This window comes from Enterobacter sp. ECC-219 (assembly GCF_043966805.1).
In the GTDB taxonomy this organism is placed as follows: Bacteria; Pseudomonadota; Gammaproteobacteria; order Enterobacterales; family Enterobacteriaceae; genus Enterobacter; species Enterobacter cloacae_N.
This window is the reverse complement of record NZ_CP143680.1, coordinates 2,408,812-2,464,352: the sequence shown is the minus strand read 5'-3', so window position 1 is coordinate 2,464,352 and position 55,541 is coordinate 2,408,812. Positions and strand designations below refer to the sequence as shown.

Here is a 55,541-nt window from a genome sequence, read left to right as displayed (position 1 = left end):
ATCATCAGGCTGGACTGCGTCTCTTTGGTGCGCGGGTTAGCAAGGCGAATATGGCTGTCGAGCGCGATAACGTCGCCATCCGGATCGCTCGCATAGTCAGGCACATCATGCTCGTGCTTCATACCCAGCGGCGCCCCGCTCTGCTTGTCGCGGCCGAAAATCGTCTGCTGCTCTTTCAGCGGCGTGCGGTCCCAGAACTCCACGTGGAACTGGATAATCCGCACCGCCTGGTAGCTGCCGCCCACTGCCCACGCCGGTTCGCCCTGATCGGCAGTGACCCACACCACCTCCTTCATAAGCGCACCATCGTGACTGTCCGGGTTGGCCGTACCGTCCTTAAAGCCCAGCAGGTTCACCGGGGTCTCTTTCCCCTTGCTGCGCGCGGCGTGATCGGAGATAAACCCTTCCCGCTTCCAGCGCACGCTCAGCAGATCCGGCGTGTGCTTGATGATATCGCGCAGGGCGTGGATCACCGTATCCTGGGTATTGGCGCAAATCTGCAGGAGCAGGTCGCCGTGGCACAGCGCCGCGTCGAGGGAGTCATTCGGGAAACGCGTCATTTTTTGCAGCGCTTTTGGCTTCTGCTTTGCCAGGCCATAGCGGCCATCAAACAGCGACTCCCCCACCGACACGGTGATGGTCAGGTTATCCGGCGCGATAAACGCCCCGAGGATACCGGAATCCATCGGCGGCAGGCGCGGGTTTGGCGTCTCCGGTGCCGGACCGCCCGCGGTAAGAAACGCGATGCGCGCCGTCAGCAGGCGGAACAACCGCTCCAGATCCGCCTTATCGCTGGCCAGCGAATCAAAGGCCACCAGCATCATGGAAGCCTGTTGCGGCGTCAGAATGCCCGCCTGGTGCTCACCGTAAAACGGCTGCGTCTCCATCCGGGCATCCGGAGACAGCGTGCCGGGAGCGCTTTGCGGTTTCGCCGCATGCGCAACCGGGCAGCCACCTGCCAGGGCAAGCGCGCCGCCCAGCGCCCCGACCCCTTTTAACAAACGACGTCGGGAAGGTTCCGCCACGTCGTGCTCGTCATGCTTGTTCATCGTGCTTAGTCCAGACCCAGTACGCCGCGCAGCAGGGAGAGATCTTCCGCCAGGGTCGTAATCGGGCCTTTCAGCGCATTACGGTCAGCGTCGGTCAGCTTGTCGTAGGTTTCGAACCCGTCTTTGGTGCGGTATTTCGCCAGAATGGTGTCCACTTTTTTGAAGTTGGCATCCACTTTCGCCAGCAGTTCGCCGTTCTCCTTCTGCAGCTGAGGACGCAGCAGGTCGACAATTTTCTGCGCGCCGTCGACGTTGGCCTGGAAGTCCCACAGGTCAGTATGGCTGTAGCGATCTTCTTCCCCGCTGATTTTGCTCGCGGCCACTTCTTCAATCAGCCCCGCCGCGCCGCCCACCACTTTTGACGGCGGGAAGGCCAGCTCGCTGATGCGCTTTTGCAGCTCCAGCACGTCGGCGTTCAGCTGCCCGGCATATTTCTCCATTCCTTTGGTGGAGTTATCGCCAAACAGGGCTTTTTCCAGACGGTGGAAGCCGGTGAATTTCGGATCGGCGGCCTTCTGCTCGTAGTCGTCTTCACGGGCATCAATGCTGCCGTCAAGGTCAGAGAACAGTTCGGCAATCGGCTCGATGCGCTCGTAGTGCTGGCGGGTTGGCGCATACAGGGATTTCGCTTTTTCGATATCGCCCGCTTTCACCGCGTCGGTGAAGGCTTTGGTGCCCGTAACCAGGTCCGCCGTCTCTTTGGTGACGTAGGCTTTATAGGCGGTGATGGCGTCGCCCAGGCTCAGCAGGGCCGTGCCTTTGGCGGCGTCCGCCGTCGCTGCACCTTTGACGATCAGCTTGCCTTTCGGATTGGTCAGCAGGCCGCAGGTCATGTCGTATTCACCCGGCTGCAGGTTGGCGGTCATCTTCTGGCTGAAGCCCGGGGCGATATTCTCGCGCTCTTCCACCACCATCACGCCTTTGAGGATCTCCCACTCCAGTGCCTTCTGGCTATGGTTCTGAATGATAAACTGGGTTTTCCCGCTGTTAACCGTGATGGTCATCGGATCGCACTGCTTATCGTTAACGGTGACTTTCACCTGCGGAATCTCCGCAGCCTGCGCGGTGAAGGCAGAAGCGAACAGCGCGGCAATGCCTGCGCACAATGCACTACGACGAAACTGAATTGCCATGACTCTTCCCTTAAAAAGTATGTTGTAACTAAAACGATAATTACGGCGCAACGCGCGACGTCTGCGAACCGGTACGCGGCGGCATTGCAAACAGCACCAGAGCCGGAACCAGATAGATAAAGTACATCGCCACTTCGCTGACGCTCGGCGTTTCCTGGTAGCCGAAAATGCCTTCAAGCAGGGTGCCGGTCAGTGAATGGGTGGAGAGGACGTTGCTGAGATCGAACGCCACGCCCTGGAAGTGGTTCCACAGGCCCGCCTCGTGGAAGGCACGGATCGCCCCTGCCGCCAGCCCCGCGGCCACCAGCAGAATGAACAGGCTGGTCCATTTAAAGAAGGCGCCCAGGTTAAGGCGAATGCCGCCCCAGTAGAGCAGGAAGCCCAGCACCACCGCCGTTGCCAGACCGAGCATGGCGCCCAGCGGCGGCCAGATACCCACGTCCTGCTGGAATGCCGCCAGCAGGAAGAAGACCGATTCCAGCCCCTCGCGCGCAACGGCGAAAAAGACCATCATAATCAGCGCCCAGCCGTGGTGATTCCCCTTCTGCAGGGCGTTATCCACCGCCTGCTCCAGCTGCACCTTCACGTTGCGGGAGACTTTGCGCATCCAGAACACCATCCACGTCAGGATGAACACCGCAATCACGGCGACGATACCTTCAAACAGCTCTTGCTCTTTCTGCGGGAATTCGCCGGTGGTTTCATTGATGAGGATACCTAAACCCAGGCAGAGCGCCGCGGCAAGGAAAACGCCAACCCACATCACGCCAATCCAGCGCCCTCGCTGGGTGCGCTTCAGATAACTGGCGATAAGGCTGACAATCAGGGCCGCTTCAAGGCCTTCACGTAACATAATGAGAAATGGAACAAACATGCCGACACCTTAAATGTTTATCGCGGTCAACTGATGCAAAGAAAGGTAAATTCTTGTGATAGTGATTATCATTACGGCGAAAAGAAACACAAGCGAAATGTGTGGTGATTTGATGACGAGTTGTAAACGCAAAGCCTGTTAATAGTTACCACCGTTACCGTTAAGTTTATAAGTTATAATAAAAATGCCCATTTACGGTTAACCAGCGCTGTGGCTAAATATCCGCCTCAAAAACCAACTGAAAATAACCCATGTTTAAGATTGTTCATTTCCTGCTGGCGCTGGTGATTATTCTTGCGCTCGCCTGGCTGGTGAGTTTCGACCGCCGAAAAATTCGCATTCGTTATGTTTTACAGCTGATAGTTATTGAAATTGCGCTGGCGTTCTTTTTCCTGCACGCCGAAAGCGGACTTTTCCTGATTAAATATGTTTCCGGCTTCTTTGAGTCACTGCTGAAATTTGCCTCGGAAGGGACGAATTTCGTCTTTGGCGGAATGGGTGAAAAAGGGCTGGCGTTTATTTTCCTCGGCGTGCTTTGCCCGATTATTTTCATTTCAGCGCTGATTGGTATTCTCCAGCACTGGCGGATCCTGCCGATTTTTATTCGAATCATCGGCACGCTGCTGTCAAAACTGAACGGCATGGGCAAGCTGGAATCCTTCAATGCGGTGAGCTCGCTGATCCTCGGCCAGTCGGAAAACTTCATTGCCTATAAAGGCGTGCTGGGGGATCTCTCCTCACGTCGCCTGTTCACCATGGCGGCCACGGCCATGTCGACGGTCTCCCTGTCGATTGTCGGCGCCTATATGACCATGCTCGACGCCAAATTTGTCGTTGCCGCGCTGATCCTGAACATGTTCAGCACCTTTATTATTCTCTCGGTTATTAACCCGGTGCGTCCGGAAGCCGAGCCGGATATCAAGCTGGAGAAGCTGCACGAATCTCAGAGCTTCTTTGAAATGCTCGGCGAGTATATTCTGGCCGGTTTTAAGGTGGCGATGATTATTCTGGCAATGCTGATTGGCTTTATCGCCCTCATCAGCGCGGTTAACGCCCTCTTCTCCAGCGTATTCGGCATGAGCTTCCAGCAGATCCTGGGCTATGTGTTTTATCCGCTGGCGTGGCTTATCGGTATTCCGCTGAGCGATGCGCTCAATGCGGGCAGCATTATGGCAACCAAGCTGGTGGCAAATGAATTTGTGGCGATGATTGAGCTGCAAAAAATTGCCCATGAAATGTCACCGCGCGGGCTGGGCATTTTGTCCGTCTTCCTGGTGTCGTTCGCGAACTTCGCCTCCATCGGCATCGTCGCCGGGGCGATTAAGGGGCTGAACGAGCAGCAGGGTAACGTGGTGTCGCGGTTTGGTCTGCGCCTGGTGTACGGTGCGACGCTGGTGAGCCTGCTGTCGGCGAGCTTTGCGGGATTAGTGCTGTAAATTGCTTTGCTACAAAACAACAACGGCGGGATTTCCCGCCGTTTTTTATTAAAACTGCACGCACACCGGCTGGTCGACGCGCATCACCGACTCCTGCGCGAAGCGTGACTTATAAATCCCGCGCAACGCTTCGATATTCTTCTCGCTCTGGGCATCTTTCCCGTGGATCAGCATCAGCGCCTTGCTCGGCTCGCGCGCCACTTTCCCGTCATTCCCCAGCCACTGGCCGCGCGCATCAAACACCGTTAAGCCATCGCGAAAGCGCGGCGTCACGTCCTGGTCAACAAACTGCTGCCACTCGTTGCCGGTAATCTGCGCCCCTGCCGGGCGATTTAAGCCGAAATAGAGCGTGGTCTGCTGCATCTGGTTATCCGCTTTGCAGGTCTCTACCGCTGCGTGTTGCGATGGCGCGTTGCAGCCAGCCAGCATCAATATTGCCGCTGCCATTACCCCTGTTTTGATGATCATGCTTCGCTATCCTCATTGTTATAAGCACAGCGATATCAACGTAAATTGCAGAATTTAGCAAGAGAGGTTTATTCCCTCTCCCCTTTGGGGAGAGGGTTAGGGTGAGGGGAAAATTACTCTGCCTGAAGCTTAGTCGGCGGCGCAGTGTGGTAATGCGCGTCCGCTTCCGCAAAGCGCTTCTGCATGGAGGCTGACGGCGCTTTACCCAGCAGGCTGAACACCACAATACCGATGCTGCCGAAGAGGAAGCCCGGAATGATTTCGTACAGGCCCAGCCACGCGAACTGTTTCCAGACGATAACGGTAACCGCACCGATGATCATTCCCGCCAGCGCGCCGTTGCGGGTCATGCGTGACCACATGACGGAGAACAGGACGACCGGACCAAACGCGGCGCCAAAGCCCGCCCACGCGTAGCTCACGAGGCCCAGCACACGGTTTTCCGGGTTGGCCGCCAGCGCAATCGCCACCAGCGCTACCACCAGCACCATAAAGCGCCCTACCCACACCAGCTCTTTCTGGCTCGCGTCTTTACGCAGGAAGGCCTTGTAGAGGTCTTCGGTGATTGCGCTGGAGCAGACCAGCAGCTGGCAGCTCAGGGTGGACATCACCGCCGCCAGGATCGCGGAGAGCAGAATGCCGGCAATCCACGGGTTGAACAGAATTTGCGCCAGCTCGATGAACACGCGTTCGGCGTTCTGGTTCACCGCGCCCGCCTGCGCCGGGTTATTGTTGAAGTACGCGATACCGAAGAAGCCGACCGCGCACGCCCCCGCCAGACACAGGATCATCCACGTCATGCTGATGCGACGGGCGTGAACGATGGTGTGGTGAGAATCCGCCGCCATAAAGCGCGCCAGAATGTGCGGCTGACCGAAGTAGCCCAGACCCCAGCCCATCAGGGAGACGATGGCAACGAAGTTGAGCCCTTTCAGCATGTCGACGTTTTCGATGCTCTTCTGCTTGATCACTTCAAGCGACTCGCCAAAGCCGCCGACGGTGAAAATCACAATCACCGGGGTCAGGATCAGGGCGAAGATCATCAGGCTCGCCTGCACGGTATCGGTCCAGCTTACCGCCAGGAAACCGCCCACGAAGGTATAGAGGATGGTCGCCGCGGCACCGGCCCACAGGGCGGTTTCGTAGCTCATGCCGAAGGTGCTTTCGAACAGACGCGCGCCGGCCACAATGCCGGAGGCACAGTAGATGGTGAAGAACAGCAGGATGACTACCGCAGAGATAATGCGCAGGATGCGGCTGTTGTCTTCAAAACGTCCGGTGAAGTAATCCGGCAGCGTCAGGGCGTTGTTGTTGGCCTCGGTATGCACGCGCAGACGGCCTGCCACCAGCTTCCAGTTGATCCACGCGCCGACGGTCAGGCCGATGGCGATCCAGCTTTCGGAAATACCAGAGATGAAAATCGCGCCCGGCAGCCCCATCAGCAGCCAGCCGCTCATGTCGGAGGCACCCGCAGAGAGTGCGGTAACCATCGGGCCTAAACTGCGGCCGCCAAGAATGTAGTCGTCAAAGTTCTTCGTCGAACGCCATGCCAAAAACCCTATCAGGATCATGCCAAAAATATAAACGAGAAATGTCACCAGCATCGGTGTGCTAATAGCCATTCAAATTCTCCAAAATGTCGAGCGACAGCCGTCCGGGCTGCCTTGTTATGTCATCACCGGAACGTAGTGATGTGTGTATGTGTTTCCGTTGGGCGCGCTATCCTGCCGTATGCGCATCCCGCTGACAAACGATTTAACACTGCATTTACATCAAATTCATCCCCGGTTTGATACGAGTTTCCTATAGGTTGCACTCGCTCACGCTTTTACGGGTTGCACCTTTGAAAAGTGTTAACTCCCGCATAAAAACAGGCTTCCCGCACAAAAGCCAGCGCGTTTTTCCAGCTAACCATTCATTAACAATCCATTCATTTTCCGGGTTGCAAACCAGGTCACATTTAACACGGTTGCACAAAGTTGCAACATGGTGGATATTTCACGCTATCTACAGAACGCTATTACAGAACAACAGGAGTTTTGGCATGGGGATGACCACCATGGGGGTTAAGCTGGATGACGCGACCCGCGAACGGATTAAGACCGCAGCAACCCGCATTGACCGCACACCGCACTGGTTAATCAAGCAGGCGATTTTCAACTATCTGGAAAGGCTGGAGAGCGAAGAAGGCCTGCCGGAGCTGCCTGCACTGCTGGCGGGCGCAGCGAACGAAAGCGACGACGCCGCGACGGCGGTGGAAGAGAATCACCAGCCGTTCCTCGAATTTGCCGAGCAGATCCTGCCGCAGTCCGTCAGCCGCGCCGCCATTACCGGCGCCTACCGCCGTGCAGAAACCGATGCCGTGCCGATGCTGCTGGAGCAGGCCCGCCTGCCGGAAGCCATTGCCGCCCAGGCGCACAGCCTGGCGTATCAGTTAGCCGACAAGCTGCGCAACCAGAAAACCGCCACCGGCCGCGCCGGGATGGTTCAGGGTCTGCTGCAGGAGTTTTCCCTCTCTTCACAGGAAGGCGTGGCGCTGATGTGTCTGGCGGAAGCGCTGCTGCGTATTCCGGATAAAGCCACCCGCGACGCGCTGATCCGCGACAAGATCAGCAACGGCAACTGGCACTCCCACATTGGCCGCAGCCCGTCGCTGTTCGTCAACGCGGCGACCTGGGGCCTGCTGTTTACCGGCAAGCTGGTCTCCACCCATAACGAAGCCAACCTCTCCCGCTCCCTGAACCGCATCATCGGTAAGAGCGGCGAGCCGCTGATCCGCAAAGGCGTGGACATGGCAATGCGCCTGATGGGCGAGCAGTTCGTCACCGGGGAAACCATTGCCGAAGCGCTGGCGAACGCCCGCAAGCTGGAAGATAAAGGTTTCCGCTACTCCTACGACATGCTGGGCGAAGCGGCCCTGACCGCCGCCGACGCGCAGGCCTACATGGTCTCTTACCAGCAGGCGATCCACGCTATCGGTAAAGCGTCCAACGGTCGCGGTATTTATGAAGGTCCTGGCATCTCCATTAAGCTCTCCGCCCTGCACCCGCGCTACAGCCGCGCGCAATATGACCGCGTAATGGAAGAGCTCTACCCGCGCCTGAAGTCCCTGACCCTGCTGGCGCGCCAGTATGACATCGGCATTAACATCGACGCCGAAGAGGCCGACCGTCTGGAGATCTCTCTCGATCTGCTGGAAAAACTGTGCTTCGAGCCGGAGCTGGCAGGCTGGAACGGCATTGGCTTCGTTATCCAGGCCTACCAGAAGCGCTGCCCGTTCGTCATTGATTACCTGATTGACCTGGCCAGCCGCAGCCGCCGTCGCCTGATGATCCGTCTGGTGAAGGGCGCCTACTGGGACAGCGAAATCAAACGCGCCCAGATGGAAGGGCTGGAAGGCTATCCGGTTTATACCCGCAAGGTTTACACCGACGTCTCTTACCTCGCCTGTGCGAAAAAGCTGCTCGGCGTGCCGAACCTGATCTATCCGCAGTTCGCCACCCACAACGCCCACACCCTGGCCGCCATTTACAGCCTCGCGGGTCAAAACTACTATCCTGGGCAGTACGAGTTCCAGTGCCTGCACGGCATGGGTGAACCGCTTTACGAGCAGGTGACCGGGAAAGTGGCGGACGGCAAGCTGAACCGCCCGTGCCGCATCTATGCTCCGGTGGGGACCCACGAAACCCTGCTGGCGTACCTGGTGCGTCGTCTGCTGGAAAACGGCGCGAACACCTCCTTCGTTAACCGCATCGCCGACACCACCCTGCCGCTGGACGAGCTGGTGGCCGATCCGGTGCAGGCCGTAGAGAAGATGGCGGCGCAGGAAGGCCAGATTGGCCTGCCGCATCCGAAGATTGCCCTGCCGCGCGAGCTGTATGGCGCCGGTCGCGTTAACTCGGCGGGTCTGGATCTCGCCAACGAACACCGTCTGGCGTCCCTCTCCTCTGCCCTCCTCAACAGCGCGCTGCAGAAGTGGCAGGCCAAACCGATGCTGGAGCAGCCCGTTGCAGACGGCGAAATGCAGCCGGTGATCAACCCGGCAGAGCCAAAAGACATCGTCGGCTACGTGCGTGAAGCCACCGAAGCGGAGGTTGACCAGGCGCTGGACAGTGCGGTGAACAACGCACCAATCTGGTTCGCCACCCCGCCGCAGGAGCGTGCCGCCATTCTGGAACGCGCCGCGGTGCTGATGGAAGATCAGATGCAGTCGCTCATCGGCATTCTGGTGCGCGAAGCGGGTAAAACCTTCAGCAACGCCATCGCCGAAGTGCGCGAGGCCGTTGACTTCCTGCACTACTACGCCGGTCAGGTGCGCGATGATTTCGATAACGAAACCCACCGTCCGCTGGGTCCGGTCGTCTGTATCAGCCCGTGGAACTTCCCTCTGGCGATCTTCACCGGCCAGATTGCCGCCGCTCTTGCCGCAGGCAACAGCGTGCTGGCAAAACCGGCAGAGCAAACCCCGCTGATTGCCGCGCAGGGCATCAACATTCTTCTGGAAGCCGGCGTGCCGGCGGGCGTGGTCCAGTTGCTGCCGGGCCGCGGTGAAACCGTCGGCGCTAAGCTGACCTCCGATAACCGCGTGCGTGGCGTGATGTTTACCGGTTCGACCGAAGTGGCCTCCCTGCTGCAGCGCAATATTGCGACCCGTCTGGATGCGCAGGGCCGTCCTACCCCGCTCATCGCGGAAACCGGCGGCATGAACGCCATGATCGTTGACTCCTCTGCCCTCACCGAGCAGGTAGTGGTCGACGTGCTGGCCTCCGCGTTCGACAGCGCTGGTCAGCGCTGCTCCGCCCTGCGCGTGCTGTGCCTGCAGGACGACGTGGCGGACCACACGCTGAAGATGCTGCGCGGTGCGATGGCCGAATGCCGCATGGGCAACCCGGGCCGTCTCACCACCGACATCGGACCGGTGATCGACGCGGAAGCCAAAGCCAACATTGAAAACCACATTCAGGCCATGCGCGCGAAAGGTCGTCCGGTGTTCCAGGCGGTGCGCGAGAACAGCGAAGATGCCCGCGAATGGCGGACCGGCACCTTTGTGCCACCAACGCTGATTGAGCTGGCAAGCTTCGACGAGCTGAAAAAAGAGGTCTTCGGCCCGGTGCTGCACGTGGTGCGCTACAGCCGTAACAACCTCAAGGAGCTTATCGATCAGATCAACGCCTCCGGCTATGGTCTGACGCTCGGCGTGCATACCCGTATCGACGAAACCATTGCGCAGGTCACCGGCAATGCCAAAGTCGGCAACCTGTACGTTAACCGCAACATGGTTGGCGCAGTCGTGGGCGTGCAGCCGTTCGGCGGCGAAGGCCTATCCGGCACCGGTCCAAAAGCGGGCGGCCCGCTCTACCTGTACCGCCTGCTGGCGAACCGTCCGGAAAACGCCCTGGGCGTCACCCTGGCGCGCCAGGACGCAAGTTATCCGGTGGATACACAGGTGAAAACCGTGCTGACGCAGCCGCTGGAGGCGATGATCGCCTGGGCGGAAAAACGTCCTGAGCTACGTGCGGTTGCCCGGCAGTACGGGGAGCTGGCGCAGGCGGGCACCCAGCGCCTGCTGCCGGGGCCAACCGGCGAGCGCAACACCTGGACGCTGATGCCGCGCGAGCGCGTGCTGTGCGTGGCCGATAACGAGCAGGACGCGCTGGTGCAGCTGGCCGCGGCGATGGCAACCGGCTGTGAGGTGCTGTGGCCGGAAGATGCGCTGCATCGCGATCTCGCCAAACAGCTGCCGAAAGCGGTCTCTGCCCGCATTCGCTTCGCGAAGGCCGATGCCCTGCTGACCCAGCCGTTTGACGCCGTGATTTACCACGGCGATTCCGACCAGCTGCGCGAGCTCTGCGAGCAGGTGGCAGCCCGCAGCGGGGCGATTGTTTCGGTGCAGGGCTTCGCCCGCGGGGAAACTAACCTGCTGCTGGAGCGCCTGTACGTGGAGCGCTCGCTCAGCGTCAACACCGCGGCGGCGGGGGGTAACGCCAGCCTGATGACAATCGGCTAACGCTGTGCTAATAAGGCTCCGGAGACGGAGCCTTATTTTATTGGGGAGTATATGAAACGATATCTTATCGCCGGTGCCGCACTGCTGCTGAGCGCCAGCGCGCTGGCCAACGAGTGCGACAAAGCAACCACCCAGCTTGAAATGAATACCTGTAGCGCGCAGCAGTACCAGGCTGCCGATAAAAAGCTCAACCAGACCTATCAGGCCGCCATTAAACGTGCAGCGGCTCCCCAGCGCGACCTGCTGAAAAAGGCGCAGCAGGCCTGGATTGCCCTGCGCGACGCGGACTGCGCGTTTATCGGTTCGGGGACGGAAGGCGGGAGCGTCCAGCCAATGATTGTTAACCAGTGCCTGGCGGAAAAAACCGTGGAGCGTGAAGCGTTTCTGGCCTCGCTGATGCAGTGTGAAGAGGGCGACTTAAGCTGCCCTCTCCCGCCGGGGAACTAGCGCGCGCGGATCCCTTCAATAATCATCCGCTGCACGTTTTCCAGCGTACTCTGGAAAAACGCCTCGTCCTGGAGTGTTTTGCCGGTCACCGCCTCAACCTGGGCCGCAAAGTCAGCGTAATGCTGGGTGGCGGCCCAAATCATAAAGATCAGATGATGCGGGTCGACCGGGGCTAGCTTTCCGCTGGCGACCCATCCGGCAATAATGGCCGACTTATCGTCCACCAGCTGTTTTAAATCTCCGGTGAGTTCCGCCTGCAGCAGCGGCGCGCCCTGTAGCATCTCAAGACAAAACAGCCTTGATGCCTGCGGGTAATCGCGCGACACCTCCAGCTTCAGGCGAATATACTCTTCGATCGCTACCAGCGGGGCCAGCTCTTCACGGAAGGCCTTCAGCGGTGCCAGCCAGATATCGAGGATCTGCTGCATCACCGCCACGTACAGCGCCTCTTTCGACGGGTAATAGTAGAGCAGATTGGTTTTGGATACCCCGGACTGCTCCGCCACCTGCTCCAGGCGCGTGCCGTGAATGCCAAACTGCGAAAAGGTCTCCAGCGCCGCGCTGAGGATCGCCTGCTTCTTGGCGCTCACCGCCTGCGAACGTTTACCTGGTGTTTTCACTGCGCCTTGTGCCATTCCCGCTCTCCTTATTCTGCGTTGCCCTCAGCATAGCAAAACCCCCGTCTCGCCACGACATTCTGCACTCCCATCGCGCATGAATGCCTGTTTTCTGTGCAACGTTTTTGACCAGTTAGTCCACATTTGCGGACATCAATTCCCCAACCTCTGATTAACACATTAATAACACAGCCATTTTCAAAACTGGCACCGCCTTTGCAAAACCACCGTTACACCTGCGACGTAATGAAGAGAGGTTCGTGATGAAAATTGGCGTATTTGTACCTATCGGCAACAACGGCTGGCTTATCTCGACCACTGCACCGCAATACATGCCGACCTTCGAGCTGAATAAAGCCATCGTGCAGAAAGCGGAGCACTACCATTTCGACTTTGCTCTTTCGATGATCAAGCTGCGCGGCTTTGGCGGTAAAACCGAATTCTGGGATCACAACCTGGAGTCCTTCACCCTGATGGCCGGGCTGGCCGCGGTCACCTCGCGGATCCAAATCTACGCCACCGCCGCCACCCTCACTCTCCCCCCGGCGATCGTGGCGCGCATGGCGTCCACCATCGACTCCATCTCCGGCGGGCGCTTTGGCGTTAACCTGGTCACCGGCTGGCAAAAACCGGAGTACGAGCAGATGGGGCTCTGGCCGGGTGACGATTACTTCTCCCGGCGCTACGACTACCTGACCGAATACGTGCAGGTCCTGCGCGATCTGTGGGGCACCGGCAAAAGCGATTTCAAGGGCGACTTCTTCACCATGAACGACTGCCGCGTCAGCCCGCAGCCGTCGGTACCGATGAAGGTGATTTGCGCCGGTCAAAGCGACGCGGGGATGGAATTTTCCGCCAAATACGCCGACTTTAACTTCTGCTTCGGTAAAGGGGTCAACACCCCTGCCGCCTTCGCCCCGACCGCCGCGCGGATGAAAGAGGCCGCCGACAGGACCGGACGCGACGTGGGCTCCTACGTGCTGTTTATGGTCATTGCCGACGAAACCGACGAGGCCGCGCGCGCCAAATGGCAGCGCTATAAGGACGGCGCCGACGAGGAGGCCCTGAGTTGGCTTACGGAGCAGAGCCAGAAGGATACCCGCTCCGGCGCGGATACCAACGTGCGCCAGATGGCCGACCCGACCTCTGCCGTCAATATCAACATGGGCACCCTGGTTGGCTCGTATGCCAGCGTCGCCAGAATGCTTGACGAAGTGGCGACCGTACCCGGTGCCGAGGGCGTCCTGCTGACCTTCGATGATTTCCTCACCGGCGTGGAGACCTTCGGCGAGCGCATCCAGCCGCTGATGCAGTGCCGCGCCCACATCCCTGCCGTCACGAAGGAGGTGGCGTAATGACGACCCTTAACGCACGCCCGGAAGCCATTACCTTTGCGCCTGAGCAGAGCGCGCTGATCGTGGTGGATATGCAAAACGCCTACGCCAGTAAAGGCGGCTATCTGGACCTGGCGGGGTTCGACGTCTCCGCCACAAGGCCTGTGATCGAGAACATCAAAACCGCCGTCGTCGCCGCGCGCGAAGCGGGGATGCTCATCATCTGGTTTCAGAACGGCTGGGATGACCAGTACGTCGAGGCCGGCGGCCCCGGCTCGCCCAACTTCCACAAGTCGAACGCCCTGAAAACCATGCGCAGGCGGCCCGAACTGCAGGGCAAGCTGTTGGCAAAAGGCGGCTGGGACTATCAGCTGGTGGACGAGCTGGTACCGCAGGCGGGTGATATCGTCCTGCCGAAACCGCGCTATAGCGGCTTTTTTAACACCCCGCTCGACAGCCTGCTGCGCAGCCGGGGCATTCGCCATCTGGTCTTCACCGGGATCGCCACCAACGTCTGCGTGGAGTCGACCCTGCGCGACGGCTTTTTCCTCGAATATTTTGGCGTGGTGCTGGAAGACGCGACCCATCAGGCCGGGCCGGAATTCGTCCAGAAAGCGGCCCTGTTCAATATCGAAACCTTTTTTGGCTGGGTCAGTAACGTCAGTGATTTTTGCGACGCCCTGACTCCCCCGCTCGCCCGTATCGCCTGAGGAGACACCTGATGCCAAAATCCGTGATTATTCCGCCGGGGACCAGCACCCCGATTGCCCCGTTTGTTCCCGGCACCCTCGCCGACGGCGTGGTGTATGTCTCCGGCACGCTGCCGTTTGATAAAGACAACAACGTGGTGTTTATCAACGACCCAAAGGCGCAAACCCGCCACGTGCTGGAGACGATCAAAACCGTGATCGAAACGGCGGGTGGCACCATGGAGGACGTGACCTTCAACAGCATCTTTATCACCGACTGGAAAAACTACGCCGCGATTAACGAGATTTACGCCGAGTTCTTCCCCGGCGATAAACCGGCCCGGTTCTGCATTCAGTGCGGGCTGGTGAAGCCGGACGCGCTGGTTGAAATCGCCACCGTTGCGCACATCGCGAAGTGAGGCAGCCATGAAACTCTCCGTCTCGCCGCCCCCGTATGAGGGCGCGCCAGTAGTGGTCTTTATTTCCGGTCTCGGCGGCAGCGGCAGCTACTGGCTGCCCCAACTGGCCGCGCTGGAGCCGGAGTATCAGGTGGTGTGCTATGACCAGCGGGGAACAGGCAATAACCCCGACACCCTGCCGGACGGGTACAGCCTTGCGCAGATGGCGGACGAGCTGGCCCAGGCGCTGGCTGATGCCGGGATTGCCCGCTACAGCGTCGTGGGTCACGCGCTGGGGGCGCTGGTCGGCCTGCAGCTGGCCATCGACAGGCCCGAAGCACTCACCGCGCTGGTGTGCGTCAACGGCTGGCTGACCCTCAACGCCCACACCCGACGCTGCTTTCAGATCCGCGAGCGCCTGCTCCATTATGGCGGCGCACAGGCGTGGGTCGAGGCGCAGCCGCTGTTTCTCTATCCGGCAGACTGGATGGCGGCCCGCGCGCCACGCCTGGAGGCAGAAGAAGCGCTGGCGCTGGCCCATTTCCAGGGCAAAACCAACCTGCTGCACAGGCTCAGCGCCCTGAAAAAGGCCGACTTCAGCCGCCATGCCGCGCGGATCCTCTGCCCGGTACAGATCATCTGTTCCGCCGACGACATGCTGGTGCCCTCTGTCTGCTCGTCCGAGCTGCAGGCGGCGATCCCGCACAGCCACAGCGCGGTAATGCGCCAGGGCGGGCATGCCTGCAACGTTACCGAGCCGGACACCTTTAACACCCTGCTGCTGAACGGGCTTGCCAGCCTGCTGCACAGCCCTGAACCCGCTTTATAAGGAGCCTTGATGAGCGAAGCCATTACGCCCGCTGCGCTGGAAACGTTGTTTACCAGCGCCCGCACCCACAACGGCTGGCTGGATATTCCGGTCAGCGACGAGACGCTGCGCGAGATCTACCACCTGATGAAATGGGGGCCAACCTCCGCCAACTGCTCCCCGGCACGGATTGTGTTTGTGCGAAGCGCAGAGGGAAAAGAGAAGCTGCGCCCGGCGCTCTCCAGCGGCAACCTGGAGAAAACGCTCACCGCCCCGGTTACGGCAATTGTCGCCTGGGACGGTGAATTCTACGAGCGCCTGCCTGAACTGTTCCCGCACGGCGATGCCAGAAGCTGGTTTACCGCAAGCCACGCGCTGGCGGAAGAGACCGCCTTTCGCAACAGCTCAATGCAGGCCGCCTACCTGATTTTCGCCTGTCGCGCCCTGGGGCTGGACACCGGCCCGATGTCGGGCTTTGACCGACAAAAGGTTGACGAGGCCTTTTTCACCGGCACAACGCTTAAAAGCAATCTGCTGATCAACATTGGCTACGGCGATACCCGCAAACTCTACGGGCGCCTGCCGCGCCTGGCCTTCGACGATGCCTGCGGACTGGCGTAAGGAGCGATCGTGATGACACCGGATAAACAAACCTTTCGCGACGCCATGGCCTGCGTTGGCGCGGCGGTCAACATCATCACCACCGACGGCCCGGCGGGGATGGCAGGCTTCACCGCCAGCGCGGTGTGCAGCGTCACGGATTCACCGCCCACCCTGCTGGTGTGTCTGAACCGCGGCGCGTCCGTCTGGCCAACGTTTAGCGAAAACCGCACCCTGTGCGTGAATACCCTGAGCGCCGGGCAGGAGCCGCTGTCCAATCTGTTTGGCGGGAAAACGCCGATGGAGGAACGCTTTTCCGCCGCCCGCTGGCAGACGGGCGACACGGGCTGCCCGCGCCTGGAGGATGCGCTGGCCTCGTTTGACTGCCGCATCAGCCAGGTGGTGAGCGTCGGCACCCACGACATTCTGTTTTGCGACATTGTTTCGATTGTTCGCCACCCCGCGCCGCAAGGGCTGGTGTGGTTTGACCGCGGCTACCACACGCTTATGCGACCCGCCTGTTAACCCGCTCTAAGGAGACAGATCATGTTCGGATTTCCCCACTGGCAGTTGAAATCGACCTCCACAGAAGCAGGCGTGGTCGCGCCGGATGAACGCCTCCCGCTCGGGCAGACGATGGTGATGGGCGTTCAGCACGCGGTCGCCATGTTTGGCGCCACGGTACTGATGCCAATGCTGATGGGGCTGGACCCCAACCTCTCTATTCTGATGTCGGGTATCGGCACGCTGCTGTTCTTTTTCGTCACCGGCGGACGCGTGCCCAGCTATCTCGGCTCCAGCGCCGCCTTTGTCGGCGTTGTCATCGCCACCACCGGATTTAACGGCCAGGGGATCAATCCCAACCTGAGCGTAGCCCTCGGCGGTATCATCGCCTGCGGTCTGGTCTATACCCTGATTGGGCTGGTGGTGATGAAGATCGGCACCCGCTGGATCGAACGGATGATGCCCCCCGTCGTGACGGGCGCCGTGGTGATGGCGATTGGCCTGAACCTTGCGCCAATTGCGGTAAAAAGCGTCTCCGCCTCGCCGTTTGAAAGCTGGATGGCGGTGATCACGGTGCTGTGCATTGGCCTGGTGGCGGTATTTACGCGGGGGATGATCCAGCGGCTGCTGATTCTGGTCGGGCTGATTGTTGCCTGTCTGGTTTATGCGCTGCTGGCCAACGTTTTTGGCCTCGGCAAGCCGGTGGATTTTACCCTGCTTCACCAGGCCGCCTGGTTCGGCCTGCCGAAGGTGACCTCACCCACCTTTAACACCCTGGCGATGATGCTTATCGCCCCGGTGGCGGTGATCCTGGTGGCGGAAAACCTGGGGCACCTGAAAGCTGTGGCGGGGATGACCGGGCGCAGCATGGACCCGTACATGGGCCGCGCGTTCGTCGGCGACGGGCTGGCGACTATGCTCTCCGGTTCCGTGGGCGGCAGCGGCGTCACCACCTATGCCGAAAACATCGGCGTGATGGCGGTGACCAAAGTTTACTCCACGCTGGTCTTCGTGGCGGCGGCGGTGATGGCGATGCTGCTCGGCTTCTCACCGAAGTTCGGCGCGCTGATCCACACCATTCCGTCACCGGTCATCGGCGGCGCGTCGATTGTGGTGTTCGGGCTGATCGCCGTAGCCGGCGCGCGTATCTGGGTGCAGCATCGGGTCGACCTCAGCCAGAACGGCAACCTGATTATGGTGGCGGTCACGCTGGTGCTGGGCGCGGGCGATTTTGCCCTGACGCTCGGCGGGTTTACGATTGGCGGAATTGGTACGGCGACCTTCGGCGCGATCCTGCTTAACGCCCTGCTGAGCCGCCGGATGGCCGCTGCGCCGCAGGGCGAGGTGGTACATCAGGATTCGTGAAATCTCCAGGTCGGGTGACCCGACCTGGAGATTTCTTAAGAGAGCCAGGATGTAAAGCTATCACTCTTGCTCAAACAGCCGTTCGATAGATTTTGTAGGGAAGAACAAAGAATGGCTGCTTTCACCTGTCAGCGGGATAAACCCCTGCTTCAGATAAAATCGTTTTGCCTGCTCGTTAAGGGCATCAACAAATATTCCGTGTACTCCCACAGCCTGTGATGCCCGGTAGACAACGCGCATAGCATGCGCAACGAGCGTTGCTCCCCACTCGTTTCCCTGTAGTGTTTTATCTACAGCCAGACGTCCCAGCGTCACGCTGGGTACGTTGATATAAGGGATCCGGCGCTGCTGCGTCTTAGAAGGAAGCATCGCTCTTTCAAAGCAGCTCCCCGATAACGTGTAATAACCCAGGACGCGCGGACGATCGCGCTCTTTAAGCAGGTAGGCTCGTAAAATACGCCCATTGTGCTGACGTACCAGGTGTTCTGCAAGGAAGGCATTTAGCGAGGGTTCTCCACAATCAAAATCCTCGAAGTCGTAATCGGTTCCCTCAGATAACATTTCGATCGTGAGATTTGCCACGACGCTTCACTCCATGTTTCGAAGACGTTTTGCTGCTCGTTTCAAGCGTTCGTTTGGCTCAGGCGGATTGTCAATGGCATCCATCACCGCATTCCATGATGCTTCGTTTAATACGAGACGACGGTGCTGCTCAATGACCTCTGCAGCACGCTCTGACGCACTGTTCACCATAAACTGGGTGATGGTCTGGTTCGTCATCGCCGCAGCTTCTTCAATCATTGTTTTGTCTTCGTCCGTTAAGCGAAGATCGATACGCTGTTTTTTAAGTGCTGGCATAGTTTACTTCACCGTGTACGGTATTTATCCGTACACATCGTAGATAAGCTCGTTCATTTTTTCAATCTAAACCTTCTTTTACCGTCAAATCCCTGATCTCACTCCGACGCTTTCTGAGCTTTAACTCGCTCACCAGCACCCCGGCGACAATAAATGCCGCGCCCACCAGCGCGAGCAGCGGTAAACGCTCACCTGCAATACGTCCGAAAATCCCCGCCCAGACCGGTTCTCCGGTATAAATCACCGTCGCGCGGGTTGGCGATACGCTGCGCTGCGCCCAGTTCATGGTGACCTGAATAATGGCGCTGAAGATGCCCAGCCCCAGTGCGACCACCACCAGCCCGGTGGAGATCGGCGGTACGGACTCCCCTGCCGGCACCATCGTCGCAAACGCCACCAGCGACGCGGTGGCGAGCTGCACCACCGTCACCCGTTTGACGTCGACCTTGCCCGCCCAGGCGCTAATCAGAATAATTTCCGCCGCAATGGCAATCGCCCCAATCAGGGTGATGATTTCGCCCGGCCCCAGCGCCAGCAGGTTATTTTCCGGCCCGGCCAGCAGGATCAGGCCGATAAACGCCAGCACGATGCCAATACAGGACATCAGGCCCGGAATTCTGCCGAGACAGAGCCACTGCAAAAGCGGCACCAGCGGCACATACATCGCTGTGATAAACGCGGATTTGCTGCTGGAGATGGTCTGCAACCCCCACGTCTGCAGGCTGTAGCCCATCGCTATTGCCACCCCAATCGCCACGCCCGCCTTGAGCTCTTTCAGCGTCAGGCCCCGCAGCGTTTTAAGGGATATCAGCCCCACGGCTATCGCCGCCGTCGCGAAGCGCAGGCCAACGAAAAAGAAGGGATCGCTGAGGGTCACCGCGTACTGGACGGCCAGAAAGGTCCCGCCCCAGAACATGGTGATGAGAATGAGGATAGCTTCCTGCGGTTTTACGGAAAATTTAAAGCGTGAGACGGACATGCGGCACCAGCAAGTGAGATCAATTCTCTAGTGTGCGTCGCCTTTGGTTACAGTTCAATGTTGCAGAAATAAAAAAACCGCCGGGGGAAACCCGGCGGCAGGGAGTCAACCCGGCGTGTTACTTACTGCTGCCGTGGCTGTTTTTCCCCCCTTTTTTACCAGCCTCTGATGCGCGCTGAGGGTCATTTTTGAAGTTCCCCCCGCTGTGCTGGCCACCTTTACGACCTGCTTCTGATGCTCTTTCACGGTCTTCAGCGAAATTACCTGAACCACCACGATGGTTTGCCATCTCTAACCTCCAGAGTGTGAAACATTAGACATCATATTGCATTCAGTAAAAGAGGATTCTTTCACCTCGCGGCTCAAGGACAGCGCCTTTATCTGTGCCGCGTGAAACTAAGCTTAGTGGACTGAGGCTATCCGGCAAGTCACAGGTAATATCCTGCAACATGATCTCAGTCTTTCGGGTGAGTTGACGCGACGGAGACTCATAAACCTTTCTTATCATTTCAAAAAACGGCGGCGAGAAAGTTGTTTCATTTTGCTACAAACCTGTTTACCCACCATATTGTTATAAATCAAAGAAATGCCGTTCATTTTTGCAGTCTGGCCGTGATGACATATCTTTAAAAGAACGCAGCGATCCGCTGTCAGAAAAACCAACGAGGAGTGATGCAAAATGGCAAAAGTTCTGGTGCTCTATTATTCCATGTATGGACACATTGAAACCATGGCTCACGCGGTAGCAGAAGGCGCAAACAGGGTGGACGGCGTTGAGGTTGTGGTGAAGCGCGTACCGGAAACCATGCAGGCGGAAGCCTTCGCCAAAGCCGGGGGAAAAACACAAAACGCCCCGGTCGCCACTCCGCAGGAGCTGGCGGAGTATGATGCGATTATCTTCGGCACTCCGACCCGCTTCGGCAATATGTCAGGCCAGATGCGAACCTTCCTCGATCAAACCGGCGGGCTTTGGGCGTCCGGGGCGCTCTACGGCAAACTCGCCAGCGTATTCAGCTCTACCGGCACCGGCGGCGGCCAGGAGCAGACGATTACCTCAACCTGGACTACCCTTGCCCATCACGGGATGGTAATCGTGCCGATTGGCTACGGCGCGCAGGAGCTGTTTGACGTTTCCCAGGTGCGCGGCGGCACGCCGTACGGCGCAACCACCATTGCCGGTGGGGATGGCTCGCGTCAGCCAAGCAATGAAGAACTCTCTATCGCCCGCTATCAGGGTGAATACGTCGCGGGTCTCGCCAAAAAACTCAACGGCTAATACCCAACAGGAGGACAAGCATGCCAACTCAAGAATCCAAAGCCCACCGCGTGGGCGAATGGGCAAGTTTACGCAATACCTCTCCGGAGATTGCCGAAGCTATCTTTGAAGTCGCGAAGTACGATGAAAAGCTGGCGGAGCAGATTTGGGAAGAAGGCAGCGACGAAGTGCTGGTGCGCGCCTTCGAAAAAACGGACAAAGACTCGCTCTTCTGGGGCGAGCAAACGATCGAACGTAAAAACGTTTAAGCGTTTCCCCCCGCCGCAGCGGGGGGTTCTCCTTTACTTCGCCGCGTTATTCATCACCGCATTGAATTTATCGACAGGACAGAAGCCGTTCGCATCCACCGGGCAGCCCTTCAGCTCCAGCGTCACGCGCTGCGCGGGCGACTGCAGCGATAGCACGCTGGCGTTTCGCAGCTGCTCCGAGCTCTGATAGACATACTCAATTTTCATCAGCTCCTGATTGCTGTTTTTGTCATGCCAGCGCTGGAAGACAATTTTGCCACCAATCGGGGTACGCTCCTGCTGGTCGTGCAGCTGATACGGCTTGAAATCCAGCGCGGTGAGCAGTGAAGCGATGTTCGAATCGTGCCCCACCAGCAGGGTGATTTTCGGCGCTTTTGCCTGTTCGGTGACCAGGGTTTTATCGATATATTTCACCAGCGGCTTCGCCACGTTTTGCGCCACCTCGGTCGAGGTAAACAGCGAGTCCTGATAGCCGTTCTTCAGCTTCGACAGCACGCGCCACTGCTGGTCGGTTTTGATTTCGCCCCAGGCCACCTGGTCGGCCGGGAAGCCTTCGTAATACTGCAGCGTAAACGCATCCACCAGCGAGTTACCCACCTTCAGCGGCCCGGAAACGCCAGGCTCTTTTTCATAGTCGGCGCTGAAGGTATCTTTCGCTTCCGCCAGCGAGCAGACCTTTTTCTCCTTGCAGGACGGGGAATCCGCGTAGTTCGTCAGCTGCTCCAGCAGCTTATAGCTTTCGCCAAGCTGCATTTTCTGCCGCTCGGTCTCCATCGCCTTGAGCGCTTTTTCGCGGAATTCCGGCGAGTTGTCGGTAATCACCGGATTAAAGGTCGGGTCCATGGTGCCCATTTTTTCCTGATGATGTACGGGAACGTCGCAGCCCGGGAACGCACCGGTAATGAAGAACTGCGCGGTCGCGACGGTACGCTGCAGGCTGTTGGCGTAAGCATACACGCTATCTGCTGGCGGGCACTCTCCCGTCTTCACCATCCCCTGCTGCGCCAGCCACTCGCGCATGTAATGGCCCATATAGACTTCCAGCACGCCACCCTTGGTAGTGAGCTGACCGCCCGGCACTTCCCACTCCGGCCACTGCTTCGGCGTGGACTGCTCCAGCACGCTGCCGTTATTGGCGAGCGGCGCGCGCAGGTTATGGCGACTCATGATTAACACCTGCTCCAGCTGATAGCCTTCCGGCGTCTCCTGCGCCTGTGCACCAAAGGTCATTGAAAGGGTAACTGCCACGGCAACTGCGAGTAGTGCTTTTCTCATCCCTCGTTCCTCACGCTTTTTTAATGTTCCAGTGAGTGTGACAGATTCGTGACAGTTTTTTCGGGAAGCATTTCTCAAACTGATGATTAACGTGCTTACGGTAGGTGCCAATAAGTTTTATAATAAAACCACACACCACCGGAGAATTGACCGTGAAACGTACCCGCCTTGAAGAGAGCACCTGCCCCGTCGCCCGTTCGCTGGATATCATCGGCGACTGGTGGTCGCTGCTGATTGTACGCGACGCGCTGCGCGGGATTAAACGCTTCGGCGAGTTCCAGAAAAGCCTCGGTATCGCAAAAAACATGCTGACCACGCGGCTAAAACTGCTGGTCGACGAAGGGATACTCCGGCTTCAGCCCGCCTCCGACGGCAGCGCCTGGCAGGAGTATGTCCTGACCGATAAAGGGCGCGCCCTGCAAACGGTGCTGGTCGCCCTCTCCCAGTGGGGCAATGAATTTTTGTTTGCGGAAAACGAATGCGGCACCGTGCTGGTCGATAGCGAACAGCGAAAACCGCTGCGTAAACTGAAGCTTATCGCCGACGACGGGCGCGAACTGACACCTGAAGAGATCGTGGCTAAACTCCCCTCCTGATCGTTCCCGACGGCAAAAGCACAAAATGCCCAGCAAAATGGTTGCATTATAAAACCAAATAGCAGAGAGTTAATTCAGTTTCATATTGAAACCAAACAAACCACTTTGCTTTGAGGTAACACACGATGACTACGCAAATCACTACCGCCCTGATTACGGGTGCCTCTTCCGGGATCGGTGCCGTTTATGCCGATCGTCTTGCCGCGCGCGGTGCCAACCTGGTGCTGGTTGCCCGCCGCGAGGAACGCCTGAAAACCCTCGCTGCCGACCTGCGCGCGCGCTATGGCGTGGCCGTCGACATTCTGGTGGCCGATCTTACCGATGAAGCCGGGATCCGCACCGTGGAAGAGGAGCTGCGCAGCAATACCGCCATCGATACGCTGGTAAACAACGCGGGCACCGCACAGATGGCGCCGTTCCTCGCGGGCGATGTGGCGCAGCACCAGGCCATCAATACCCTCAATACCACGGCGCTGATGCGTCTGACCTACGCCATCCTGCCCCGTCTGGCGCAGAACAATCGCGGGACGCTGATCAATATCGCCTCGGTGCTATCGCTGCATGTCCGTGCGGGCAGCGCGCTCTACAGCGCCACCAAAGCCTGGGTGCTGAGCTTTACCCGCGGGCTGCAGGAAGAATTTGCCGACAGCAGCGTGCGCATTCAGGCGGTGCTGCCCGCCGCCACGGCGACGGAGATCTGGAGCCATTCAGGGGTTACGGTGAACGATCTGCCGGAAGGGTCGGTGATGACCACCGACGATATGGTCGATGCGTCACTGGCGGGTCTGGATCAGGGCGAAGCGATCACTATTCCGCCGATGCATGACGCCACCCTGTGGGACCGCTACGAAGCGGCGCGACTTGAGCTGTTTAACAGCGCGCGCACCGGTATTCCGGCACCGCGCTACTTGAGGCAGTAGCTTAACGCTCCAGCTGGTCGCCGTACTCGCTCATCCAGGCGGCCAGCGGGGAGAGTGCATCCTGCAGGGTTAACCCCAGCCCGGTTATCTGATACTCCACGCGCGGCGGGATCTCCGGGTAGACCGTCCGCGTCACCAGCCCGCGCTGTTCAAACAGGCGCAACTGCTTCGTCAGCTCTTTCTGGGTGATGGGGGCAGCCGCCCGCAGCAGATCGCCGAAGCGGACGGGCGCGTTGATCACAATCAGGCGATAGAGGATCGGGATTGCCCATTTGCCGGAAATCAGGTTGACAAACTGCGTCATCGGGCAGGTATAAACCTCAGATTTTTTTTCACAGCACTCAGTCAGCATTTCCGCCATAGCACACCTCTTGCCTCTTTAGTATCCATTTGGTACCTGGTTTCCTTTCGATACTAACGTTTCTATAGTGCTTTCTCCAGTGACTTTTCAGGAGAAGAACATGGGTCGTTTAACAGATAAATATACGCTGATTACCGGCGGCACCAGCGGTATTGGTCTTGCCACCGCGCAGGCGTTTATCGCCGAAGGGGCGCACGTCGCCGTGACCGGACGCAACCCGGCCACCCTTGCCGAAGCAGAACGTATTCTGGGCGATAAGGCCTGGGTGATCCCGACCGATGCGGGAGATATCACAGCGCAACGCGCGCTGGCGGAAACCCTCGCCGCCCGCTGGCCGCGCCTGGACGCGGTGTTTCTCAACGCAGGCGACGTGACGCACGCGCCGCTGGAAGCGTGGCAGGAAGAAGCCTGGGACCGCCTGATGGGCATCAACCTGAAGGGACCGTTCTTTTTAATTCAGGCGCTGCTGCCGCTGCTGAATAACCCGTCGTCGGTGATCCTCTGCGGCTCCGTGAGCGCGCGCATCGGCCTGCCCACCAGCAGCGTGTATGCCGCGAGCAAGGCCGCCCTGCTGTCGCTGGCGCGCACCCTGTCGGCGGAGCTGCTGCCGCGCGGGATCCGCGTCAACGGCCTGAGCCCCGGCCCGGTGGAAACCCCGGCGTTTACGAAGACAGGCTTAAGCGAAGAGACGCTTAGCGCGATGATGGCGGACATCATCAAGCTGGTGCCGCTCGGCAGAATGGGCTCGACGACGGAGCTGGCAAAAGCCGCGCTCTATCTGGCGTCAGACGAGTCGAGCTACACGGTAGGGACGGAGCTGCTGGTGGACGGCGGTATGGGAAGTCTGTAACTCATAAGGCGCTGATGCCGGTGACCGCGCCGACATACAGCGCCGCCCACGCGCTGGCGGAAAGCAGGCTGACGGCGTAGACCTTGACGGCGTTCAGCCTGAGCATCCCCGCCGCCAGCGGCACGATATAACGCAACACCGCCAGAAAGCGCGACGTAAACAGCACAACAACGCCGTTCTTTTGCAGCTGATGCTGTACCCGCAAGAACTTATCGGCATGCTTTGAGGTGAAACGCGTGACCAGCCGGGTGTGCCCCATCAGCTGGCCGATATGGTAATTCAGCACCGACCCCGCCGTTGCCCCCAGCACCACGGCGAGCCACGCCAGCGCAGGATGCATGCTCCCGTGGCTGACGGTTATGCCCGCCAGCAGCATCACCGAGGCGGGTGGCAGCACGGAAGAGATCAGCACCGTGGACTTGCTCAGCGCCATCACGAATAACAGCGCGAACAGATGTGTCGGATACAGCGCAAAATGATTCAGCAAATTATCAACCCACGCCATTTTCCGCCCCCCGGTTAATTAATCCTCCATTTAAAAGGAATAACCTTAAATAAACCCTCAACATTTTACTAATAAGGTTTATCTAAACCATCCTTAAACATTATTTAATTTCCCGAGCGGTAATATCAAATAAGCGTATTATTTCTCTCGTTTTACAACGATCTCGTTATGGCGAGGCTCCTGTACAAATACACGTTATCGCTCTGGTGGGTTCGAGAGAACCGGCACAGGGTAAAACAGGCACTGTCGAATCAAGGCTTTGTCAGTATAACTTCCCTTGCGGGATACGGTGTACAGTGCTGAACTCAGGACGTGGGGATCTCCTCTTCGACATGCCCTGTCTTGCTCGCCCCTGAGAGATGTTATTATTCAAAGGGAATTCACTATGTCTTACGCTATTCACAACCAGAACCTGGCATTCAATGACAGCGCGGTCGCGCAATATATGAATACCGATTTTATCGTCCTCGACATTTCATTATGCGTCGCGCTGGCGCGCGAGCAATTCTTCGAAAAATTAAAAGACGATGATATTCCGTCGCATATTTTTATTGAAGACAATGGCCGCCTGGCGGGCATGATTGCCGTGCGCAAATTATTGCAGGTCACGGATACCGTGCAGCCAATTAAAAGCCTGATGATTTCGCAGTTTTTGCAGGTCAAACCGGAAGATGAACGCGCCAATGTTGCCGGGCTGCTGGCCCACGGCGAGACGGACGTCGTGCCCGTGGTCACCCACGGCAAGCTCGTCGGCTGCCTGACCGAGCGCGAAATCGCCCACCTGCTGGAAGATGACGTCACCGAAGATGCTCAGCTTCAGGGGGCGACGCTGCCGCTGGAGAAGCCCTATCTGGAAACCAGCGCCTTCAGCCTGTGGAAGAAACGCTCCGTCTGGCTGCTGCTGCTGTTTGTCGCGGAAGCCTACACCAGCTCGGTGATCCAGCATTTTGAAGAGGCGCTGGAGTCCGCCATCGCGCTGGCGTTCTTTATTCCGCTGCTGATCGGCACGGGCGGCAACAGCGGAACGCAGATCACCTCCACGCTGGTGCGCGCCATGGCGCTGGGTGAAGTGCGTCTGCGCGACGTGGGCCGCGTGCTGCGCAAAGAGATGACCACCTCGCTAATGATTGCCGTGACGCTCGGTATCGCCGGGTGTATCCGCGCCTGGATGATGGGGATTGGGCTGGAAATTACGCTTATCGTCAGCCTGACGCTGGTGTGCATTACGCTCTGGAGCGCGATCGTGTCGTCCGTCATTCCAATGGTGCTCAAGCGCTGCGGCATTGACCCGGCGGTCGTCTCCGCGCCGTTTATCGCGACGCTTATCGACGGTACCGGGCTGATTATCTACTTCAAGATCGCGCAATATACGCTGGGGCTGGAGTAACGCGGTCCGCCAGCTGAATCACCGCGCGCGAAAACGCCTCAATCGCCAGCGCGACATCCTCAGCCATCACCGATTCCGCCGGATGGTGGCTGACGCCTCCACTGCAGCGCACGAAGAGCATGCCTACCGGCCAGCGTTCCGCTATGGCAATCGCATCGTGGCCCGCACCGCTTGGCAGCGAGAGCGACCGCTCCTGTACCGATTTTACGGCCTCCCCCAGCACGCTCTGCAGGTGGCGATCGCACGGCGTGGCGGCAATGCGGTAAAACTCCTCGGCGCTAAACGCCAGCCCGCGGCGCGATGCGATCGCCAGGGCATGTTCCAGCAGGTCGTCAAGCAACCGATCCAGCGGCACATCCTGCGGGCCGCGAATATCCAGCGAGAGCTCAACCTCGCCGGGGATCACGTTCACCGCCCCCGGCAGGCAGCGCAATTCCCCGACCGTCACCACCAGGTTGCCGCCCTGCTGTCGGGTAGCGTTTTCAATGATAACCATCCACTCGGCGGCGGCGGCCAGCGCGTCCCTGCGGTGGTGCATCGGCACGGTTCCCGCGTGTCCGGCCTCGCCGGTGAAGCGGCAGTTCAGACGACGCGCGCCGTTAATGGCTTCCACCACGCCAAGCGCGAGCGCCTCCTGCTCAAGACACGGCCCCTGCTCAATATGCAGCTCCAGATAGGCGCTGAAATCCTCCTGACGGCGCGCGGCATTCGACACGCGGGCGGGATCGAGCCCCACCTGGGTCATCGCCTGCGCCACGCTGATGCCGCTGGCGTCGGCTTTTTCCAGCCAGCCCTGCGGCCAGGTGCCCGTCAGCCCCCGGCTGCCTAACAGCGTAATGCCGAAGCGGGTGCCCTCTTCGTCGCAAAAGCCGACAATCTCGATGGCCTGTGCCAGATGCACACCCTGTTGGTGCAGGCTGTCCACCACTTCAATGGCGGTGAGCACCCCGAGCATACCGTCGTAACGCCCGGCGTTGCGCACGGTATCCAGATGCGAGCCGAGCAGCACCGCCTGCGCCCCTTCCTGCGCGCCCTCATAGCGGCCGCAGATATTGCCCACGCTGTCCTGCCAGACGGTCATTCCCGCCTGGCTCATCCACTGCCCCACCAGCTGGTTGGCCTGCAGATGCTGCGTGGAGAGATAGACCCTTGTCAGCGCATCCGGGGTTTCGCTGATGGCGGCCAGCGCGTCGGCGCGGGCCATCACCCGTTCTGCCGCCGGGCTCATTGCGGCGTCTCGCGGCGATAGTGGTCCCACGCGGCCTGCATGGCGGCCCCCTGCGTAGTGGTGAATTTCAGGTAGTTGAGCACCGACTCCAGCGCGCTCAGGGTGGTCATCACGCAGTCCTTGCGCGCGTTATAGCCCATAGTGCCGATGCGCCACACTTTGCCGTGTAGCGGGCCAAACGAGGTGCCGATTTCAATCCCGAAATCCTCCAGCATCAGCTTACGCACCTGGTCGCCGTTGACGCCCTGCGGGATTACCACGCCCAGCACGTTGTTCATCTTATGCTTCAGATCGCCGAAGGTCTCCAGCCCCATTGCCTGAATGCCTTTCAGCAGCGCATCGCCGTGGAGCTTATGGCGGGCGATGCCGTTATCCAGCCCTTCCTGGAGGATCAGCCGCGCACATTCGCGGGCGCCAAACATCGCGGTAGTGGCTTCGGTGTGGTGGTTAAGACGCTCCGGCCCCCAGTAGTCCATCACCATGCAGAGATCGAAATAGTTGGAGTAGATCATCTCCTCGTCCCCGTCGCGGTGGGCGTCGGTGCGAATTCCCTCCTCAACGCATTTGCGGCGGCGGATCGCCTCCTCCATGCGCGCGCTCAGGGTGATCGGCGACGTGCCCGACGGGCCACCGAGGCACTTCTGCATCCCGGCTGACACAGCATCCAGCCCCCAGGCGTCGGTCTCCAGCGCGTTGCCGCCGAGCGACGCGGTGGCGTCGGTGTAGAAAAGCACGTCGTAGCGGCGGCAGATGGCGCCAAGCTCGGCGAGCGGCTGCAGCATGGTGGTGGAGGTGTCGCCCTGCACGGTCAGCAGCAGGCGCGGACGAATGCGCTTAATCGCATCCTCGACCTGATCCGGGGTAAACACCTCGCCCCACGGCACCTCAATGGTATGCACCTCCGCGCGGCAGCGGCGGGCAATTTCGCACAGCAGATGACCAAAGCGGCCAAAGACCGGTACCAGCACCTTATCTCCCGGGCGGATGGCGGAGACCAGAATGGCTTCAATCCCCGCGCGGGAGGTGCCGTCCACCAGCATCGTCCAGCGGTTCTCGGTGCGGAACACCCCGCGGTAGAGCGCCATCACCTCGTTCATGTAGTGGGTCATGGCCGGATCGTACTGGCCGATCAGCTGGCTCGACATGGCGCGCAGCACGCGCGGGTCGGCGTTGATCGGGCCCGGCCCCATCAGCAGACGCTGGGGCGGGTTGATTTGCGGAAATTGTGCGATATCCATTTATCAGTCCTTATCAGTTGAGGCCGCGCACGGAGGAGATGAACTGCTTCAGTTCCGTGGTCTGCGGGTTGGCGAACAGCGTTTTGCTGTCGCCCTGCTCCCAGACTTTCCCCTGGTGCATAAACACCACGCGGTCGCCCACTTCGCGGGCAAAATTCATTTCATGGGTCACGAGGATCAGGGTCATCCCCTCGGCCGCCAGCTGCTCCAGCACCTTGAGCACTTCGCCCACCAGCTCCGGGTCGAGCGCGGAGGTGATCTCGTCACAGAGTAAAACTTTAGGCGACATCGCCAGCGCGCGGGCAATCGCCACGCGCTGCTGCTGGCCACCGGAGAGGCTCGACGGGTAGTAATCCAGACGATCGCCAAGCCCCACTTTCTCCAGCATGCGCTGCGCCAGCTCGCGGCATTCGGCGGCGCTTTTCTTCAGCACCCGACGCGGGGCGAGCATTACGTTTTCCAGCGCCGTCATGTGCGGGAACAGGTTGAAGCTCTGGAACACCATCCCGACCGAGCGGCTGATTTCACGCGCCTGGGAATCCCGGTCGGTAATGGTCATACCGCCCAGCTTGATGCTGCCGTCCTGATAGCCTTCCAGCCCGTTGATGCAGCGCAGCAGCGTGCTTTTGCCCGACCCGCTGCGCCCGATAATGGAGATCACCTGGCCCATGTCGATATCCAGATCGACGCCCTTGAGCACGTGGTTATCGCCGTAGTATTTCTGCACCTGATTAATGGTGATGAGAGGCATTGAATTTCGTCTCCAGATAGCGGCTGTAGCGCGACAGCGGATAACACAGAATAAAGTAGCCGAGCGCCACCAGCGCAAAGACCTTAAACGGCTGATACGTCACGTTGGTCAGCATGGTCCCGGCCTTGGTCAGCTCGATAAAGCCGATAATCGACGCCAGCGCGGTCCCCTTGATCACCTGTACGGCAAAGCCGACCGTCGGCGCAATGCCGATGCGCAGCGCCTGCGGGGCGACCACGCGAAACAGGGTCTGGGCAAAGGTCAGCCCCAGACAGCGCGAGGCTTCCCACTGCCCCTTCGGCAGCGCGCGAATGCTGCCGTACCAGATATCGAGCAGAAACGCGCTGGTGTAAAACGTCAGCGCCAACGAGGCGGCGGTCCACGGCGAGACGTCGATGCCGAACAGCGCCACGCCGAAGAAGGCCAGGAACAACTGCATCAGCAGCGGCGTGCCCTGAAACAGCTCAATATAGCCGCGGATGATGCGCTTCACCGTGCGTCCGCCCGTCAGGCGCAGCAGCAGGAGCGGCAGCGTTACCACCGCCCCGCCGACAAACGCCACCAGCGACAGCAGCACCGTCCAGCGTCCGGCCAGCAGCAGGTTGCGAATAATGTCCCAGTCGGTAAAGGTGGTCATCATGCCTGCACCCCCAGCCATTTGCGTCCCGCCGCCATCATCAGCTGGCGCAGGGTAATCGACAGCGCTAAGTAAATCCCGGTTGTCACCAGATAAACCTCAAAGCTCAGAAACGTTCTGGACTGGATCAGGTTGGCGGCGAAGGTCAGCTCTTCATACGAGACCTGCGACACCACCGACGAGCCGAGCATCACGATGATGCACTGGCTCACCAGCGCCGGATAAATGCGCTGCAGCGCGGGCGGCAGCACCACGCGAATAAAGGTCTGCAGACGGGTCAGCCCCAGCACGCGCCCGGCCTCCCACTGCCCTTTCGGCGTGACCTGAATGCCCGCGCGGATAATTTCGGTGCTGTACGCGCCCAGGTTCACCACCATTGCCAATAGCGCCGCTTCCCCCGCCGTCATCTTCAGGCCAAGATTCGGCAGACCGAAGACGATGAAAAACAGCTGCACCACAAACGGCGTGTTGCGGATGATTTCCACGTACGCACCCCAGATCCGGCTGTACCAGGTGGTGCGTCCGCTGCGGATCGCCGCGCCGAAAATCCCGATTGCCAGCCCGCCGACGGTCGCCATTACCGTCAGTTGAATGGTGACCCACAATCCCGCCAGCAGCTCCGGCCAGTGCGGCCAGAGGGCTGAAAAATCAAGTTGCTCCGTCATCGGCTCAGGCGCCAAGGTTTGCCGGCAGCGGGGCCTTCAGCCATTGCTCAGACAGGCCGTTCAGCGTGCCGTCCTTGATGCCCTGCTCAATCAGCGCATCCACTTTTGCCTTAAGGGCCGGTTCGTTTTTCTTCAGGCCGATAAAGCACGGCGAGTCTTTCAGCATAAAGCTCGGCACCGGGGCTTTATCCGCGTTCTGGCGCGAAATGGCCGCCACCACGAGGTTGCCGGTTGCCACGTACTGCACCAGGCCGGAGAGGTAGGCGGAGAGCGTGGTGTTGTTGTCTTCGTAGCGTTTCACGTTGGCATCTTTCGGCGCCAGGCCGGTCAGCACCATGTCCTCCACCGCCCCGCGCGTCACGCCGATGGTTTTTCCGCTCAGCGCGGCGGCGTCCTTCAGCTCGGCCCCTTTCGGACCAAACACGCCGAGGAAGAACGGCGCGTAGGCGCGGCTGAAGTCGATCACCTTCTCGCGCTCCGGGTTTTTACCGAGGCTTGAAATAACCAGATCCACCTTATCGGTTTGCAGGTACGGCACGCGGTTGGCGCTGGTCACCGGCACCAGCTGCAGCTTGAGCTTCATCTGTTTGGCCAGATAGCGCGCCATGTCGATGTCATAGCCCTGCGGCTGCAGATCGGTCCCCACCGAGCCAAACGGCGGGAAGTCCTGCGGAACAGCAATGCGGATAGTGCCGCGCTTCTCGATATCCTGAAGCTGGTCAGCCTTTGCCGGCAGCTGAGTGAAGAGACATGCGGCCCCGGCCAGTGCAATTAATAGTTTTTTCATGGTGCTTCCCCGTAACGTTAACATGAAACAAAAGATTCTTTGAATGTGTTTTTGCAACTAATGTGCCAGATAAGGCGAAGCGGGGAATATTCTTGCGAAGCCTGATAAAAAGCGAACGGGTCGAAAAAACATGCGTTTCTCCGACCCGTCATCTGCACCATTTCAATGCAAAAGCACCAGCCTGATGCCCCATTATCGTTGTTCGAGTTCGTCCAACTGCTGATAGAGGGAGGCAATCTCGTGAATACGCGGGCGCCCTTTATCGAGAATTTCATGCAGGAAGGCATTCGCCAGCAGATTAATCAGGCTGTTGACCGAGGAGTAGCTGTCATAGGCCGAGACGCTGTCCAGCGGGGCGCAGAGCTGCCAGCTCGCCAGCGGAAACAGGCTGTGCGCCTGCGGCTCGCACATCAGCAGCACCGGAATACCGCTGCTCTGAAGCTGCTGCATCAGCGGACGGATAATGCGCGGGCGGCGGCGAAAGGCCATCATCACCACCAGATCGTCCGGCGTTAAGTCCACCATCTCCTCGCTCAGGCTCTGCCCCGGCTGCGGCAGGACCAGCACCTGACCGCGCGCCTGCAGCAGCTGCTGGCGCAGGTGGAGTGCCGCAGGATAGGCGTTACGCATGCCGATAATGACGATGCGCCGCGCCTTGACCATGCAGGCTATGGCGTCGGCAAACTGCTGCGCGTCGAGGGCATTGACCCACTGAGTCAGGTTCGCCATCTCCTGCTTGTAGTGGCGCGCCAGCAGCGTGTTGCCCTGCACCGCGTCGCGGTTATCGGTGAGCGGCATCCCGCTCTGGCGCAGGGTGCGCAGCTCGTCACGCATATCCTTATATTTCTCATACCCCAGACGCTTAAAGAGGCGGCTGACCGTGGCTTTCGACACCCCGCTCAGCTGCGCCAGCTCGGCGCTGTTGTAGCTGATAAGGTCGTCAAAATGGTCGAATATAAAATCCGCCACCCGCTGCTCCTGCGGCGACAGCGACGGGTACTGTGCTTTCAGACGTTCATCCAGTTGTTCCATAGCGCCTCTGTAACTTTTGTTTCATCACATTTTGCCTTTCATTCTACCTTTCATTATACGTGCCAGTTTACTGAAACTTTTCTTTCAGAACTGGAACAGCTTTTGCAGCACCTTGTGACTTTCAGGGTTACGAGGACTTCTCATGCAAAGTAATGTCTCCACGCACGGCATGGCCGTAGCGCCCCACCATCTTGCCAGCCAGAGCGCGCTGGCGGTGCTGCGCGAAGGCGGCAGCGCGATAGAAGCGATGGTCGCCGCGGCGGCCACCATCGCCGTGGTGTATCCACATATGAACGGGCTGGGCGGCGATGGCTTCTGGCTTATCGTGCCGCCGGAAGGCGAACCTGTCGCCATTGATGCCAGCGGCGCGGCGGGTTCGCGGGCAACGCTCGCCGCCTACGAGGGGCTAACGCATATTCCCCATCGCGGGCCGCAGGCGGCGCTGACCGTCGCCGGCACGGTAAGCGGCTGGGACGAGGCGCTGAAGGTCTCCCGCGAGATGACCGGCAAGTCGCTGCCACTGGCTCGCCTGCTGGCCGACGCCATTGAGTATGCGCAGAACGGCACGCCGGTCACGGCCTCACAGGCCCATGCCACGGCCAGCAAATTTGACGAGCTGAAAGACGTCCCCGGCTTCGCGGAAACCTGGCTGGTGGACGGTAGGCCGCCGCAGGTCGGGAGCCGCTTTTATCAGCCCGCCATGGCCTCAACCCTGACGCGCCTGGCGGAAGACGGCCTGGACAGCTTTTACCGCGGCCCGCTGGCGGACGTGCTGGCGCACGGCATGGAGACGCTGGGCCTGCCCTTGACGCTGGCCGATCTTAACGCGCACGCAGCCCGGCGCACCGCGCCGCTGAAGCTGCTGCATCAGCAGGGCGAGATCTTTAACCACGCCCCGCCGACGCAGGGGCTGGTCTCGCTGGCGATACTCGGCATCACCGACCGCCTGAACATGGCGGAGGCAGACGACGCCGACACCATTCACCGCATCGTTGAAGCCACCAAGCTGGCCTTTGGCCTGCGCGATGCCCACATCACCGACCCGCGCGAGCTGAAAACCGATATTCAGGGTCTGCTGGATCCCGCCGCTCTGCAGGCGCTTGCCGAGAGGGTTGACGACGGCCGCGCCGCGCCGTGGGGCACCGGAAAAGGCCCCGGCGATACGGTGTGGATGGGGGCAATGGATAACAGCGGGCTCGCCGTGTCGTTTATCCAGAGTATCTATCACGAGTTCGGCAGCGGCGTGGTGCTGCCCGACACCGGCATCGTCTGGCAGAACCGGGGGGCATCGTTCAGCCTCGATCCCAATCATCTTCTGGCACTCGCGCCGGGCAAGCAGCCTTTCCATACCCTGAACCCGGCGGCGGCGCGTCTTAAGGACGGGCGCGTGATGGTCTACGGATCGATGGGCGGTGACGGACAGCCACAAACCCAGGCCGCGCTTTTTACCCGCTACGTGGTTCAGGGCCTGCCTTTACAGGAAAGTATCTCCCGCCCGCGCTGGCTGCTGGGGCGCACCTGGGGACAAACTTCTGACACGTTAAAACTTGAAGGACGCTTCAGCGCTGAGGCGGTCTCTCGGCTTCGCTCGCGGGGACATGAGGTGGAAATGTTCCCTGATTTCAGTGAAGCGATGGGCCACGCGGGCGCGATTGTCCGCCATCCCAACGGGCTATTCGAAGGGGCATTTGACCCGCGCAGCAACGGCGCAGCCGCCGGATTCTGAGGAGAAAAAAATGACGACACCACAACCCAACTGGCAGGCCTATCTTGCGCAAATGGAGTCTGTGCTCAGCGTAGAGCTGGACGATGCCCGCCGCGCCGAGCTGCATGTGCAGTTCAGCCGCATTGCCAGCATGGCCGCCCCGCTGATGGCGCTGCCGCTCGACGACCGTCTGGAGATCGCAGGAGTGTATAAAGCATGACGCTACATGAGATGAGTATCAGCGACATTCAGCAGGCGCTGAGCGCGGGCGAGCTGAGCGCCCATGAGATTGCCCGCCAGACGCTGGAGGCCATTGCGCGCGTTAACCCGCAGATCAACGCCTGGACCGCCGTGACGGAAGCACGCATGCTCGCCGAGGCTGAGAACATCGACACCCTGCGGCGCGAAAAGCGCCCCCTGCCGCCGCTGGCGGGCGTGCCCTACGCGGTGAAAAACCTGTTCGACGTTGCCGGACACACCACCCTCGCGGGGGCAGAGCTGTTCAGCCAGCGCCCCGCCGCGGCCGCCGACAGCTTCGCCGTGCGCCAGTTGCGCAGCGCGGGTGGGCTGCTGTCCGGAATGGTGAATATGGACGCCTACGCCTACGGCTTTACCACCGAGAACAGCCGCTACGGCGCGACGCGTAACCCACACGACCTGACGCGCATTGCGGGCGGGTCCTCCGGCGGTTCAGCTGCCGCCGTGGCCGCCGGGCTGGTGAACTTTTCGCTCGGCACCGATACCAACGGGTCGATTCGCGTTCCGGCCTCCCTGTGCGGCATCTACGGCCTGAAGCCCACCTTTGGCCGCCTGTCGCGCTCCGGCAGCCATCCGTTTGTCGCGAGCCTGGATCATATCGGCCCCTTTGCCCGTCGGGTGTGCGACCTGGCGTCCGTGTACGACGCGCTGCAGGGTCGGGACAGCAGCGACGGTTTTCAGGCAGAGAGCTCGCGCGAGCAGACGCGCCCCCTGCTCGATCGCGGGCTTGACGGCCTGCGCTGCGCGGTGCTCGGCGGCTACTTCACCACCTGGTGCGACACGGATGCCAGAGACGCCGTTGCGCGGGTGGCGAAGGCGCTGGACGTGCAGGATGAGCTGCAGTTACCGGACGCCGAACTGGCGCGCTCGGCGGCGTTTATCATCAGCGCCTCCGAGGGCGGAAATCAGTATCTGCCCGCGCTTCGCCGCGAGCCCGAGCGTTTTGAGCCGCACTCCCGCGAACGACTGCTGGCCGGGGCGATGATCCCCTCCGCCTGGTATATTCAGGCCCAGCGGTTCCGCGCGCAGGCCCGGCAGGCGTTTCACGCGCTGTTTGCCCAGGCCGACGTGCTGATCGCCCCCGCGACGCCGCGCAGCGCCACGCGGATTGGCGAACAAACCATGGAGATTAACGGTCAGCCGCTTCCCATTCGCGCCAGCATGGGCATGCTGACCCAGCCGATATCATTTTTGGGTCTGCCCGTGACCACCGTTCCGCTGCGTACCGCGCAGGGTGCGCCTATTGGCCTGCAACTGATTGCCGCGCCGTTTAACGAGCAGGCCTGCCTGCGCGTCGCGCACGTGCTGGAAGAGAGCGGCATCGCCGACGCGCGTCCGGCGGAGGTGGCCGCATGATGAATCACGATGACATTAACCTGCCGTGGGTAGTCGCCGAGGTGACCGCCGCGTTTTACCGCTATGAAGACGCGCTGGTGAGCAACAACATTGCGGTGCTGGACGAGCTGTTCTGGCACGACAAAAACACGGTGCGTCTGGGGGCGGGTGAAAACCTGTACGGGATTGATGAAATTCGCGCCTTCCGGGCGGCGCGCCCCGCCGCCGGGTTGCAGCGGACGTTGCGCCACACCGTCATCACCACCTTCGGGGAGGATTACGCGGTGTGCAGCACCGAGTTTACCCGGGAGGGCACGGAGCGGATTGGCCGCCAGCAGCAGACGTGGGTGCGGTTTGCCTACGGGTGGCGGATCGTGGCGGCGCAGGTGAGTTTGATGGTGTAACCCCACCGGGAATACATGGTTCCGTAGGCCGGGCAAGGCGCAGCCGCCTCCCGGCTAAACACGGCACACTTACTTCTGAAACGGATGCACCTCCCGCCAGTGGTCGGCAATCTGCTGGCGGGTACAGACCCACACCTGCTCATGCTGCTGCACGTAATCCAGGAAGCGCTGCAGCGCGCGAAAACGCCCCGGCCGCCCCAGCAGGCGGCAGTGCATGCCGATGGACATCATCTTCGGCGCGCTTTCCCCCTCTTCGTACAGCACGTCAAAACTGTCCTTCAGATAAGTGTAAAACTGCTCGGCGGTGTTAAACCCCTGCGCGGTCGCGAAGCGCATGTCGTTAGCATCCAGCGTATACGGCACGATCAGGTGAGGTTTTTGGGTGCCGTCACCGCAGGCCACTTCCGTCCAGAAGGGCAGGTCGTCGCCATAGTAGTCGCTGTCGTAGTCGAAGCCGCCGTGCTCCACCACCAGCTGGCGCGTGTTGGGGCTGTCGCGTCCGGTGTACCAGCCCGTCGGCGGCTTGCCGAACAGGTCGGTCAGCACGTGCACCGCCTTGTGCAGATGTTCGCGCTCCTGTTGGATATCCATGTGCTGATAGTGGATCCAGCGCCAGCCGTGGCTCACCACGTCGTAATCCGCTGCCCTGATTGCCTCGACGATCTCCGGGTGACGCGCCAGCGCCATCGCCACGCCGAAGACCGTCAGCGGCAGGCCACGCTTTTGAAATTCACTGTGGATCCGCCAGAATCCGGCGCGGCTGCCGTATTCGTAGAGGGAGTCCATCGACATGTGTTTGTCCGGGTAGCTGGCCGCGCCAATGATGTCCGACAGGAACTGCTCGGATCCGGCATCGCCGTGCAGAACATGGTTTTCCGCCCCCTCTTCATAATTGAGCACAAACTGCACGGCGATGCGCGCCTGATTCGGCCACCGGGCGTGCGGCGGGTTGCCGGCGTAGCCGCGCAGATCCCGCGGGTAATCCTGTTCAAAAAGTCCCATTGCCACCCCCAAAAATTAAAATGGATTCAATGCCTGAAAATGTCCGCTTAACGCTTTTTTCTCCGGAAATGCCAGATCCCCGTGCTTGCTGGTCGAGAGCCCCAGCGCCACCAGCGACTCCACCAGCTTCACCGCCGCGCTAACGCCGTCGATCACCGGCACGCGCAGCTCGCGGGTCAGCTCCTGCGCCAGCGTCGCAATGCCGCCGCAGCCCAGCACGATAGCGCCGCAGCCGTCCTCCTTCAGCGCCTGTATACAGCGCGTGCGCACCTTCTCCTGCGCCAGACCGCTGCCGTCTTCCAGCGCCAGCACCGGGAGATCGATAGCGTGCAGCGCAGCGCACCTGTCCTGAAAGCCATACTGGTGCAGCAGATGACGGGCAATGATCAGCGTGCGCGGCAGCGTGGTCACCACCGAAAAGCGCGTCGCCACCAGCGTCGCCATATGCATGGCGGCTTCCGCAATGCCCACCACCGGCCCGTGCGCCAGCTCACGCGCCGCCAGCAGGCCCGGATCGCCAAAGCAGGCGATGACGTGACCGTCCACGCCCTGCTCTCTGCCGAGCCTGACCTGCTCAAGAACCCCCACGGCGGCGATGGCTTCATCAAAGTGGCCCTCGATAGACGGCACGCCCGCGCCCGGACAGACCGCGAGGATCTCCGTACCTGGCGCCGCCACCGCGCGGGCCGCCGCGCCGATGGTTTCCGTCATCGCGAGGCTGGTGTTGGGGTTGATCACTTGTATACAGACAGACGACATTACGACTCCTTGTGGCCGGCAAACAGCCGGGCAAAATCAGGCAGGCACTCGCCCGCCCGCTCGAAGCAGAGGCTGGCGACGATATGTTCAAAATGGTGCATTAAGGCATCGCTGAGCGGCTCAAGCGCCTTCTGGCGCAACAGTTCCACCAGCTTTTCGTGGTCGTTGCAGCGGCAGCCCTGGCGCCACGGCGCGCCCCAGGCGGCAATCACCAGCGAGGATCGCTGGCTCAGGCTTGTCACCATCTCCGTCAGCACCTGGTTGCCGGAGATGGCCTGCAGCTGAATGTGGAAACTGGCGGAGTGGCGGATCGCCGCCGGGCCGTCGTACGCCTCGTGCGCCTGCTGCTCCTGGCGAATAATGGCCTCCAGCGCGGCGAGATGCGGCGGCTGGCAGTGGGCCAGCACGTCCGGCAGGTTGGCGACCTCCAGCAGGGCGCGGGTGCGAAAGATGTGCTGCGCCTCTTCCACCGTCGGGCTGGCGACGTGTGCACCACGCTTGGGCGTTAAGGTGACCATTTGCACAGCGGCGAGTCGCTGCAGCACCTTACGGATGCCCGTGCGGCTTACGCCAAACACCTCGGCCAGCGCCTCTTCCGGCAGTTTGCTCCCCGGCAGCAGCTGATGTTCGACAATCGCGGTCATCAGCGCCTGAAAGATCGATTCGTCTTTGTCATGCAGGTCTGGCGCGGTCTGCAAGGCATTTACGTTATTCATTCACCACTCCGTCTTTTACTATTCTTTATCGAATCGTATACATAAAATTAAAAAATTGCATACAAGATTTAATATTTTGGCCTGGATCCTGCAACACCGATTCCACTCCCACTTAACGGGTTTTCACACACAGGAGCAGGTTTCATGCCAAACAGTCAAAACGCGCAGCAGGGTACGGCCGCTGATTCCGGTGCGGTTTACAGCCCACGTCTTTGCAATGAGGATCTGGCACCGACGCGTGACCAGAACTGGAGCTGGTACAACATCTTTTCGTTCTGGATGTCGGACGTCCACAGCATGGGGGGTTACGTTGTCGCCGCGAGCTTCTTCACGCTCGGGCTGGCAAGCTGGCAGGTGCTGCTCTGCCTGCTGGTGGGGATCTGCATCGTGCAGCTGTGCGCCAACCTGGTAGCCAAACCGAGCCAGATGGCGGGCGTGCCCTACGCGGTGATCAGCCGTCAGGCCTTTGGCGTCTTCGGGGCCAATATTCCGGCGGTCATCCGCGGGCTGATTGCCTTTGCGTGGTACGGCATCCAGACCTGGCTGGCCGCCAACGCGCTGATGCTGGTGGTGCTGAAGTTTTGGCCTTCTCTGGCGAGCCTTACCACCGGTGCCTTCCTGGGCCTGTCGCCGCTGGGCTGGATCTGCTTTGCCATCATGTGGGTACTCCAGGCGATGGTCTTCTGGCACGGCATGAGCGCCATCAAGCGCTTTATTGATATCGCCGGTCCGGCGGTTTATGTGGTGATGCTGGCCCTTGCAGGCTGGATTGTATACAAGACCGGCTTTGACGGCATTTCCTTCACCCTCGCCAGCAAATCCCTTAGCGCGGGCGAGCAGACCTGGCAGATGATCACCGCGACCGCGCTGGTGGTTTCTTACTTCTCCGGCCCGCTGCTCAACTTTGGCGACTTCTCCCGCTACGGCAAAAGCATGGGCGAGATCCGCCGAGGCAACCGCTGGGGCCTGCCGTTTAACTTCCTGCTGTTCTCCATCGTCACCGTGGTCATTGTCTCCGGCACCCAGTCGCTGTTTGGCCGCATGATCACCGACCCAATAGAAACCGTCAGCCGCGTGGGTAACGATCTGGCCGTAGCGATTGGCCTGCTGACGATGATCACCGCCACTATCGGGATCAACATCGTCGCGAACTTCGTCTCGCCGGCGTTTGATTTCTCTAACTGCTCGCCGCAGAAAATCAGCTTCCGCACCGGGGGGATGATTGCCGCCGTCGGCTCGATCCTGCTCACCCCGTGGAACCTGTTCAACTCGCCGGAGCTTATCCACTACACCCTGGACGTGCTCGGGGCGTTTATCGGCCCGCTGTTCGGCATTCTGATTGCCGATTTCTACCTGATTAAGCGCGGCAAGGTGTCGGTGGACGATCTGTTCGACGACACGCCAAAGGGCAAATACTGGTACCGCAACGGCTTCAACCCGAAAGCCATTGGCGCGCTAATCCCGTCCGTTGCCGTGGGGCTGGTGATTGGCTTTATCCCGGCCCTGCATGAGGTGGCAAACTTCAGCTGGTTTATCGGCGTCTTCCTGGGCGGCGTGACCTACCGCTGGCTGGCGCGGGAAGAGCGCGAGACGGCAGGCGCGACCTCGTTCAGCTCCCGCGTGGCGACGCAAAAAGAGTAACCCCTTCCTCCGGCCGCAGTTTATCTGCGGCCCGTTCATTCTGGCACCGTTCTTGCTGAGCCTTCTTACCCCGCTACGCAAACACTAAGGCAGGAACCATGATGGAATACCAGACTGCGATACGCGGTGCATTTTTCGATATTGCCCGGGTCTGCGACAGCGCAGACGCCATCGCCCAACACGCGCGCTACCTTGAGGACGGCCTGCTGTTTATCCAGCATGGAAAAATTCTGGCGCACGTGCCGTGGCAGGAGGGCGAGCAGTATCTTGACCCCCGCAAGGGCTACACCGACCTGCGCGGCAGGCTGCTGCTGCCCGGTTTTGTCGACACCCACGTCCATTATCCGCAAACGGAGATGATCGGTGCCTTTGGCGAACAGCTGCTGGAGTGGCTGACTACCTACACCTTCCCGGTGGAGAGCCAGTTTGCCGATGAAGCCTACGCGAAAGAGATCGCCGAATTTTTCATTCAGCAACTGGTGAGTAACGGCACCACCACCGCGCTGGTGTTTTGCACGCTGCATCCGGAATCGGTCGAGGCGCTGTTTACCGAGGCCCTGCGCCTGAACATGCGCCTTATCGCCGGAAAGGTGATGATGGACAGACACACGCCGGACTACCTGAGCGAAGACGCGAAGCAGAGCTACCGGCAGACGCGGGCGCTGATCCAGCGCTGGCATCACCGGGGGCGGCTGGGGTATGCCATCACGCCGCGCTTTGCCCCGACCTCATCCCCCGAGCTGCTTGCCGCGGTCAGCCTGCTCAGAGAGGAGTTCCCGGATACCTGGCTGCAGACCCATCTGAGCGAAAACCCCAACGAAGTGGCCTGGGTAAGCGATCTCTGGCCGGAGCATGAGCGCTATCTGGACGTGTATCACCACTACGGCCTGACCGGCGAGCGCAGCGTATTTGCCCACGCGATTCACCTTCACCACAGCGAGTGGCAGTGCCTGCATGACACCGGTTCGGCGGTAGCGTTTTGCCCCACCTCTAACCTGTTTCTCGGCAGCGGGCTGTTTCGCCTGCCCGCCTGCTGGCAGCACAGGGTGCGGATGGGCATCGGTACCGACGTCGGCGCGGGCACCACCTTCAGCATGCTGCGCACCCTGGGGGAAGCCTACAAGGTGGGCCAGCTGCAGAGCTACCGCCTGCGCGCCAGCGAGGCGTTTTACCACGCCACGCTGGGCGGCGCGCATGCGCTCAGGCTTGACGATAAGATTGGCAACTTCGCGCCCGGCAAAGAGGCGGATTTTGTGGTTATCGACCCTGACGTAACGCCGCTGCAGCGCCTGCGCAATTCCCGCTGCAAGGATATTTACGAGCAGCTTTTCGTGCTGATGACCCTGGGCGACGAGCGCAACATCAGCGAGACCTGGGTCAACGGCGAGCGGGTGTGGTCAGCTGCCCCGGTAGGTTGACCACCCGCCGGGGGCAATCACAAACGGCAGATGGTAGTGTTCGTCTGCCGCCTCTCCCGTCACAAAATCAATTTGCGCGCAGGGATAGAGCGTATCGCGACCGGTTTCGCTAAACCACGCGCCGATCTCCGCCACCAGCCGATAGCGGCCCGCGGGCAGAGAGGGAACGAACGCAGTGATGCGACCCTGCGCGTTGGTCACGCCCGTGGCCAGCGTGCCCCCCTCCTGTTGCAGATGGACCGTCACACCCGCTGCGGGTTTGCCGGTTGAGATATCGAGAATATGGGTGCTGAGCGTGCTCATTCGCTAATAGCTCCTTCCAGCCGTAGCAGCGTAATTTCCCGCAGCTGTTCCAGCGCGGCACGAACTTCCTGCGCGTCGCTGTTCTCCAGCCGCGCGCGCAGCGCCTGTAAAATCTCTTCGCCGCTGCGGCCCTTCGCGCGGATCAGAAAGACGCGTCCGAAGCGGGCCTCGTAGCGGGCATTGCCTTCGCGCAGCGCCCGGGCAAGGTCAGCATCGCGGTCATTGACCGCGCCCTGCTCCTGGCGCGACAGCGCCGCCTCCGCCTGTGAGCCCGCGGGCTTTTCCCCGATGCGCGGATGGGCGCTCAGGGCTTGCGCCAGCGCCGCTTCGTCCCAGTTTTGCATCAGCGATTTTGCCGTACTGAACAATTCGTCCCGGCTGGCGTAAGGCCGCCCGTGAACCAGCGCATCGGCCCAGTCGGGGAGCGCCACGCAGGGGTGAATCAGCGCTAACGCCTTTTCGTGGGGAAGATGATTGAAGTCGTGCAGTGCGATCATAGTGTCTCCTTTATTGTCCTTCTCCAGGCTATTGCACAAACCACGCCACCTTGAGCGCAGGCGTGAAACAGTCGATTCCCTGTAGCGCAACTGGAAATTTTTGATTCATAAAAAGGCACGCTCACCGCGTTTGCGCACCTTAGCAGTGCAAACGTCTCCCTCACAACGCCGTTTTCGCCACTCTGCAGCCTGGTACGCAAATTGCTGAATGCCTTTATACCCTGCAAAAGGAGAGAAGCATGAAAGCAATCGTGATTGGCGCGGGTATTGGCGGCCTGAGCGCCGCCGTCGCGCTGAATAGAGCGGGCATCGACTGTACCGTGTTTGAAGCCGTAAAAGAGATCAGGCCCGTCGGGGCGGCCATCTCAATCTGGCCGAACGGCGTGAAATGCATGCAGCACCTCGGCATGGGCGACATCATCGAGACGTACGGCGGGCCGATGCGTTTTATGGCCTACAAGGATTACCGGCGCGGCGACACCCTGACCCGCTTCAGTCTTGCCCCGCTGGTTGAGCGTACCGGCGGACGCCCCTGCCCCGTCTCGCGCGCTGAACTCCAGCGCGAAATGCTGGACTTCTGGGGACGCGACAGGGTGCAGTTCGGCAAGCGCGTGGAACATGTGCATGAAGACGACGCGGGCGTGAGCGTCACCTTCACCGATGGCACCACGGCAGCCGGGGATTTCCTGATTGCCGCCGACGGCAGCCACTCGGCGGTTCGCCCGTATGTGCTGGGATACACCCCGGAGCGCCGCTACGCCGGGTACGTGAACTGGAACGGGCTGGTGAAGATTGACGAAGAGATTGCCCCGGCGCACCAGTGGACCACCTTCGTTGGCGAAGGCAAACGCGTGTCGCTGATGCCCGTTTCCGGCGGCCGCTTCTACTTCTTTTTTGACGTGCCGCTGCCCGCGGGCCTGGCGGAGGATCGTACCACCCTGCGCGCCGACCTCACTGGCTACTTCCGCGGCTGGGCGCCGCCGGTGCAAAGGCTTATCGCGGCGCTGGATCCTGAAACCACCAACCGCATTGAAATCCACGACATTGAGCCGTTCGACAGCCTGGTGCGCGGCAACGTCGCGCTGCTCGGCGATGCCGCGCACAGCACCACGCCGGATATCGGCCAGGGCGGCTGTGCGGCGATGGAAGATGCCGTGGTGCTGGGGGAATGCCTGCGTGAAAACCACAACATTACGCTGGCGCTGCGGCAGTACGAAGCGCTGCGCTGCGACCGGGTGCGCGACCTGGTGCTGAAGGCGCGTAAACGCTGCGACGTCACCCACGGGAAAGATATGGCGTTGACGCAGGCCTGGTATCAGGAACTCAAAGAGGAGACCGGGGAACGCATTATCAACGGTCTGTGCGAGACCATTCAGGGCGGCCCGTTAGGCTGAACAAGAGGGACAACGATGAAAAGAGAACCGACACCACCCGCCCACTGCACGTTTGAGCCAGAGGACTGGCTGCGCCTGGCGAAATGCTGGCATCCGGTTGCGCGCGCCTGCGACGTCGGCCCGGCACCGGTCAAAGCGACCCTGCTGGATGAACAGCTGGTGATTTACCGGATCCACGACCAGGTCGTGGTCGCCCGTGACGTGTGCCCGCACCGCGGCGTGCCGCTGACGCTCGGCTTTCACGACGAGCACGGGATTATATGCCCCTACCACGGCCTCCGCTTTGGGGAAGACGGACGCTGCAACCGTATTCCGTCCAGCCCTGACCAGCCCGTTCCGGAGAAGCTGAACCTGATTACCTATGCCGTGGAGGAGCGCTTCGGCCTGATCTGGACCTGCCTGGCGTTTGACCCGGACAATCCTGCGCCGCTGCCCGCCATGCCGCACTGGGATGACGATGGATTTCAGCAGATTAACTGCCCGGCGTTTGAGGTGAACGGCTTCGCCGGGCGTCAGGTGGAGGGGTTTCTGGACGTGGCGCACTTTGCATGGATCCACACCGATACCTTTGCGGATCCCAATAATCAGCTGGTTCCCACCTATCAGCCGCAGGAGACGCCGTTCGGCTTCGTGGCCGATTACTGGAGCTCCGTGAGCAATTACCCTGCCAGCTCTGACGTGCAGGCTCCGGACGGCTTCCAGTGGCTGCGTCATTTCGAGATGCATCTGCCGTTTACCGCCACGCTGACGATTCATTTTCCGGGTGAATCGCGGCTGGTGATTATGAACGCCGCCTCGCCCGTGTCATCGCGCGTGACCCGCATGTTCGCCCCTATTGCGCGCAACTTTGACCTGCATATTCCGGTGGAGGACGTGCATGCCTTTAACCTGCGCATCTTCGAGGAAGATCGACTGATGGTGGAAACCCAGCGCCCGGAAAGTCTGCCGCTGGATCTGACGCTGGAAGCCCATATTCCCGCCGATAAAAGCTCAATTGCCTACCGCCGGGGACTGAAAAAAATGGGCTTTGGCGAATTTTTCCTGGTATGACGGAGGCCGATATGCTGAACGTGATTGTCGACGGGCTGTGGCGTGAGGGGGATAAAAGCCTTGCCGTCAGGCTGGTGGCCGAAAACGGCGAAACGCTGCCGTCCTGGCAGCCCGGCGCGCATATTGATGTCCACCTGCCCAGCGGCGTGGTGCGCCAGTACTCCCTGACCGGGGCATGTCAGGACGAGAGCTATCTTATCTGCGTGGGGCGTGAAGCCGCCTCGCGCGGCGGGTCGCGCTACGTTCACGAGACGCTGCGTCCCGGACAGACGCTTTCGATCTCTGCCCCGCGCAACCTGTTTCCACTACATCAGGCTGAGCGGGTGTTGCTGCTGGCGGCGGGGATTGGCATTACGCCGCTGTATGCGATGGCCCTGCAGCTGAAGGCGTCCGGTACGCCGTTTACGCTGCACTATTACGTCAAAAACCGTCAAAGCGCGGCGTTTGCTCGCGAACTCCTGCAGTGCGGTAAGTGCTTTATTCATACCACCAGCCCGCGATCCACCCTGGCAGAGCACCTTCCCGCGCCCGAGGCAGGTTTGCGCGCCTGGGTGTGCGGACCTGCGGGCTTTATGGAAAAAGTGCGTAAGGTGGCGACGGCGAAGGGATGGGAGGACGACCATATCCACAGCGAGGCGTTTCAGCCCGCTGCGCCTGTCACGGGCGGTGAATCCGGCGAGATCTTTACGGTCAAACTCGCCTCCACCGGGGAGCGCTGGCCGGTGCCTGCGGATAAAACCATCGCCCGGGTACTGCAGGAAAACGGCGTGGACGTGCCGCTGTCCTGCGAAATGGGGATCTGCGGTGCCTGCCTGACGCCGGTGATTGACGGCGTGGTGGATCACCGGGATAGCGTGCAGTCGGAGGCGGAAAAAAGCGCAACGGACCAGCAGGTGGCACTGTGCTGTTCTCGGAGCCATTCCAGGGAGCTGGTGATTGGGCTGTAAAACGAAATAAATATCCTCCGGCACAGCCGGAGGTTTTTCAGATGTGCCGGTAAGGCTTTGTTATCAGACGCGTCCCGGCTGCCACGCGTACTCAATATGGCTGGCCTGCTCGCGCGCCAACGCTTCATCGCCCTGTAATCGCGCCGCCAGGGTAAAAGCGAAATCAAATACGTTGCCCAGCCCGCGGCCGCTCAGCAGATTGCCATCCTCCACCACGTCGGCGTTGACGTACATGCCATCGCTGACCGTTTTCCACAACTCGCCGGAACAGACATAGCGACGCCCTATGAGCAGTCCGTTGCCGCCCAGCACGCGGGCGGCGGCGGAGCAGATCGGGCAGATATATTTGCCCGCTTCATCGTGGCGGCGGACGAAGGCAATCACCTCCGCGCTTTTCGCCAGGTTAACGCTGCCTTGCGGGCCTCCCGGTAACACCACGGCGTCAAAGGTCCGGTCGAGGCTGGCCTGCAGAGTGCTATCCGCCATCACAGAGATGGCGTGATAGCTCACCACTTCGCGACTCTCGCCGCAGGCAATCGTCTGCACCGTAATATTCAGGCGGCGCAGAATATCGACAGTGACGATCGCTTCCCCCTCTTCAAAACCGGGGGCTAATAGCACGGCTACGCTTTTCATCTTGCTCTCCATTGCTTAAGGGTTACCAGTACGGATGCCAAATCTGTCGCAGCCGCGCCAGCAGCTCAAGATAGAAATAGTCACCCCAGCTACAGCACTGATCGACGCCCTTACCGCTGCCCATGTGATAAACCGAGTGCTGCAGCAGCCCTTCGGTCGGATCGTCGTCATGGGCAAGGTAGTTATCGGTCAGCGACTGCGCAATACGCAGCGCCATCTCTTCATAATACGCGCGGTGTGCGTCGAGCGTCGGCAGCGCCTTGACCAGCTCAAGCAGGCCACAGGCGGCAATCGCCGCCGCTGAACTGTCGCGCACGGCGTCGGTACCGAGCAGGGCCAGATCCCAGTGGCAAATATCATCTTCCGGCAGACGGTTGAGGAAGTAATGCGCCAGGCTGCGTGACAGCTCAACCATCTGCTTATCGCCGGTGTGCTGATAGCTGAGCAGGAAGCCGTAAATGCCCCATGCCTGGCCTCGCGACCAGCACGAGGTATCGCTGTAACCCTGATGGGTATTGCCAAAGCGCGGCTCACCCGTCTGCACATCCATATAGTAAGTGTGATAAGTCGAGGCATCTTCACGCACGATATACTTCGCTGCCTGTCCGGCGTGCGCCGTCGCCGCTTGCGCATAGCGCGGATCCCCGGTCTGTTCGCTGGCCCAGTACAGCAGCGGCAGGTTCATATTGCAGTCGATGATCATTCGTCCCTGCTGCTCCGGGTCGTTTAAATCACCCCACGCCTGAATAATGTTGGCCGTCGGATTAAAACGCTCCATCAGGCGCTCTGCCGCCAGCAGCGCCGACTGGCGAGCGGCTTCGTTGCCGGTGAGCCGCCAGGCGCTGATGCAGGAGAGCGAATAGAGGAACCCGAGATCGTGCGTTGCGGTGTCGATGCGCTGCTCAATACGCCGGGCGAACGACGGTAAATAGCGCTCGGCGGCTTCGCGATAATGCGCTTTGCCGGTCATCTCCCACGCCAGCCACAGCTGCCCTGGCCAAAAGCTGGTGGTCCACTCCACGTTATCGGTGCGAGGCCAGACCCCCTTCTCACAGGCTTCGCCGGGGAACTTATCGCCGAAGGCGACAATATTCTTGTCGAGCTTGCGCGTGACGCGGGATAACGCCGCTTCCAGCTTCTGGCTCAGCGCCAGGCGATCGACCTGAAGCAGTTCGATCGGCCGCAGCGCTTCGGTGATAACAGATTTGGTCATAACAACTCCTGAATTAATGTTTGGCCGGTTCAACCGGGGCGGTATCTAAAGCCGGAGCAAAGGGTCGTGAGTCATCGCGCGTCGACTGGCAGCGCGACAACGTAAAGGCGGAAATCAGCGTAAATATCAGGGCGCAGCAGCCCATCAGCAGATAGGTATGCTCAAAGCCTATCCTGTCGTACAGGTAGCCGGCAGGCGGGGCGACCACAATCGAGCCAACGTAAATCATCGCCTGGTAGCCCAGCAGGTACATCGTGGCGTTAACCCGACGATGGAAATGTTCGGCGATGTATTTGAAGACCGAAATCAGCAGCAGCGCGATCTCGACGCCATAAAACGGTTTGATGATGGAGATAACAATCGGGTCGCTGGTCAGTCCGGAGGCGATCAGCCGTGCTCCTACCACGCAGCCGCAGAACAGCAGGCCGCGCTTCGCGCCGTAGTGGTTCACCAGCCACGGGATAAACATCATCATCACGAACTCCATCCCCGACTGGACGGTGCTCAGGTAGCCGTACCAGGCATTCCCCTGCTCTTTGGTGGCGAAGAACGACACGAAGTAGCGCGGGAACTGCTGTTCGGCGATAAACATCATCCACGCCACCCCGGCAACGTAGAGGCTGAACATCCAGAATTTGCGGTTTTTCAGCAGCATCAGCACGTCGGCGAAGACGATCTTATTGGCGGAGATGACGCTGTTGTTGCGCAGCTGCTCGTCGCCGATTATGAGGCTAATCAGCACCAGCAGCATCACTACCGAGGTACCGCTGCTGAGCAGAAAGTTGGCCAGCGGGGTGACGTTAAACAACAGCCCGGAGACCGAAGCCGCCATCGCCCAGCCGAGTGAACCCCACATTCTGATGCGGCCAAACTCCAGCCCGTACAGGCGGCTAAATCGGTCGGCGTAAGATTCAGACGCCGCCACGCCGGCGTACCAGCCCAGGCTCAGATACAGCGCGCCGATGATAATTCCCGCCATCGCATGGCTTTGCAGCAGCGGCTGGTATACCAGCGCAAAAAACGGCGCCATCAGCGCAGAAATGGCGCAGACAAAATAGAGCAGCCACTTGCTCATGCCGATTTTGTCCATGATGTAGCCGTACACCGGCTTCAGGACCACCGCGAAGACGCCATTAATAGCGAACACGCTGCCGATGGTGACGCTATCAAGGCCTACTTTCTGGCTCAGCCACAGGGCGTACAGGCCAAAGCTGGATGACCACGTGAAGAAGTAAAGGAAAATAAAGGTACTCATTTTGTACTGCGCGGCGCGTACGGACGATGATGTGCTCATAGTGATGCCTCCGGAGCCAGAACGAGCGTCGTTTCTTGTCGTGCCGTCACGAAGCGTACCGCGTCATCGCTAATGATGGCCTGTGGGCAGCGTTGCGGCTCGAAGTCGGCGGCATTTCCCGCCCACACCGCGCTGATTAACACATGCTTGCCGGGGTCGAGTTCACCGCGCAGCAGCGGCACCGCCGCGCGCTCGGCGAACAACAGATTGCTGTTTGGCGGCGTCAACACCGTCTCGCCGCGGCGGGCGTGCGCATGGAGACAGAAAATGGCTGATACATCCCGGACATTGCGTAACCAGCAGGCGCTGTCACTCTCGTGGACCTGCGGTTGCGGGCGGTTTGCCAGGCTAAAGCCACCTTCCGCACAGTCCAGCGCGCGCCGGGTATCGATACGATGGACGCGCAGCTGCCAGTCACCCAACGCCAGCAGCCAGGTCTCAATCACCACATCGCGCCACGGCAGCCAGCGGCTGTAAATGGTGCCGTTTGTGGTTACCACGTGCTGGCATTCGCGGCGGCCACGCCAGTAGTTATCCTTTTCGGCCAGCAGCAGCATCGAATCGGGTGCGGCATGGTTCAGGCCGTAGCGCCCGCGTTCAATGGTGAAGCCAAAGCGGGTGGAATAGGCAAATTTGCAGTATTTCGCTTCGGTATTGACGAAGTTGTTCAGCTCCAGCTGGCCGGAAGTCAGCATCCACAGGTGATCGGCCTGATGCACCACCACCTGATCCGCGTGGGCTATCGTGTGCTGCGCGGGCAACGGCGGCAGCGGCAGCTCAGCCGCCTGCCAGAAGGCATTGCCCTCATCTAATGCCAGCACCAGCAGGGTCTTCAGGCCCCAGTACGGTGAACCCGGCGCGTTGTAGTCTTCCGCCATCGCCAGATTCGGGTAGCTGTAGCCGACGCTGAGTACGCCGTCGCGGTCGAACATCGGCTGCTTCAGCCACCAGCGCATATGGCGCAGAACGATGCCCTTAATCACGCCGGGCGAAAAGACCTCCAGCCCGGCGAAGGCCGCAGCACTCCAGAACGTCGCCTCAGCAAAGCGGTAGGTCAGGCTTCGGCCAAACGGGATCGCCGCGCCGTCTTCGGCAAAGAAATGGACGAAGTCAGAGGAGAAACGCGCGGCCCGCTCACGCAGTGTTGCACAACGCTGTGGATCGACCCCGGCCATGAGCTTCGCGTAAATCAGGCCATAGAAATGGAAGCCCATCGAGATGTAATAGTCGCGCGGCCGTCCCGGACCATCGGAATACCAGCCATCGCCGAGGTAGTAGTGCTCCATGGCAGCAAAATGAGCTTCCAGCGCCTGCGGGTTGGTTGGCATGCCGCAATAATGGAAGCCGACCTGCACCAGAATTGGAAAGTAGTGCCAGTTGTTATCGGGGATATCCTGAGTCTCACACTGCTTTAGCCAGCACCATAAATTCTCTTTCTCCGTCTCGGTGAAGTGTGCCAGTACGGTTTCACCCGCCAGCGCCAGCAGCAGCCCGTAGGCCGCCATCTCAACGATTCGCTGATCGTAAGGCCCGACGTCGCCCCAGTAATCGGCATGGTGCGGATTGGTGCCGTTTTTTATTGCCTGTAAATAGAATGAGAAGTGCTGCGGCTCGCTGCCGCCAGCCAACAGCGGCGTCACGCCCCACAGCAGGCGGGAAAACGTTTCCATGCTCGCGACACGCTGGCCGTAGTGAGCGGTAAAGTTCGCTAAATCAATGCGGCTGGCGTCTTTTTTAAACCAGGGCGCCACCGCGTTCAGCATATCGTTGACCAGCCGTTGCACCTCTTCCCGGCTTGTCAGTGGATTATCCAGATGAATATTTTCAGGTTGCACAGGGTCCTCCCGCATTACACGAGGGTAGAGATAACTTATTGTTATTAGGCTTTTTAAAGCCACGAGGGCGACGTCTGAATGAAGAGTATCTGCTTTTATTCCCGGCGCTGAGTGAGCAGACTCACAAAATTAAACCGCCATTTCATTTTTACTGGATTTTGTCGAACGCGAGGGGGATAAATTACAAATGATGGCCTAAAAATTTAAATCTGTTGTTCTGGAGGTAAAATGGGTGAAGCGCAGCTGCTGGAACGCATTACGCTCGATCGGCAGGCCATTTCTTTCAACCGCATGTACACCACCAGCGCGATTTACTACCACTGGCATCAATGCGTTGAATTGCTCTATATCTCCAGCGGCTACGGCATCGTGGTGGTGGATAATCAGCACTACACCGCCCGTCCGGGGCGATTATTTATCTTCCCACCCTTCCGCTTGCACAAAGTGCAGGTCGATCATAGCGATAAGAACCCCTATCACCGCACTACCATGCACATTGAGCAATCGGTCGTCGAAAGTGCGCTCAGCGCCTTCCCGCGCCATCAGGCCCGGTTCGCCGCGCTGGCCGCCAGCAATCTGCCAGCACAGATTTACGATCTCAGCAATCACGCGGCGTTTATCGAGAGGATCCTTGAACAGTTTCAGCGCCTGGAGGGCAACGAGCAGACCGAGGCCTGCGAGGTGGCATTTCTGGTGATGCAGCTCATGACGTTTCTGCCCGAGCAGCCGCAGCCCTACCCGCCGCGCCAGCAGACCGTCGCCTCGCGGATTATGAGCTGGGTCGAAGCCCACTATGCCAGCAAGTTTTCGCTCGACCAGCTAGCGCACGACCTGGGGCTTTCGCGCAGCTATACCTCACGCATTTTCCGCCAGCAGACCGGCGGTACTATCCACGAATATTTGCTGACCCGGCGAATAAAAAGCAGCTGCGAGCTGTTACGGTACAGCGATGAGCCTATTGACGCCATCGCCCTGGCAGTCGGGTTTAGCGAGGTGACCTATTTCATCACCTGCTTTAAAAAGATGATGCGTCAGACGCCACTGCAGTATCGACGCAGTATCCGCTGCACCAGAATTCCCTGTTAGGGCGGTTTTAACAAATCAAAGGGGATTTTGAACGCTGGATCAAAGCGGACGGGTTTGCTGAACCTCCAGCCTGGCCGGGGGTCTTCTGTGCACAAAAAAACCCAGGTCGCATAACGACCTGGGTTTCGAATTTGGCGGAAGCGTAGAGATTCGAACTCTAGAACCCTTTCGGGTCGCCGGTTTTCAAGACCGGTGCCTTCAACCGCTCGGCCACGCTTCCAAAGTGAGGCGCACTATAAACATCTATTAGCGCCTTGTAAAGCAGGAATTTTTCTATTTTTCCCCACAGGCGTTTGACTGCGCAAAAAGTCACCCGGACGCCGCCCTTCCATCGCTTCCTCCTACCTTGTACATACCGTTACACAGCAACGCTCATTCTTTTAAATCACCGTGGTATAGAATGCCCCAAAAATAGACGGTCAATTGTTGTGTAATTGTAATAAACCCGGGTAACGCGGGTTTTAACGCATTACCGCCATATAACCTTACTGGTTGATGATGAAAATCAAAAATACGTTTTGCTTACATATCCTGATGGCGGTTTTGGCCATTTTAGCCCTGAGCTTTCACCCGCTGGTGACAAGCTTTGATCCGCCGCTTACATTCCAGCCGCTGATCAAATCCATGGCGGGGACGGCTAAAGAACAGGCGGAAAAAATAGCCACCATTTCTCATGCCCTCGAAGGGAACGCTATTTTTTTCATCGGTGCATCTGAGGTTGCCACCTCAGAAGATGAACATTACGCCGTATATAATTATTTTAATAAGCAATTACACCAGCCCGTCGTGGCCTATGGCGATGCGTTTGTCGATGACGAAACGCAATTTTTACTTCTCTCGCGTTTTAAAAATAGCCTTAATGCAAACAGCAAAGTGGTATTGCTTCTCGCACCCGACGCCTTTTACTCAAAAGGTCTGCCGCCCGCTATCTATGCGGATAATTTCCCGGATTCTGTTTTTAATCCTCTGATGAAAGATCCGCAAGCGCGTCCGATACTGGTGAATGACGTAAAGCATATTGATCCTAAAGGGATAAGCCATTTAACCTTTGGCCAAATGCGTATCTACGGCTGGCACCCCGACCTGATTTGGGATGAACTCAGTTTTCAGTTTGCAAATTTTTGCACCCTGATAAAAAACGACTGGCTGTCGCTGCTCAACATTACGCCAAAAACGGCGCAACCCTGGCCGCCGCAGCCAACCACCCACATTGCCCCTGACTGGGATAAAGAGCTGGCGAATGCCCGCGAGTTAAATAAAAAACGCCAGCAGAGCGCGGCCACCCTGTGGATGGACAAAACGATTTACGAGGAGGACGGTACACGGCAGCAGTGGGATGACACGCCGGTCGTACCTGCGCAAATCGCCGCATTCAGAAAAACCGTCCAGCTGCTGAAAGACCGTCACGTGCAGGTGATTGCGATCGTCGACCCGGTAAACCCCTGGGCGCTTTACAATACCGACACCTTCCGCCCGGTTGATAAGCAAATTCAAACCATTCTGAAAGAGAACCAGATCCCTTATTTAGATATGTACGCCATGCCTTATCAGAATGGCTGGAACTGGGATCGTTTGCACCCTTCCGAACTGGCCTGGGTTCCTATGATTCGCTTTATTGCACAGAGCTTTAAATAATGAAAATCGCGATCCGTCTTTTTTTCCTTTATCTCCTGCTGGCGATCACCATCGTCGCGTGGACCGCTGTCGATGACAGCATGAGTATGCAGCTGCATTTTGAATATCAAAAGTTCTGAGGCCGAATGATGTATAGCTCAGGAATGTTTTTTGTGTATTTGTTTTCATCCGCCCTGGTGTTTGCGCTGGTCAATCGCGTATTACGTCATCGTCTGACTTATTTATCGGCCTTATCCGTCCTGGCTGCATTAAGCTGGGGCTATATTTTTCAGGGTGATTACCGTGTTCCCGCGGTCGTTTTTTTCAGTTTTTTCCTTGTCGCCACGTTAAAAGAAAAAGGATGGTTAAAAACCTGGCAGGCTATTGTGTTAACGCTGCTTCCTTTATTTTTGGTGAAATTGCACGTTAATCATCATCTCGGCATGATCGGCCTCTCTTTTATGACGTTCCGCGCGGTGGACGTGCTGCTCTATCGCAGTAAAAAAGAAGGGCAGAATTTCCTGCATTATTTCTGCTATCTGTTTATGCCTTTTATTATTCTGGCTGGCCCAATGTACCGCTGGCGGACATGGATGAGCGACGTCAGCAAGCCCGTCTTTGCCCTTAACCGCGAGCAGTTTTTAGTCGCGTTAGAGCAAATTATTACCGGCATTATCCAGAAGTTCCTGTTTGCTATGTTGGTTGATTCACTTGTCGTGCAGCCCTGGAGCCATAAGCCGTTTACGCTGACCGTGGGCGTGGTGATGTCGATTGCCTATAGCGCCTACCTCTACTTTGATTTTGCGGGCTACAGCAATATGGCCATCGGCGCAGGCCGCCTGTTTGGGTTGAACATTCCGGCAAACTTCAATATGCCGCTTCTGGCGAAAAATCCGCAGGACTTCTGGCGCCGCTTCCACATCAGCCTGTCTGAATGGCTGCGCGACGTGGTGTTTATGCCCATTTATATGAACCTGATGAAGTTCAACTTTTTCCGCCAGAACAAAACGCTGGCGCAAAATATCGGTATTTTTTGCACCCTGTTCTGCATGGGGGCGTGGAACGGCCTGGAACGCCATTACGTGATCAGCGGCGCGCTGTTTGGCGCGATT

56 protein-coding genes, 1 tRNA gene, 1 pseudogene and 1 riboswitch (2 of these 59 only partly in view) are annotated in these 55,541 nt (G+C 59.5%); of the genes and pseudogenes, 28 read left to right on the top strand and 30 right to left on the bottom strand.

All coding sequences use genetic code 11. The features are described from left to right. The 3 genes in view from efeB to efeU are tightly spaced (at most 40 nt apart) and all read right to left on the bottom strand, a layout consistent with a single transcriptional unit that may run on beyond the window. Positions 1-1,049, bottom strand: the 5' portion of a protein-coding gene (efeB, locus tag V1603_RS11535) for an iron uptake transporter deferrochelatase/peroxidase subunit (protein ID WP_316378892.1). It extends 235 nt beyond the left edge of the window; only the first 1,049 of its 1,284 coding nucleotides appear in the window; it begins with the start codon at positions 1,047-1,049; the stop codon falls past the left edge of the window. 5 nt (positions 1,050-1,054) lie between these two features. Then, on the bottom strand, positions 1,055-2,182 hold the full coding sequence (gene efeO / locus V1603_RS11530) for an iron uptake system protein EfeO (protein ID WP_116340747.1): 1,128 nt from the start codon (positions 2,180-2,182) through the stop codon (positions 1,055-1,057). A 40-nt stretch (positions 2,183-2,222) separates the two neighbouring features. After that, the gene (efeU, locus tag V1603_RS11525; RefSeq protein ID WP_192983067.1) at positions 2,223-3,056 is read right to left on the bottom strand and encodes an iron uptake transporter permease EfeU; all 834 of its coding nucleotides are present in this window, start codon (positions 3,054-3,056) and stop codon (positions 2,223-2,225) included. Between the two features lie 251 nt (positions 3,057-3,307). Between efeU and V1603_RS11520 the strand changes: the two genes are divergently transcribed. After that, positions 3,308-4,492: a NupC/NupG family nucleoside CNT transporter gene (locus tag V1603_RS11520; RefSeq protein ID WP_047368266.1), complete on the top strand. Its 1,185-nt coding sequence runs from the start codon at positions 3,308-3,310 to the stop codon at positions 4,490-4,492. Positions 4,493-4,540: 48 nt separating this feature from the next. Here the strand turns inward: V1603_RS11520 and V1603_RS11515 are convergent, their stop codons facing one another. After that, positions 4,541-4,960, bottom strand: a complete 420-nt coding sequence (locus tag V1603_RS11515; RefSeq protein ID WP_395313952.1) for a DUF3574 domain-containing protein — start codon at positions 4,958-4,960, stop codon at positions 4,541-4,543. Positions 4,961-5,073: 113 nt separating this feature from the next. Then, complete coding sequence (gene putP / locus V1603_RS11510; protein WP_116340753.1) at positions 5,074-6,582, bottom strand: sodium/proline symporter PutP; 1,509 nt, start codon at positions 6,580-6,582, stop codon at positions 5,074-5,076. A 422-nt stretch (positions 6,583-7,004) separates the two neighbouring features. Between putP and putA the strand changes: the two genes are divergently transcribed. Both putA and V1603_RS11500 read left to right on the top strand, forming a co-directional pair. Further along, positions 7,005-10,967 carry a trifunctional transcriptional regulator/proline dehydrogenase/L-glutamate gamma-semialdehyde dehydrogenase gene (gene putA, locus V1603_RS11505; protein WP_233002339.1) on the top strand — a complete coding sequence of 1,321 codons (3,963 nt, stop codon included), beginning with the start codon at positions 7,005-7,007 and terminating at the stop codon, positions 10,965-10,967. Positions 10,968-11,018: 51 nt separating this feature from the next. Beyond that, positions 11,019-11,414 (top strand): lysozyme inhibitor LprI family protein, encoded by a 396-nt coding sequence (locus V1603_RS11500; RefSeq protein ID WP_116340757.1) that lies wholly within the window; start codon positions 11,019-11,021, stop codon positions 11,412-11,414. Here the strand turns inward: V1603_RS11500 and rutR are convergent. After that, positions 11,411-12,049 carry an HTH-type transcriptional regulator RutR gene (gene rutR, locus V1603_RS11495; protein WP_233002338.1) on the bottom strand — a complete coding sequence of 213 codons (639 nt, stop codon included), beginning with the start codon at positions 12,047-12,049 and terminating at the stop codon, positions 11,411-11,413. The genes V1603_RS11500 and rutR overlap by 4 nt on opposite strands. Before the next feature lie 245 nt (positions 12,050-12,294). On the opposite strand from rutR, the gene rutA reads away from it, so the two are divergent. The 7 genes from rutA to rutG are packed head-to-tail and all read left to right on the top strand — an operon-like array spanning position 12,295 to position 17,729. Beyond that, positions 12,295-13,386, top strand: a complete 1,092-nt coding sequence (rutA, locus tag V1603_RS11490; RefSeq protein ID WP_233002337.1) for a pyrimidine utilization protein A — start codon at positions 12,295-12,297, stop codon at positions 13,384-13,386. After that, positions 13,386-14,075 (top strand): pyrimidine utilization protein B, encoded by a 690-nt coding sequence (gene rutB / locus V1603_RS11485; RefSeq protein WP_233002336.1) that lies wholly within the window; start codon positions 13,386-13,388, stop codon positions 14,073-14,075. The genes rutA and rutB overlap by 1 nt, the downstream gene beginning before the upstream one ends. An 11-nt stretch (positions 14,076-14,086) precedes the next feature. Further along, positions 14,087-14,473, top strand: a complete 387-nt coding sequence (gene rutC / locus V1603_RS11480; RefSeq protein ID WP_008499822.1) for a pyrimidine utilization protein C — start codon at positions 14,087-14,089, stop codon at positions 14,471-14,473. Positions 14,474-14,480: 7 nt separating this feature from the next. Continuing rightward, positions 14,481-15,281 (top strand): pyrimidine utilization protein D, encoded by an 801-nt coding sequence (gene rutD, locus V1603_RS11475; RefSeq protein ID WP_233002335.1) that lies wholly within the window; start codon positions 14,481-14,483, stop codon positions 15,279-15,281. A 9-nt stretch (positions 15,282-15,290) separates the two neighbouring features. Next, on the top strand, positions 15,291-15,881 hold the full coding sequence (locus V1603_RS11470; RefSeq protein ID WP_163328696.1) for a malonic semialdehyde reductase: 591 nt from the start codon (positions 15,291-15,293) through the stop codon (positions 15,879-15,881). Between the two features lie 12 nt (positions 15,882-15,893). After that, positions 15,894-16,385, top strand: a complete 492-nt coding sequence (gene rutF, locus V1603_RS11465; RefSeq protein WP_269837412.1) for an NADH-dependent FMN reductase RutF — start codon at positions 15,894-15,896, stop codon at positions 16,383-16,385. A gap of 21 nt (positions 16,386-16,406) precedes the next feature. Beyond that, the gene (gene rutG / locus V1603_RS11460) at positions 16,407-17,729 is read left to right on the top strand and encodes a pyrimidine utilization transport protein G (protein ID WP_395313951.1); all 1,323 of its coding nucleotides are present in this window, start codon (positions 16,407-16,409) and stop codon (positions 17,727-17,729) included. A gap of 60 nt (positions 17,730-17,789) precedes the next feature. Here rutG and V1603_RS11455 read toward each other — a convergent pair whose 3' ends face one another. The 4 genes from V1603_RS11455 to V1603_RS11440 all read right to left on the bottom strand — a co-directional run bounded on the left by V1603_RS11455 (position 17,790) and on the right by V1603_RS11440 (position 19,855). Next, on the bottom strand, positions 17,790-18,290 hold the full coding sequence (locus V1603_RS11455) for a GNAT family N-acetyltransferase (protein ID WP_395313978.1): 501 nt from the start codon (positions 18,288-18,290) through the stop codon (positions 17,790-17,792). Positions 18,291-18,317: 27 nt separating this feature from the next. Continuing rightward, positions 18,318-18,587, bottom strand: a complete 270-nt coding sequence (locus V1603_RS11450; protein WP_008499829.1) for a DUF1778 domain-containing protein — start codon at positions 18,585-18,587, stop codon at positions 18,318-18,320. A gap of 61 nt (positions 18,588-18,648) precedes the next feature. Further along, positions 18,649-19,566: a DMT family transporter gene (locus tag V1603_RS11445; protein WP_395313950.1), complete on the bottom strand. Its 918-nt coding sequence runs from the start codon at positions 19,564-19,566 to the stop codon at positions 18,649-18,651. 118 nt (positions 19,567-19,684) lie between these two features. Then, on the bottom strand, positions 19,685-19,855 hold the full coding sequence (locus V1603_RS11440; protein ID WP_023311077.1) for a general stress protein: 171 nt from the start codon (positions 19,853-19,855) through the stop codon (positions 19,685-19,687). Positions 19,856-20,245: 390 nt separating this feature from the next. Between V1603_RS11440 and wrbA the strand changes: the two genes are divergently transcribed. Both wrbA and V1603_RS11430 read left to right on the top strand, forming a co-directional pair. Then, the gene (gene wrbA / locus V1603_RS11435; RefSeq protein WP_041910554.1) at positions 20,246-20,842 is read left to right on the top strand and encodes an NAD(P)H:quinone oxidoreductase; all 597 of its coding nucleotides are present in this window, start codon (positions 20,246-20,248) and stop codon (positions 20,840-20,842) included. 20 nt (positions 20,843-20,862) lie between these two features. Continuing rightward, entirely contained in the window at positions 20,863-21,090 is a 228-nt protein-coding gene (locus V1603_RS11430) for a YccJ family protein (RefSeq protein ID WP_014883300.1), read from the top strand. Positions 21,091-21,123: 33 nt separating this feature from the next. On the opposite strand, the gene agp is transcribed toward V1603_RS11430, so the two are convergent. After that, positions 21,124-22,365: a bifunctional glucose-1-phosphatase/inositol phosphatase gene (gene agp, locus V1603_RS11425; RefSeq protein WP_233002330.1), complete on the bottom strand. Its 1,242-nt coding sequence runs from the start codon at positions 22,363-22,365 to the stop codon at positions 21,124-21,126. A 152-nt stretch (positions 22,366-22,517) separates the two neighbouring features. Between agp and V1603_RS11420 the strand changes: the two genes are divergently transcribed. Together V1603_RS11420 and V1603_RS11415 are read left to right on the top strand one after the other, a co-directional pair. Continuing rightward, complete coding sequence (locus V1603_RS11420; RefSeq protein WP_192983045.1) at positions 22,518-22,961, top strand: helix-turn-helix domain-containing protein; 444 nt, start codon at positions 22,518-22,520, stop codon at positions 22,959-22,961. 125 nt (positions 22,962-23,086) lie between these two features. Then, positions 23,087-23,881 (top strand): SDR family NAD(P)-dependent oxidoreductase, encoded by a 795-nt coding sequence (locus V1603_RS11415; RefSeq protein ID WP_395313949.1) that lies wholly within the window; start codon positions 23,087-23,089, stop codon positions 23,879-23,881. Between the two features lies 1 nt (position 23,882). Here the strand turns inward: V1603_RS11415 and V1603_RS11410 are convergent, their stop codons facing one another. Next, positions 23,883-24,242: a helix-turn-helix domain-containing protein gene (locus V1603_RS11410; protein ID WP_116340796.1), complete on the bottom strand. Its 360-nt coding sequence runs from the start codon at positions 24,240-24,242 to the stop codon at positions 23,883-23,885. Positions 24,243-24,342: 100 nt separating this feature from the next. Between V1603_RS11410 and V1603_RS11405 the strand changes: the two genes are divergently transcribed. Next, positions 24,343-25,092, top strand: coding sequence for an SDR family oxidoreductase (locus tag V1603_RS11405; protein ID WP_163328684.1), 750 nt, complete (start codon positions 24,343-24,345; stop codon positions 25,090-25,092). Position 25,093: 1 nt separating this feature from the next. On the opposite strand, the gene V1603_RS11400 is transcribed toward V1603_RS11405, so the two are convergent. Then, positions 25,094-25,597: a DedA family protein gene (locus V1603_RS11400; protein ID WP_395313948.1), complete on the bottom strand. Its 504-nt coding sequence runs from the start codon at positions 25,595-25,597 to the stop codon at positions 25,094-25,096. Positions 25,598-25,752: 155 nt separating this feature from the next. Next, positions 25,753-25,922: riboswitch (M-box (ykoK) riboswitch) on the top strand. 60 nt (positions 25,923-25,982) lie between these two features. Between V1603_RS11400 and V1603_RS11395 the strand changes: the two genes are divergently transcribed. Beyond that, positions 25,983-26,984 carry a magnesium transporter gene (locus tag V1603_RS11395; protein WP_395313947.1) on the top strand — a complete coding sequence of 334 codons (1,002 nt, stop codon included), beginning with the start codon at positions 25,983-25,985 and terminating at the stop codon, positions 26,982-26,984. Here the strand turns inward: V1603_RS11395 and hpxK are convergent. From hpxK to hpxU, 7 genes are all read right to left on the bottom strand, one after another. After that, positions 26,950-28,212, bottom strand: a complete 1,263-nt coding sequence (gene hpxK / locus V1603_RS11390) for an allantoate amidohydrolase (RefSeq protein ID WP_395313946.1) — start codon at positions 28,210-28,212, stop codon at positions 26,950-26,952. The two genes, V1603_RS11395 and hpxK, sit on opposite strands and share 35 nt — an antisense overlap. Beyond that, complete coding sequence (locus tag V1603_RS11385; protein ID WP_395313945.1) at positions 28,209-29,450, bottom strand: pyridoxal-phosphate-dependent aminotransferase family protein; 1,242 nt, start codon at positions 29,448-29,450, stop codon at positions 28,209-28,211. The genes hpxK and V1603_RS11385 overlap by 4 nt, the downstream gene beginning before the upstream one ends. Before the next feature lie 13 nt (positions 29,451-29,463). Beyond that, positions 29,464-30,201, bottom strand: a complete 738-nt coding sequence (locus V1603_RS11380; RefSeq protein WP_008499843.1) for an amino acid ABC transporter ATP-binding protein — start codon at positions 30,199-30,201, stop codon at positions 29,464-29,466. Beyond that, a complete protein-coding gene (locus V1603_RS11375; protein WP_302220882.1) occupies positions 30,182-30,838 on the bottom strand; it encodes an amino acid ABC transporter permease in 657 nt (218 codons plus the stop codon). Before V1603_RS11375 ends, V1603_RS11380 begins: the two co-directional genes overlap by 20 nt. After that, positions 30,838-31,503, bottom strand: coding sequence for an amino acid ABC transporter permease (locus V1603_RS11370; RefSeq protein WP_116340808.1), 666 nt, complete (start codon positions 31,501-31,503; stop codon positions 30,838-30,840). Before V1603_RS11370 ends, V1603_RS11375 begins: the two co-directional genes overlap by 1 nt. Positions 31,504-31,507: 4 nt before the next feature. After that, the gene (locus V1603_RS11365) at positions 31,508-32,290 is read right to left on the bottom strand and encodes a transporter substrate-binding domain-containing protein (RefSeq protein WP_395313944.1); all 783 of its coding nucleotides are present in this window, start codon (positions 32,288-32,290) and stop codon (positions 31,508-31,510) included. Positions 32,291-32,482: 192 nt separating this feature from the next. Continuing rightward, the gene (gene hpxU, locus V1603_RS11360) at positions 32,483-33,322 is read right to left on the bottom strand and encodes a MurR/RpiR family transcriptional regulator HpxU (protein ID WP_395313943.1); all 840 of its coding nucleotides are present in this window, start codon (positions 33,320-33,322) and stop codon (positions 32,483-32,485) included. Positions 33,323-33,464: 142 nt separating this feature from the next. On the opposite strand from hpxU, the gene hpxW reads away from it, so the two are divergent. From hpxW to hpxZ, 4 genes are read left to right on the top strand one after another with little or no spacing between them, the layout of a single operon-like run. Continuing rightward, entirely contained in the window at positions 33,465-35,048 is a 1,584-nt protein-coding gene (gene hpxW / locus V1603_RS11355; RefSeq protein WP_395313942.1) for an oxamate amidohydrolase, read from the top strand. A 10-nt stretch (positions 35,049-35,058) separates the two neighbouring features. After that, positions 35,059-35,247 carry an oxalurate catabolism protein HpxX gene (gene hpxX / locus V1603_RS11350; RefSeq protein WP_395313941.1) on the top strand — a complete coding sequence of 63 codons (189 nt, stop codon included), beginning with the start codon at positions 35,059-35,061 and terminating at the stop codon, positions 35,245-35,247. Then, positions 35,244-36,641, top strand: a complete 1,398-nt coding sequence (locus V1603_RS11345; protein WP_166710691.1) for an AtzE family amidohydrolase — start codon at positions 35,244-35,246, stop codon at positions 36,639-36,641. The genes hpxX and V1603_RS11345 overlap by 4 nt, the downstream gene beginning before the upstream one ends. Further along, positions 36,638-37,024, top strand: coding sequence for an oxalurate catabolism protein HpxZ (gene hpxZ, locus V1603_RS11340; RefSeq protein WP_116340818.1), 387 nt, complete (start codon positions 36,638-36,640; stop codon positions 37,022-37,024). Before V1603_RS11345 ends, hpxZ begins: the two co-directional genes overlap by 4 nt. Positions 37,025-37,093: 69 nt before the next feature. On the opposite strand, the gene puuE is transcribed toward hpxZ, so the two are convergent. The 3 genes and pseudogenes from puuE to V1603_RS11325 form a co-directional block, all read right to left on the bottom strand. After that, on the bottom strand, positions 37,094-37,993 hold the full coding sequence (puuE, locus tag V1603_RS11335) for an allantoinase PuuE (RefSeq protein ID WP_226857586.1): 900 nt from the start codon (positions 37,991-37,993) through the stop codon (positions 37,094-37,096). Beyond that, positions 37,911-38,785, bottom strand: a pseudogene (gene hpxA, locus V1603_RS11330) (allantoin racemase). The gene puuE and the pseudogene hpxA overlap by 83 nt, the downstream one beginning before the upstream one ends. Continuing rightward, positions 38,785-39,501, bottom strand: a complete 717-nt coding sequence (locus tag V1603_RS11325) for a GntR family transcriptional regulator (RefSeq protein WP_395313940.1) — start codon at positions 39,499-39,501, stop codon at positions 38,785-38,787. Before V1603_RS11325 ends, hpxA begins: the two are co-directional and overlap by 1 nt. Positions 39,502-39,645: 144 nt before the next feature. Between V1603_RS11325 and V1603_RS11320 the strand changes: the two genes are divergently transcribed. Next, complete coding sequence (locus tag V1603_RS11320; RefSeq protein WP_395313939.1) at positions 39,646-41,142, top strand: NCS1 family nucleobase:cation symporter-1; 1,497 nt, start codon at positions 39,646-39,648, stop codon at positions 41,140-41,142. Between the two features lie 98 nt (positions 41,143-41,240). Then, entirely contained in the window at positions 41,241-42,560 is a 1,320-nt protein-coding gene (gene guaD, locus V1603_RS11315; RefSeq protein WP_395313938.1) for a guanine deaminase, read from the top strand. Here guaD and uraH read toward each other — a convergent pair. Continuing rightward, positions 42,540-42,863 (bottom strand): hydroxyisourate hydrolase, encoded by a 324-nt coding sequence (gene uraH, locus V1603_RS11310; protein ID WP_116340830.1) that lies wholly within the window; start codon positions 42,861-42,863, stop codon positions 42,540-42,542. The genes guaD and uraH overlap by 21 nt on opposite strands. Beyond that, complete coding sequence (uraD, locus tag V1603_RS11305) at positions 42,860-43,360, bottom strand: 2-oxo-4-hydroxy-4-carboxy-5-ureidoimidazoline decarboxylase (RefSeq protein WP_116340832.1); 501 nt, start codon at positions 43,358-43,360, stop codon at positions 42,860-42,862. The genes uraH and uraD overlap by 4 nt, the downstream gene beginning before the upstream one ends. A gap of 239 nt (positions 43,361-43,599) precedes the next feature. On the opposite strand from uraD, the gene hpxO reads away from it, so the two are divergent. Genes hpxO through V1603_RS11290 form a run of 3 tightly spaced genes read left to right on the top strand, consistent with a single transcriptional unit; the run spans position 43,600 to position 46,751 of the window. Further along, complete coding sequence (gene hpxO, locus V1603_RS11300) at positions 43,600-44,754, top strand: FAD-dependent urate hydroxylase HpxO (protein ID WP_395313937.1); 1,155 nt, start codon at positions 43,600-43,602, stop codon at positions 44,752-44,754. A gap of 15 nt (positions 44,755-44,769) precedes the next feature. Next, complete coding sequence (gene hpxD / locus V1603_RS11295; protein WP_395313936.1) at positions 44,770-45,804, top strand: molybdenum cofactor-independent xanthine hydroxylase subunit HpxD; 1,035 nt, start codon at positions 44,770-44,772, stop codon at positions 45,802-45,804. Positions 45,805-45,815: 11 nt separating this feature from the next. Next, entirely contained in the window at positions 45,816-46,751 is a 936-nt protein-coding gene (locus V1603_RS11290) for a PDR/VanB family oxidoreductase (RefSeq protein ID WP_395313935.1), read from the top strand. A gap of 63 nt (positions 46,752-46,814) precedes the next feature. On the opposite strand, the gene V1603_RS11285 is transcribed toward V1603_RS11290, so the two are convergent. The 4 genes from V1603_RS11285 to V1603_RS11270 are packed head-to-tail and all read right to left on the bottom strand — an operon-like array spanning position 46,815 to position 51,729. After that, positions 46,815-47,387 (bottom strand): DJ-1/PfpI family protein, encoded by a 573-nt coding sequence (locus tag V1603_RS11285; RefSeq protein ID WP_395313934.1) that lies wholly within the window; start codon positions 47,385-47,387, stop codon positions 46,815-46,817. A 22-nt stretch (positions 47,388-47,409) separates the two neighbouring features. Next, positions 47,410-48,600 carry a glycoside hydrolase family 88 protein gene (locus tag V1603_RS11280; protein ID WP_163328653.1) on the bottom strand — a complete coding sequence of 397 codons (1,191 nt, stop codon included), beginning with the start codon at positions 48,598-48,600 and terminating at the stop codon, positions 47,410-47,412. Positions 48,601-48,613: 13 nt separating this feature from the next. Continuing rightward, on the bottom strand, positions 48,614-49,894 hold the full coding sequence (locus tag V1603_RS11275) for an oligosaccharide MFS transporter (RefSeq protein WP_395313933.1): 1,281 nt from the start codon (positions 49,892-49,894) through the stop codon (positions 48,614-48,616). Beyond that, on the bottom strand, positions 49,891-51,729 hold the full coding sequence (locus V1603_RS11270; protein WP_395313932.1) for a DUF2264 domain-containing protein: 1,839 nt from the start codon (positions 51,727-51,729) through the stop codon (positions 49,891-49,893). Before V1603_RS11270 ends, V1603_RS11275 begins: the two co-directional genes overlap by 4 nt. Positions 51,730-51,957: 228 nt before the next feature. Between V1603_RS11270 and V1603_RS11265 the strand changes: the two genes are divergently transcribed. Next, entirely contained in the window at positions 51,958-52,815 is an 858-nt protein-coding gene (locus V1603_RS11265; protein ID WP_116340848.1) for an AraC family transcriptional regulator, read from the top strand. 132 nt (positions 52,816-52,947) lie between these two features. On the opposite strand, the gene V1603_RS11260 is transcribed toward V1603_RS11265, so the two are convergent. After that, positions 52,948-53,035: transfer RNA gene (locus V1603_RS11260), tRNA-Ser, on the bottom strand. 278 nt (positions 53,036-53,313) lie between these two features. On the opposite strand from V1603_RS11260, the gene V1603_RS11255 reads away from it, so the two are divergent. Next, complete coding sequence (locus V1603_RS11255; RefSeq protein ID WP_395313977.1) at positions 53,314-54,450, top strand: D-alanyl-lipoteichoic acid biosynthesis protein DltD; 1,137 nt, start codon at positions 53,314-53,316, stop codon at positions 54,448-54,450. 128 nt (positions 54,451-54,578) lie between these two features. Continuing rightward, positions 54,579-55,541: the 5' portion of an MBOAT family O-acyltransferase gene (locus V1603_RS11250; RefSeq protein WP_116340852.1), read on the top strand. The gene runs 156 nt beyond the window's last position; only the first 963 of its 1,119 coding nucleotides appear in the window; the start codon lies at positions 54,579-54,581; its stop codon lies off the right edge, out of view.

Bases quoted from the DNA above. Each gene is read 5' to 3' on its own strand.
- rutD (WP_233002335.1), top strand. From the start codon at position 14,481: ATGAAACTCTCCGTCTCGCCGCCCCCGTATGAGGGCGCGCCAGTAGTG.
- rutG (WP_395313951.1), top strand. From the start codon at position 16,407: ATGTTCGGATTTCCCCACTGGCAGTTGAAATCGACCTCCACAGAAGCA.
- V1603_RS11325 (WP_395313940.1), bottom strand. From the start codon at position 39,501: ATGAATAACGTAAATGCCTTGCAGACCGCGCCAGACCTGCATGACAAA.
- rutR (WP_233002338.1), bottom strand. From the start codon at position 12,049: ATGGCACAAGGCGCAGTGAAAACACCAGGTAAACGTTCGCAGGCGGTG.
- V1603_RS11445 (WP_395313950.1), bottom strand. From the start codon at position 19,566: ATGTCCGTCTCACGCTTTAAATTTTCCGTAAAACCGCAGGAAGCTATC.
- V1603_RS11345 (WP_166710691.1), top strand. From the start codon at position 35,244: ATGACGCTACATGAGATGAGTATCAGCGACATTCAGCAGGCGCTGAGC.
- hpxW (WP_395313942.1), top strand. From the start codon at position 33,465: ATGCAAAGTAATGTCTCCACGCACGGCATGGCCGTAGCGCCCCACCAT.
- hpxX (WP_395313941.1), top strand. From the start codon at position 35,059: ATGACGACACCACAACCCAACTGGCAGGCCTATCTTGCGCAAATGGAG.
- rutA (WP_233002337.1), top strand. From the start codon at position 12,295: ATGAAAATTGGCGTATTTGTACCTATCGGCAACAACGGCTGGCTTATC.
- efeO (WP_116340747.1), bottom strand. From the start codon at position 2,182: ATGGCAATTCAGTTTCGTCGTAGTGCATTGTGCGCAGGCATTGCCGCG.
- wrbA (WP_041910554.1), top strand. From the start codon at position 20,246: ATGGCAAAAGTTCTGGTGCTCTATTATTCCATGTATGGACACATTGAA.
- putP (WP_116340753.1), bottom strand. From the start codon at position 6,582: ATGGCTATTAGCACACCGATGCTGGTGACATTTCTCGTTTATATTTTT.
- V1603_RS11320 (WP_395313939.1), top strand. From the start codon at position 39,646: ATGCCAAACAGTCAAAACGCGCAGCAGGGTACGGCCGCTGATTCCGGT.
- V1603_RS11470 (WP_163328696.1), top strand. From the start codon at position 15,291: ATGAGCGAAGCCATTACGCCCGCTGCGCTGGAAACGTTGTTTACCAGC.
- rutB (WP_233002336.1), top strand. From the start codon at position 13,386: ATGACGACCCTTAACGCACGCCCGGAAGCCATTACCTTTGCGCCTGAG.
- V1603_RS11455 (WP_395313978.1), bottom strand. From the start codon at position 18,290: ATGTTATCTGAGGGAACCGATTACGACTTCGAGGATTTTGATTGTGGA.
- hpxD (WP_395313936.1), top strand. From the start codon at position 44,770: ATGAAAAGAGAACCGACACCACCCGCCCACTGCACGTTTGAGCCAGAG.
- rutC (WP_008499822.1), top strand. From the start codon at position 14,087: ATGCCAAAATCCGTGATTATTCCGCCGGGGACCAGCACCCCGATTGCC.
- hpxO (WP_395313937.1), top strand. From the start codon at position 43,600: ATGAAAGCAATCGTGATTGGCGCGGGTATTGGCGGCCTGAGCGCCGCC.
- V1603_RS11400 (WP_395313948.1), bottom strand. From the start codon at position 25,597: ATGGCGTGGGTTGATAATTTGCTGAATCATTTTGCGCTGTATCCGACA.
- V1603_RS11380 (WP_008499843.1), bottom strand. From the start codon at position 30,201: ATGCCTCTCATCACCATTAATCAGGTGCAGAAATACTACGGCGATAAC.
- V1603_RS11285 (WP_395313934.1), bottom strand. From the start codon at position 47,387: ATGAAAAGCGTAGCCGTGCTATTAGCCCCCGGTTTTGAAGAGGGGGAA.
- V1603_RS11290 (WP_395313935.1), top strand. From the start codon at position 45,816: ATGCTGAACGTGATTGTCGACGGGCTGTGGCGTGAGGGGGATAAAAGC.
- V1603_RS11410 (WP_116340796.1), bottom strand. From the start codon at position 24,242: ATGGCGGAAATGCTGACTGAGTGCTGTGAAAAAAAATCTGAGGTTTAT.
- V1603_RS11385 (WP_395313945.1), bottom strand. From the start codon at position 29,450: ATGGATATCGCACAATTTCCGCAAATCAACCCGCCCCAGCGTCTGCTG.
- V1603_RS11515 (WP_395313952.1), bottom strand. From the start codon at position 4,960: ATGATCATCAAAACAGGGGTAATGGCAGCGGCAATATTGATGCTGGCT.
- V1603_RS11520 (WP_047368266.1), top strand. From the start codon at position 3,308: ATGTTTAAGATTGTTCATTTCCTGCTGGCGCTGGTGATTATTCTTGCG.
- V1603_RS11275 (WP_395313933.1), bottom strand. From the start codon at position 49,894: ATGAGCACATCATCGTCCGTACGCGCCGCGCAGTACAAAATGAGTACC.
- efeU (WP_192983067.1), bottom strand. From the start codon at position 3,056: ATGTTTGTTCCATTTCTCATTATGTTACGTGAAGGCCTTGAAGCGGCC.
- V1603_RS11375 (WP_302220882.1), bottom strand. From the start codon at position 30,838: ATGACCACCTTTACCGACTGGGACATTATTCGCAACCTGCTGCTGGCC.
- V1603_RS11255 (WP_395313977.1), top strand. From the start codon at position 53,314: ATGAAAATCAAAAATACGTTTTGCTTACATATCCTGATGGCGGTTTTG.
- hpxU (WP_395313943.1), bottom strand. From the start codon at position 33,322: ATGGAACAACTGGATGAACGTCTGAAAGCACAGTACCCGTCGCTGTCG.
- putA (WP_233002339.1), top strand. From the start codon at position 7,005: ATGGGGATGACCACCATGGGGGTTAAGCTGGATGACGCGACCCGCGAA.
- V1603_RS11450 (WP_008499829.1), bottom strand. From the start codon at position 18,587: ATGCCAGCACTTAAAAAACAGCGTATCGATCTTCGCTTAACGGACGAA.
- agp (WP_233002330.1), bottom strand. From the start codon at position 22,365: ATGAGAAAAGCACTACTCGCAGTTGCCGTGGCAGTTACCCTTTCAATG.
- V1603_RS11405 (WP_163328684.1), top strand. From the start codon at position 24,343: ATGGGTCGTTTAACAGATAAATATACGCTGATTACCGGCGGCACCAGC.
- V1603_RS11280 (WP_163328653.1), bottom strand. From the start codon at position 48,600: ATGACCAAATCTGTTATCACCGAAGCGCTGCGGCCGATCGAACTGCTT.
- uraD (WP_116340832.1), bottom strand. From the start codon at position 43,360: ATGATCGCACTGCACGACTTCAATCATCTTCCCCACGAAAAGGCGTTA.
- rutF (WP_269837412.1), top strand. From the start codon at position 15,894: ATGACACCGGATAAACAAACCTTTCGCGACGCCATGGCCTGCGTTGGC.
- V1603_RS11440 (WP_023311077.1), bottom strand. From the start codon at position 19,855: ATGGCAAACCATCGTGGTGGTTCAGGTAATTTCGCTGAAGACCGTGAA.
- V1603_RS11430 (WP_014883300.1), top strand. From the start codon at position 20,863: ATGCCAACTCAAGAATCCAAAGCCCACCGCGTGGGCGAATGGGCAAGT.
- V1603_RS11370 (WP_116340808.1), bottom strand. From the start codon at position 31,503: ATGACGGAGCAACTTGATTTTTCAGCCCTCTGGCCGCACTGGCCGGAG.
- V1603_RS11265 (WP_116340848.1), top strand. From the start codon at position 51,958: ATGGGTGAAGCGCAGCTGCTGGAACGCATTACGCTCGATCGGCAGGCC.
- V1603_RS11415 (WP_395313949.1), top strand. From the start codon at position 23,087: ATGACTACGCAAATCACTACCGCCCTGATTACGGGTGCCTCTTCCGGG.
- V1603_RS11395 (WP_395313947.1), top strand. From the start codon at position 25,983: ATGTCTTACGCTATTCACAACCAGAACCTGGCATTCAATGACAGCGCG.
- uraH (WP_116340830.1), bottom strand. From the start codon at position 42,863: ATGAGCACGCTCAGCACCCATATTCTCGATATCTCAACCGGCAAACCC.
- hpxZ (WP_116340818.1), top strand. From the start codon at position 36,638: ATGATGAATCACGATGACATTAACCTGCCGTGGGTAGTCGCCGAGGTG.
- hpxK (WP_395313946.1), bottom strand. From the start codon at position 28,212: ATGAGCCCGGCGGCAGAACGGGTGATGGCCCGCGCCGACGCGCTGGCC.
- guaD (WP_395313938.1), top strand. From the start codon at position 41,241: ATGATGGAATACCAGACTGCGATACGCGGTGCATTTTTCGATATTGCC.
- V1603_RS11500 (WP_116340757.1), top strand. From the start codon at position 11,019: ATGAAACGATATCTTATCGCCGGTGCCGCACTGCTGCTGAGCGCCAGC.
- V1603_RS11365 (WP_395313944.1), bottom strand. From the start codon at position 32,290: ATGAAAAAACTATTAATTGCACTGGCCGGGGCCGCATGTCTCTTCACT.